Source organism: Nocardia kruczakiae NBRC 101016, from assembly GCF_001612965.1.
Classification (GTDB): Bacteria; Actinomycetota; Actinomycetes; order Mycobacteriales; family Mycobacteriaceae; genus Nocardia; species Nocardia kruczakiae.
The window spans coordinates 56,839-114,509 of sequence record NZ_BDBL01000008.1 but is presented as its reverse complement, the minus strand read 5'-3'; the positions used below and the strand labels follow the sequence as shown (position 1 = coordinate 114,509).

The 57,671-nt window shown below is 69.3% G+C and carries 54 protein-coding genes (2 of these 54 only partly in view); 24 read left to right on the top strand and 30 right to left on the bottom strand.

Features of this window, described 5'->3' with window-relative positions:
* The 5 genes from NK1_RS08630 to NK1_RS08610 all read right to left on the bottom strand — a co-directional run.
* A protein-coding gene (locus NK1_RS08630) for a DUF2255 family protein (protein WP_063008014.1) crosses the window boundary here: on the bottom strand, positions 1–187 show its 5' end (the start). Its footprint begins 188 nt before the window's first position; the window shows 187 of its 375 coding nt (coding positions 1–187); it begins with the start codon at positions 185–187; its stop codon lies beyond the left edge, outside the window.
* A gap of 74 nt (positions 188–261) precedes the next feature.
* On the bottom strand, positions 262–945 hold the full coding sequence (mftE, locus tag NK1_RS08625; protein ID WP_063008013.1) for a mycofactocin biosynthesis peptidyl-dipeptidase MftE: 684 nt from the start codon (positions 943–945) through the stop codon (positions 262–264).
* The gene (gene mftF / locus NK1_RS08620) at positions 932–2,308 is read right to left on the bottom strand and encodes a mycofactocin biosynthesis glycosyltransferase MftF (protein WP_063008012.1); all 1,377 of its coding nucleotides are present in this window, start codon (positions 2,306–2,308) and stop codon (positions 932–934) included. The genes mftE and mftF overlap by 14 nt, the downstream gene beginning before the upstream one ends.
* A 100-nt stretch (positions 2,309–2,408) precedes the next feature.
* Positions 2,409–2,618, bottom strand: coding sequence for a TOBE domain-containing protein (locus NK1_RS08615; protein WP_063008011.1), 210 nt, complete (start codon positions 2,616–2,618; stop codon positions 2,409–2,411).
* Positions 2,619–2,792: 174 nt separating this feature from the next.
* Entirely contained in the window at positions 2,793–3,608 is an 816-nt protein-coding gene (locus tag NK1_RS08610; protein ID WP_063008010.1) for an acyl-CoA thioesterase domain-containing protein, read from the bottom strand.
* A gap of 94 nt (positions 3,609–3,702) precedes the next feature.
* Here NK1_RS08610 and NK1_RS08605 point away from each other — a divergent pair, with 94 nt between their 5' ends.
* Positions 3,703–4,170: an LLM class flavin-dependent oxidoreductase gene (locus NK1_RS08605; protein ID WP_063008009.1), complete on the top strand. Its 468-nt coding sequence runs from the start codon at positions 3,703–3,705 to the stop codon at positions 4,168–4,170.
* A gap of 6 nt (positions 4,171–4,176) precedes the next feature.
* Here the strand turns inward: NK1_RS08605 and NK1_RS08600 are convergent, their stop codons facing one another.
* Positions 4,177–4,500 carry a hypothetical protein gene (locus tag NK1_RS08600; protein ID WP_063008008.1) on the bottom strand — a complete coding sequence of 108 codons (324 nt, stop codon included), beginning with the start codon at positions 4,498–4,500 and terminating at the stop codon, positions 4,177–4,179.
* Between the two features lie 497 nt (positions 4,501–4,997).
* Between NK1_RS08600 and NK1_RS08595 the strand changes: the two genes are divergently transcribed.
* The 3 genes from NK1_RS08595 (at position 4,998) to NK1_RS08585 (ending at position 8,577) form a co-directional block, all read left to right on the top strand.
* The gene (locus tag NK1_RS08595) at positions 4,998–6,227 is read left to right on the top strand and encodes a cysteine desulfurase family protein (RefSeq protein WP_063008007.1); all 1,230 of its coding nucleotides are present in this window, start codon (positions 4,998–5,000) and stop codon (positions 6,225–6,227) included.
* Positions 6,224–7,345, top strand: coding sequence for a tRNA 2-thiouridine(34) synthase MnmA (mnmA, locus tag NK1_RS08590; protein WP_063008006.1), 1,122 nt, complete (start codon positions 6,224–6,226; stop codon positions 7,343–7,345). Before NK1_RS08595 ends, mnmA begins: the two co-directional genes overlap by 4 nt.
* A gap of 182 nt (positions 7,346–7,527) precedes the next feature.
* The gene (locus NK1_RS08585; protein WP_245660399.1) at positions 7,528–8,577 is read left to right on the top strand and encodes a methionine synthase; all 1,050 of its coding nucleotides are present in this window, start codon (positions 7,528–7,530) and stop codon (positions 8,575–8,577) included.
* 21 nt (positions 8,578–8,598) lie between these two features.
* Here NK1_RS08585 and NK1_RS08580 read toward each other — a convergent pair whose 3' ends face one another.
* The 8 genes from NK1_RS08580 to NK1_RS08545 all read right to left on the bottom strand — a co-directional run bounded on the left by NK1_RS08580 (position 8,599) and on the right by NK1_RS08545 (position 14,050).
* Positions 8,599–8,952, bottom strand: a complete 354-nt coding sequence (locus NK1_RS08580; RefSeq protein WP_063008005.1) for a hypothetical protein — start codon at positions 8,950–8,952, stop codon at positions 8,599–8,601.
* 55 nt (positions 8,953–9,007) lie between these two features.
* Positions 9,008–10,255, bottom strand: coding sequence for an AAA family ATPase (locus NK1_RS08575; RefSeq protein ID WP_063008080.1), 1,248 nt, complete (start codon positions 10,253–10,255; stop codon positions 9,008–9,010).
* Positions 10,256–10,293: 38 nt separating this feature from the next.
* Positions 10,294–10,683 carry a hypothetical protein gene (locus tag NK1_RS08570; RefSeq protein WP_063008004.1) on the bottom strand — a complete coding sequence of 130 codons (390 nt, stop codon included), beginning with the start codon at positions 10,681–10,683 and terminating at the stop codon, positions 10,294–10,296.
* Positions 10,680–11,582 carry a metallophosphoesterase family protein gene (locus NK1_RS08565; RefSeq protein ID WP_063008079.1) on the bottom strand — a complete coding sequence of 301 codons (903 nt, stop codon included), beginning with the start codon at positions 11,580–11,582 and terminating at the stop codon, positions 10,680–10,682. Before NK1_RS08565 ends, NK1_RS08570 begins: the two co-directional genes overlap by 4 nt.
* Positions 11,583–11,626: 44 nt before the next feature.
* On the bottom strand, positions 11,627–11,956 hold the full coding sequence (locus NK1_RS08560) for a cupredoxin domain-containing protein (protein ID WP_374726666.1): 330 nt from the start codon (positions 11,954–11,956) through the stop codon (positions 11,627–11,629).
* A gap of 207 nt (positions 11,957–12,163) precedes the next feature.
* Positions 12,164–12,736: an RNA polymerase sigma factor gene (locus NK1_RS08555; RefSeq protein WP_063008002.1), complete on the bottom strand. Its 573-nt coding sequence runs from the start codon at positions 12,734–12,736 to the stop codon at positions 12,164–12,166.
* 88 nt (positions 12,737–12,824) lie between these two features.
* A complete protein-coding gene (locus tag NK1_RS08550; RefSeq protein WP_063008001.1) occupies positions 12,825–13,517 on the bottom strand; it encodes a Rieske (2Fe-2S) protein in 693 nt (230 codons plus the stop codon).
* Positions 13,514–14,050 carry an RNA polymerase sigma factor gene (locus NK1_RS08545; protein ID WP_063008000.1) on the bottom strand — a complete coding sequence of 179 codons (537 nt, stop codon included), beginning with the start codon at positions 14,048–14,050 and terminating at the stop codon, positions 13,514–13,516. Before NK1_RS08545 ends, NK1_RS08550 begins: the two co-directional genes overlap by 4 nt.
* 221 nt (positions 14,051–14,271) lie before the next feature.
* On the opposite strand from NK1_RS08545, the gene NK1_RS08540 reads away from it, so the two are divergent.
* The 4 genes from NK1_RS08540 (at position 14,272) to NK1_RS08525 (ending at position 18,442) form a co-directional block, all read left to right on the top strand.
* Positions 14,272–14,808: a hypothetical protein gene (locus NK1_RS08540; protein WP_063007999.1), complete on the top strand. Its 537-nt coding sequence runs from the start codon at positions 14,272–14,274 to the stop codon at positions 14,806–14,808.
* A gap of 241 nt (positions 14,809–15,049) precedes the next feature.
* Complete coding sequence (locus NK1_RS34290; protein ID WP_063007998.1) at positions 15,050–15,727, top strand: hypothetical protein; 678 nt, start codon at positions 15,050–15,052, stop codon at positions 15,725–15,727.
* A 58-nt stretch (positions 15,728–15,785) separates the two neighbouring features.
* Positions 15,786–17,924 carry an NAD-dependent DNA ligase LigA gene (gene ligA, locus NK1_RS08530; RefSeq protein ID WP_245660397.1) on the top strand — a complete coding sequence of 713 codons (2,139 nt, stop codon included), beginning with the start codon at positions 15,786–15,788 and terminating at the stop codon, positions 17,922–17,924.
* Between the two features lie 2 nt (positions 17,925–17,926).
* Entirely contained in the window at positions 17,927–18,442 is a 516-nt protein-coding gene (locus NK1_RS08525; protein ID WP_063007997.1) for a GNAT family N-acetyltransferase, read from the top strand.
* A gap of 74 nt (positions 18,443–18,516) precedes the next feature.
* Here NK1_RS08525 and NK1_RS08520 read toward each other — a convergent pair whose 3' ends face one another.
* On the bottom strand, positions 18,517–19,170 hold the full coding sequence (locus tag NK1_RS08520) for an ACT domain-containing protein (RefSeq protein ID WP_063007996.1): 654 nt from the start codon (positions 19,168–19,170) through the stop codon (positions 18,517–18,519).
* 396 nt (positions 19,171–19,566) lie between these two features.
* Between NK1_RS08520 and gatC the strand changes: the two genes are divergently transcribed.
* The gene (gene gatC / locus NK1_RS08515) at positions 19,567–19,863 is read left to right on the top strand and encodes an Asp-tRNA(Asn)/Glu-tRNA(Gln) amidotransferase subunit GatC (protein ID WP_036503944.1); all 297 of its coding nucleotides are present in this window, start codon (positions 19,567–19,569) and stop codon (positions 19,861–19,863) included.
* On the top strand, positions 19,863–21,335 hold the full coding sequence (gene gatA, locus NK1_RS08510; RefSeq protein ID WP_063007995.1) for an Asp-tRNA(Asn)/Glu-tRNA(Gln) amidotransferase subunit GatA: 1,473 nt from the start codon (positions 19,863–19,865) through the stop codon (positions 21,333–21,335). The genes gatC and gatA overlap by 1 nt, the downstream gene beginning before the upstream one ends.
* An 88-nt stretch (positions 21,336–21,423) precedes the next feature.
* On the opposite strand, the gene NK1_RS08505 is transcribed toward gatA, so the two are convergent.
* Entirely contained in the window at positions 21,424–21,873 is a 450-nt protein-coding gene (locus NK1_RS08505) for a MarR family winged helix-turn-helix transcriptional regulator (protein ID WP_063007994.1), read from the bottom strand.
* A gap of 128 nt (positions 21,874–22,001) precedes the next feature.
* Positions 22,002–24,701, bottom strand: a complete 2,700-nt coding sequence (locus NK1_RS36170; protein ID WP_369689804.1) for an alpha/beta-hydrolase family protein — start codon at positions 24,699–24,701, stop codon at positions 22,002–22,004.
* 167 nt (positions 24,702–24,868) lie between these two features.
* Between NK1_RS36170 and NK1_RS08495 the strand changes: the two genes are divergently transcribed.
* Genes NK1_RS08495 through NK1_RS08480 form a run of 4 tightly spaced genes read left to right on the top strand, consistent with a single transcriptional unit; the run spans position 24,869 to position 29,724 of the window.
* Positions 24,869–26,116, top strand: coding sequence for a sensor histidine kinase (locus NK1_RS08495; protein WP_084460699.1), 1,248 nt, complete (start codon positions 24,869–24,871; stop codon positions 26,114–26,116).
* A 28-nt stretch (positions 26,117–26,144) separates the two neighbouring features.
* A complete protein-coding gene (locus tag NK1_RS08490; RefSeq protein WP_063007993.1) occupies positions 26,145–27,095 on the top strand; it encodes an undecaprenyl-diphosphate phosphatase in 951 nt (316 codons plus the stop codon).
* A 7-nt stretch (positions 27,096–27,102) separates the two neighbouring features.
* Complete coding sequence (locus NK1_RS08485; RefSeq protein ID WP_036503935.1) at positions 27,103–27,762, top strand: response regulator; 660 nt, start codon at positions 27,103–27,105, stop codon at positions 27,760–27,762.
* 51 nt (positions 27,763–27,813) lie between these two features.
* The gene (locus tag NK1_RS08480; protein WP_063007992.1) at positions 27,814–29,724 is read left to right on the top strand and encodes a serine/threonine-protein kinase; all 1,911 of its coding nucleotides are present in this window, start codon (positions 27,814–27,816) and stop codon (positions 29,722–29,724) included.
* Positions 29,725–29,761: 37 nt separating this feature from the next.
* Here the strand turns inward: NK1_RS08480 and NK1_RS08475 are convergent, their stop codons facing one another.
* The 6 genes from NK1_RS08475 to NK1_RS08450 form a co-directional block, all read right to left on the bottom strand.
* Positions 29,762–30,793 carry an ATP-dependent 6-phosphofructokinase gene (locus tag NK1_RS08475; RefSeq protein WP_063007991.1) on the bottom strand — a complete coding sequence of 344 codons (1,032 nt, stop codon included), beginning with the start codon at positions 30,791–30,793 and terminating at the stop codon, positions 29,762–29,764.
* Positions 30,794–30,893: 100 nt separating this feature from the next.
* Positions 30,894–31,769, bottom strand: a complete 876-nt coding sequence (locus NK1_RS08470; RefSeq protein WP_245660396.1) for a serine hydrolase — start codon at positions 31,767–31,769, stop codon at positions 30,894–30,896.
* A gap of 163 nt (positions 31,770–31,932) precedes the next feature.
* Positions 31,933–32,802: a serine hydrolase gene (locus NK1_RS08465; protein WP_245660395.1), complete on the bottom strand. Its 870-nt coding sequence runs from the start codon at positions 32,800–32,802 to the stop codon at positions 31,933–31,935.
* A gap of 40 nt (positions 32,803–32,842) precedes the next feature.
* Complete coding sequence (locus tag NK1_RS36165) at positions 32,843–35,449, bottom strand: serine/threonine-protein kinase (RefSeq protein WP_439955934.1); 2,607 nt, start codon at positions 35,447–35,449, stop codon at positions 32,843–32,845.
* 66 nt (positions 35,450–35,515) lie between these two features.
* On the bottom strand, positions 35,516–36,169 hold the full coding sequence (locus NK1_RS08455; protein WP_039779931.1) for a response regulator: 654 nt from the start codon (positions 36,167–36,169) through the stop codon (positions 35,516–35,518).
* Positions 36,170–36,249: 80 nt separating this feature from the next.
* Entirely contained in the window at positions 36,250–37,602 is a 1,353-nt protein-coding gene (locus NK1_RS08450; protein ID WP_063007988.1) for a sensor histidine kinase, read from the bottom strand.
* Between the two features lie 184 nt (positions 37,603–37,786).
* Between NK1_RS08450 and NK1_RS08445 the strand changes: the two genes are divergently transcribed.
* From NK1_RS08445 to gatB, 5 genes are all read left to right on the top strand, one after another.
* Positions 37,787–38,107 (top strand): hypothetical protein, encoded by a 321-nt coding sequence (locus NK1_RS08445; protein ID WP_063008074.1) that lies wholly within the window; start codon positions 37,787–37,789, stop codon positions 38,105–38,107.
* Positions 38,108–38,188: 81 nt separating this feature from the next.
* Positions 38,189–38,911 carry an ABC transporter ATP-binding protein gene (locus tag NK1_RS08440; protein WP_051024809.1) on the top strand — a complete coding sequence of 241 codons (723 nt, stop codon included), beginning with the start codon at positions 38,189–38,191 and terminating at the stop codon, positions 38,909–38,911.
* A complete protein-coding gene (locus NK1_RS08435; protein WP_063007987.1) occupies positions 38,908–41,400 on the top strand; it encodes an ABC transporter permease in 2,493 nt (830 codons plus the stop codon). Before NK1_RS08440 ends, NK1_RS08435 begins: the two co-directional genes overlap by 4 nt.
* A gap of 103 nt (positions 41,401–41,503) precedes the next feature.
* Complete coding sequence (locus tag NK1_RS08430; protein WP_063007986.1) at positions 41,504–42,121, top strand: hypothetical protein; 618 nt, start codon at positions 41,504–41,506, stop codon at positions 42,119–42,121.
* A gap of 47 nt (positions 42,122–42,168) precedes the next feature.
* Complete coding sequence (gatB, locus tag NK1_RS08425) at positions 42,169–43,680, top strand: Asp-tRNA(Asn)/Glu-tRNA(Gln) amidotransferase subunit GatB (protein ID WP_039779921.1); 1,512 nt, start codon at positions 42,169–42,171, stop codon at positions 43,678–43,680.
* Between the two features lie 118 nt (positions 43,681–43,798).
* On the opposite strand, the gene NK1_RS08420 is transcribed toward gatB, so the two are convergent.
* A complete protein-coding gene (locus NK1_RS08420) occupies positions 43,799–44,929 on the bottom strand; it encodes a PQQ-dependent sugar dehydrogenase (protein WP_063007985.1) in 1,131 nt (376 codons plus the stop codon).
* A gap of 178 nt (positions 44,930–45,107) precedes the next feature.
* On the opposite strand from NK1_RS08420, the gene NK1_RS08415 reads away from it, so the two are divergent.
* On the top strand, positions 45,108–46,100 hold the full coding sequence (locus NK1_RS08415) for a DoxX family protein (protein ID WP_063007984.1): 993 nt from the start codon (positions 45,108–45,110) through the stop codon (positions 46,098–46,100).
* 3 nt (positions 46,101–46,103) lie between these two features.
* Complete coding sequence (locus NK1_RS08410; RefSeq protein ID WP_084460697.1) at positions 46,104–46,544, top strand: nuclear transport factor 2 family protein; 441 nt, start codon at positions 46,104–46,106, stop codon at positions 46,542–46,544.
* 109 nt (positions 46,545–46,653) lie between these two features.
* Here NK1_RS08410 and ilvD read toward each other — a convergent pair whose 3' ends face one another.
* Both ilvD and NK1_RS08400 read right to left on the bottom strand, forming a co-directional pair.
* Positions 46,654–48,495, bottom strand: coding sequence for a dihydroxy-acid dehydratase (gene ilvD / locus NK1_RS08405; RefSeq protein WP_063007983.1), 1,842 nt, complete (start codon positions 48,493–48,495; stop codon positions 46,654–46,656).
* 511 nt (positions 48,496–49,006) lie between these two features.
* Positions 49,007–49,579, bottom strand: a complete 573-nt coding sequence (locus tag NK1_RS08400) for a PH domain-containing protein (protein WP_167354240.1) — start codon at positions 49,577–49,579, stop codon at positions 49,007–49,009.
* Positions 49,580–49,929: 350 nt separating this feature from the next.
* Between NK1_RS08400 and NK1_RS08395 the strand changes: the two genes are divergently transcribed.
* The 3 genes from NK1_RS08395 to ilvC are packed head-to-tail and all read left to right on the top strand — an operon-like array spanning position 49,930 to position 53,446.
* On the top strand, positions 49,930–51,894 hold the full coding sequence (locus tag NK1_RS08395; protein ID WP_063007981.1) for an acetolactate synthase large subunit: 1,965 nt from the start codon (positions 49,930–49,932) through the stop codon (positions 51,892–51,894).
* Positions 51,891–52,394: an acetolactate synthase small subunit gene (ilvN, locus tag NK1_RS08390; protein WP_036503889.1), complete on the top strand. Its 504-nt coding sequence runs from the start codon at positions 51,891–51,893 to the stop codon at positions 52,392–52,394. Before NK1_RS08395 ends, ilvN begins: the two co-directional genes overlap by 4 nt.
* A gap of 50 nt (positions 52,395–52,444) precedes the next feature.
* A complete protein-coding gene (ilvC, locus tag NK1_RS08385) occupies positions 52,445–53,446 on the top strand; it encodes a ketol-acid reductoisomerase (RefSeq protein ID WP_174552707.1) in 1,002 nt (333 codons plus the stop codon).
* 141 nt (positions 53,447–53,587) lie between these two features.
* Here the strand turns inward: ilvC and NK1_RS08380 are convergent, their stop codons facing one another.
* The 4 genes in view from NK1_RS08380 to NK1_RS08365 are tightly spaced (each overlapping or abutting the next) and all read right to left on the bottom strand, a layout consistent with a single transcriptional unit that may run on beyond the window.
* Positions 53,588–54,865, bottom strand: coding sequence for a CHAT domain-containing protein (locus tag NK1_RS08380; RefSeq protein WP_063007979.1), 1,278 nt, complete (start codon positions 54,863–54,865; stop codon positions 53,588–53,590).
* Positions 54,862–56,382, bottom strand: coding sequence for a tetratricopeptide repeat protein (locus NK1_RS08375; RefSeq protein ID WP_063007978.1), 1,521 nt, complete (start codon positions 56,380–56,382; stop codon positions 54,862–54,864). The genes NK1_RS08380 and NK1_RS08375 overlap by 4 nt, the downstream gene beginning before the upstream one ends.
* Positions 56,382–57,434 (bottom strand): hypothetical protein, encoded by a 1,053-nt coding sequence (locus NK1_RS08370; protein ID WP_063905937.1) that lies wholly within the window; start codon positions 57,432–57,434, stop codon positions 56,382–56,384. The genes NK1_RS08375 and NK1_RS08370 overlap by 1 nt, the downstream gene beginning before the upstream one ends.
* Positions 57,431–57,671 carry the final stretch of a hypothetical protein gene (locus NK1_RS08365; RefSeq protein ID WP_063007977.1) on the bottom strand. It continues 1,163 nt past the right edge of the window, so only the last 241 of its 1,404 coding nucleotides appear in the window; the start codon falls outside the window, past its right edge; the stop codon is at positions 57,431–57,433. Before NK1_RS08365 ends, NK1_RS08370 begins: the two co-directional genes overlap by 4 nt.

Genomic DNA, 57,671 nt, shown 5'->3' with positions numbered 1-57,671 from the left:
GGGTGTGCATGGCGTGGCGGTACCACCCGCCGGATTGTCCGTACGCGGAGCGGATGTAGAGATCGTTGTCGACGCGCACGACCCAGATGGTGGTCCAGTCCCGCAGTGCGCCGTTCTCGTAGTAGCTGGTGATCTCCAGTTCCTCGGACGATCCGATCCGATCGAGCTGAGCGGTGGTCCAGGCCATGTCGTTACCTCCATCGATCGCGATGCAGTGGGTTCGCCAAGGCTAGGCCGATTTTCCGCCGTGATGCGGCCGCCTCAGCGCGGTTCGGGGAACTTTTCGGCGACCGCGGCGATCAAGGCGCTTGTCCAGCGTTCGAGTATCCGCGCGCCCTCGGCGGCGTCGGCGGTGGTCGGATCGCCGAGTATTCCGTTGGCGCTCACCGCTTTCACACCGCCCGAGCGCAGGCGCGGCATCAGCTCGCGCAGCGGCCGGGTCGTGCCGGGTTCGGCGCGGTGCATCGCGACCAGCTCCGGGGCCAGACGGAGCATGACCGAGGTTTCCGCGTGTCCGGCGTGGGTGTCGTCGGCGGGGCCGGTAGGCGACCACACCAGGGTCGGTCGGGCTTCCGTGGTGAGGAGGCGTTGGGCGGCCCGCAGCGGTTCGAGATTCCCGCCGTGTCCGTTCACCAGGATCACGCCCGCGAATTCGTCTGCCGAGCGCACCAATTCGACGATCAGCAGTTCGAGGGCGCGGTGCCCGATCGACAGTGTTCCCGGGAATCCGGCGTGTTCACCACTGGACCCGTACGGGATCGCCGGCGCCGCAACGACATCCGGACGTGTGGCGACCAAACGGCGGCACAGTTCCACGGCCACGGCGGTGTCGGTGCCCAGCGGTAGATGCGGTCCGTGCTGTTCGGTCGCGCCGAGCGGAATCGCCAGCAGCGGTGCCCGATCGGCCGCGGCGAGGTCGGCCGAGGTCAGATCAGCGAGGCGCATCGCCGTCTCCGTCGGTGCGATACAGCAGCGGCACCACCGGCTCCGCGGTTCGTATGCGCAGACATCCCGCCCACACTCCCAGCCCGTAGGCGAGATCGTCGGCGATGCGCAGCAGTCCGGCCCGCGGATCCCGCCCGGCCGTCACCGCGCGGACCACCACCGGTAGGTAGGCCGCGAGCAGCAACCGGCGTCCCCGGCGACCGAACAACGCTGCGGGCCACCAGATTCGGCGCAGCGCATCGGCGAGCTGACGTCCGGCGGCCAGTTCGGCCTCGCCGACCACCGTCGCGGCCAGCGACGCCGGTAGCCCGGCGGCGCGCAGCCGCCGCAGTTGCCGCACCGGTCCGACGGCCGTCGCGATGCCGAGCCACGGGCGGCCCAGCGCGACCGTGGCCCAGCGGAAGGCGGTGCTGCGGGGCAGGCGCGCGCAGTGCAGATGCCCCGGATGCCGCCGCGCCAGCACGGCAGCGGAGGTGCCGTAGTCGTAGCGCTGCCGCAACCACGCCCGCAGCGTGGTGCGCGGCTCGTGCCGGACCACCGAATCGGGTTGGTAGCGAACAAGTTTCCCGTCGCCCACGAGCCGCCAGATCAGATCGACGTCCTCGCCGTAGCGCAGGCTTTCGTCGAATCCGCCGGCCCGGTCCACGGCCGAGCGGCGCACGACCAGCGCCGCGGTCGGGACGTAGGAGATGCGCCCGCCCGGCCGCACCACCGCCGGTTCGCCACCCATATCCAGGCTCGACCGGTGGGCCTCGTATCTGCCGAGCACGCCGTGCTCGAAAGCCCGCACCCGCGGGGCCACGGCCGCCACCGCCGGATCGTCGAACAGCGGCAGGAGCGGTTCCAGCCAGCCCGGATCGGGCACGATATCGGAATCGAGAAAGGCGATCAGCTCGGTGCGCACCGCCCGGTATCCGCTGTTGCGTGCCGCCGCCGGGCCACGCGCGGACCCGTGCCGGATGATCGTCACGCTCGGCGGTAGCTCCCCGTCCGCGGCGATATGACCGGTGATCGGTTCGGCGGAACCGTCGTCGACCACGATGCGGGAACCCACATCGCAGGTCGCGGCGAGCAGCCGGGTGAGCCCGGCGACGTTGTCCTTGACCGGGACGACGACAGTGACATCGGCGATGGTGTGACCGCCCCGGTCGATCGTCGGATGCGCGACGCCCGCCGCCAGCATCCGCTGCGCCAGCGCCTGCGCGCCCGGGTCACTGCCCACCGGTTCGCCCGCGAACCACGCCCGCACCCGGCGGGCACCGGCGGGGGAGAGGCGCAGCATCCGCAGCGGACTGCCGCCGAGCAGCACTCGTCCGTCGGGCGAGGACCGCAATCGGGCGTCCGGACGCAGCGTGACGGTCACAACGGCACATCCTCCATCGGCACGACCCGGCCGGCATCGGCCGCGTCCGGAACGAACCAGACCAGGCTACGTGTGCGGCCGGAGGGCGTCGCCGGTGGATCTATTCGATCCCGAGGGTGACCTCGGTCGATTTGATCAGCACCTTGACCGCCGATCCCTCGGCGAGCCCGAGATCGTCCACGGCATCGCGGGTGATGGAGGATGTGATCTCGTCTCCGCCGGTGAGGCGGACCCGCACGACCGCCATGGCCGCACCGCGAGTGACCGAGACGACGGTGCCGTCGAGCTGATTCCGGGTGCTCAGGCGCATGCGGCGACCATACGCCCGGGACCGGCTGCGGCGGGGGAGGGCGGAGGCGGCGCGTTCAGCCGATCTCGTTCAGCGCGGGCGCGATCGACACCAGCTGTTCGATGCCGGAGGCGAATTCGGTGCCGATCGGTGCCGGCAGCGCCACCTGGTCCGCACCGGCGTCTCGCCGCGCCCTCAGTCGCGTCCGCGGTCGATGCGGACGGCGCGGCGGGCGTTGGCGATGGCGGAGACGGTGGTGGTGCCGAGGACGCCGTCGCGGTCGAACATCACCGCGGTGCCGACGGCGAGGCCGTGGTGTTCGACGCGTTCGGTCAGTGCGAGGCCGACTTCCCTCTCGGCCGGCAGGCGCGTAATCGCCATCGTCACATCGGGATTGATGTATTCCAGGCCCGCGCTGCCGAGATTGGACACCATATTGGTGACGTCGGCGACCGAGGCCGCGAACTGGAACGGGGTCGGCTCCTCGCCGTCGACCACCGGAATGGCGAAGTGCCAGATACGTTTTCGGGGGCTGTCGCGGAAGGCGTCGGTCCACTCGCCCCAGCCCTCGGATTCGGTGTGGTACAGCCGTTCCGTGTCTAGGGTGGGCCGCCGGCCCGCGGCGGGGGCGGCGGGTATGGTGCCGCCGGACCAGACCTGCCCGGGCGGGGCCTCGCTCGGTCGCAGAAACAGTGCGCTCGCGCGGGCCGCCGGTTGGCCGTCCTGGGTCAGCACCGCATCGACCAGGCAGAGACGGGGGCCTTCGCGGACGATCGTCGCGGAGGTCACCGAGGGGCGCATCCGCACCGCGCGGAACAGATCGAGCGTCCACCGGACCGGCTGCAGATCAGGACGGCCCAGGGTCTCGACCGTCCGCTCGGCCTCGCGCGCCAGCGCGGCGCTGACGGCCGGCCCGCGCATCTGATCCGCACCCCAGCCGCTGCCCGCGCGAGGTTCGGGATGCAGTTCCTCGGTGTCCTCGTGCTTGACGCGGAAGAACGCACTGTTCATGTGGCCGAACTCCTTCCTCACCGGCCGACCACGGCCGGGCAACCACGATCATCGACCGCCGGGGGCCGGCGACCACGTCCGGGGTCGGCGAAGCGTGACCGGGACCGAGGAGATCCGGGCGACCGGATGCGCCGTCGCGGCGATCGAACTGGCCGACGGTTCGGTGACCACGTGGACCACACCCGACATCATCGCCGAGCACATCGGCCCGCGACTGGGGGCGGCGGCTGCCGCGGCGGGCCGGCCGGCACCGCGAACAGTCGTCGTGGTGTCGGCGGCCGTGACCCACGATCCGGACGACCTCAGGCAGGAGTTGGCGCAGACGTTGGCCCCGGCTTCCCGGCTGCCGAGCTACCGGGCTCTGCTGGATCGCCAGCATCTGACCGGTGTGCACGAGACCGCACTGCTGGGGTCCGAAGATGTTGTGGCAGAAGGTATCAGCGCATACGTCCGCGCCGGTGTCACCGATCTGATCGTCAGTGTGCGCGGGGATGCGGCGGCGCAGCAGCGGACTCGAGAGTTGGTTTCGACCGTGCGCCGCGCCGCTCCCACCGCTCGGTGAGGTGAATCACAACCAGCGCAGCAAGCGGTGCCACAGGCGGCGGCGCACGTGCGCTTCGCCGGGCAGGGGCTGGGCTCGGGAGGGTGTGATCGGCCCGGGTTCGCCCACCGGCACGGGTTCCGGGCACGCAACCCGTGACCAGGCGAGATGGGCTTGGGAATGACCGCCGTCCGGTGGCATCAGATGGGTGAGGCGCGGCAATTGCACGGTCGGATCGTCCAGATCCCGGCGGAGTTGATTGCAGAACTGCTCGACCGAGCCGTAGCGATCGACGATCTCCTCGACCAGCAGGGCCGCCGACGGAGTTGCCGTGATCAGTTTGCCGCTCACCGTTCTCCTCACCTCACAGCCCGGACACGATCTGCCGCATACCGGGCCGAACCGTCAATGTCTGCGAATAACCCCCAACACATCCACGGCGAGCCGGGGATATCGGAATCGCTCTCGCTCGAGCTGACCGGACCCCACCGTGGTGATCGTTCCGCACCGGAGCCTAGTCAGAAACGCCGATATCCGCAAACTTCCCGCGCGCTGGTCGGTGGCCCGAAAATACCTGGAGTCCAGTCGTTTTCGAATGGTAGTGTTGGTGTGTTCGGGCATCGGGGGCGGGTCGTGAGCAAGCCTCAGCAAATATTGAGCACATGCTTGGTCGTCGACCGCCCGGGTGTCGCTGCGGGGAATCGGGCGCCGGAATTCTTCGGCGATCCTCGGGAATATCGGGGGAGGGCCGCCGGGTTGCCGATGGGGGTGAAGCGTAGGTGGTGCGCGGAAAGCGGAAGGATACCCCCAAGGTGTGCAGGTCAACGGTGGGATAGGCTGGATCGGTCATGATGTCGGCTTTCCCGGGTCCGGTCGCAGCGGCGCCCAAGACGGTCTACCTCGATCACGCGGCCACGACACCCATGTTCCCGGCCGCCGTCGAGGCGATGACGGCTGTGCTCGGCACGGTCGGTAACGCCTCGTCCCTGCACGGGTCCGGCCGCACCGCACGCCGACTGCTGGAGGAGGCGCGTGAGTCGGTCGCCGCCGATCTCGGGGCGCGTCCCTCCGAGGTGATCTTCACCTCCGGCGGTACGGAAAGCGACAACCTCGCGGTCAAGGGCATCTTCTGGGCCCGTCGCGACGCCGATCCGCGCCGCACCCGCATCCTGGTGAGTTCGGTCGAACACCATGCCGTGCTCGACGCGGTGGACTGGTTGCAGCAGCACGAGGGCGCGCAGGTCACCTTGCTCGACGTCGACGCGGAGGGCGTCGTCTCGCCGGGGGCGCTACGCGCAGCGCTGTCCGCGCACGCCGACGACACCGCCCTGGTCAGCGTGATGTGGGCCAACAACGAGGTCGGCACGATCGAGCCGATTCTCGAATTGGCTTCCGTCGCACAGGAATTCGACATCCCGATGCACAGCGACGCGGTGCAGGCGGCGGCCCAGCTGCCCATCGATTTCGCGACGAGCGGCTTGGCCGCGGCCAGTTTCGCCGGACACAAGGTCGGCGGTCCGCACGGATGCGGTGTCCTGCTGCTGGGCCGGCAGGTGGGCTGCGTCCCGCTGCTGCACGGCGGCGGCCACGAGCGGGATCTGCGATCGGGCACCTCGGATGTGCCGGCCGCGGCCGGAATCGCTGCGGCGCTGCGGGAGACCGTACGGGAAATGCCCGCGCGCACAGTGGAATTGGTCGACCTGCGCGACCGTCTGATCGCCGGTGTGCGCGACGCGATTCCCGGTGCCGTCCTCAACGGCGCCACCGGCGATCGGCGCCTGCCCGGGAACGTCCACTTCACCTTCCCCGGCTGCGAGGGCGATTCCCTGCTGATGCTGCTCGACGCCGCCGGAATCGAGTGCTCGACCGGGTCGGCGTGCAACGCCGGGGTGGCCGCGCCGAGCCATGTACTGCTCGCGATGGGTGTGGAGCCGCGGCAGGCGCGCGGTTCCCTGCGGTTCTCACTCGGCCACACGACGACCGTGGCCGAGATCGACAGAGTGTTGGAAGTTCTGCCGTCCGTGGTGGAACGGGCCGAAGCGGCCGGACTGGCCGGTGCGAAGGGAGGTTCGCGATGAGAGTGCTGGCAGCGATGAGTGGCGGCGTCGATTCCGCCGTGGCCGCCGCGCGTGCGGTCGACGCCGGCCACGAGGTGGTCGGGGTGCACCTGGCCCTGTCGGCCACCCCCGGAACGCTGCGCACCGGATCGCGCGGCTGCTGTTCCAAAGAAGACGCCGGCGATGCGCGCCGCGCCGCCGACGTACTCGGAATCCCGTTCTACGTCTGGGATTTCGCCGACCGCTTCAAAGAGGACGTGATCGACGACTTCGTCGCCGCGTACGCGGCCGGTGAGACGCCGAATCCGTGCCTGCGCTGCAACGAGAAGATCAAGTTCTCGGCGCTGGCCGACCGTGCCGCCGCGCTGGGTTTCGATGCCGTGGTGACCGGCCACTACGCGCAGCTGTCCGACGGTGTGCTGCGCCGCGCCGTCGACGCCGACAAGGATCAGTCCTATGTGCTGGCCGTGCTCACCGCCGACCAGCTGTCGCGGGCGATGTTCCCGGTCGGTGACACCCCGAAGCCGCGTATCCGCGAGGAGGCCGCCGAGCGTGGTCTCGCTGTCGCGAACAAGCCCGACTCGCACGACATCTGCTTCATCCCCTCCGGCGACACCCGCGCATTCCTCGGCGCCTCGATCGGCGTGCGCCCCGGCGCCATCGTCGACAGCGACGGCCGCAAACTGGCCGATCACGAAGGCGTGCACGGATTCACGATCGGCCAGCGCAAGGGGCTCGGGCTGCCCGGCCCCGCCGCGGACGGCCGGCCCCGCTACGTCACCGAGATCGATCCCGATTCCGGCACGGTGCAGGTGGGACCCGCCGAGGATCTGAATGTGTGGACCGTGCATGCGGATCGAGCCGTCTGGACCTCCGGCGAAGTACCGGCCGCACCGTTCGACTGCATCGTGCAGGTGCGGGCGCACGGCGGGATCGCGCCCGCGATCGTGGAGGCGGTCGACGGCGGGTTGATCGCCCGGTTGCGCCGGCCGCTGACCGGTGTGGCGCGCGGACAGGCCGTGGTGGCGTACCTACCGGATCCACTGGGGGACAGGGTGATCGGCAGCGGCACCATCAGCGGCACCGGCCGTGAGCGCGCCGACGAAGCCGGGAAGCTGGTCGCGGACTCGGTGCTGTGACGCCGGTCGTGCCCCGATCGCGGTAGCCGGACGGTCGACCGATCCGGGCCGGTGTGGTCCGCGGACGCGCAGCACGCCGATCGGCCTGCGACCACGGGCGTCGAGCCGGTTTGGGAAGATGCGTCAGCCGGGTCGGTCGATCCGTCGTCACCGGCGCAAACCATCGAGAACGGGTGACACACGTGAGTGACAACGAATCCGGCGACCGGCGGGGAATACCCACAGGCGTGGCTACCGGTGTCGGCTCCTGGCCGGGGACTGATCCGCGCGAAGCCGCCGCCACCATTGTCGGTGAGTTGCCCGCGCTTGCCCACCTGCCCGAATTGCCCGCTCGCGGTGTGGGTTCGGATATGGTCGGGCGCGCCTCGGCGCTGCTGGTCGACATGCAATTCGACACCACCACTCGGGGATATCGCCTGTCCGCCCGCCCGGGGTCGACCGCGCGCCGCGCACACGATCTGCTCCGTACCGATCTGGACGCTCTCGAAGAGATCTGGGAGACAGCGGGTCTGACGGGAACCGGCCGTACCGTCAAGGTGCAGTCGGTCGGCCCGCTGACGCTGGCGGCGCACCTCGAACTGGCGAACGGTCATCGCGTTCTCACCGATTCCGGTGCGGTACGCGATCTGACGGAGTCCCTGGCCGAGGGACTGCGCAATCATGGCGCCGAGGTCGGCAAGCGGCTCGGCGCGGATATCGTCGTGCAACTGGACGAACCGTCGCTGGGTGCCGTTTTGGAGGGCAGTCTGCGCGGGGCCAGCGTCCTGAATACCGTGCGCGCGGTTCCCGAACCGGAGGCGCTGTCCATCCTCGACACGGTCGTGACCGCCCAAACCGGTCCGGTGCTGATCCACTGCTGCGCCGCGCCACCGCCGCTACCGTTCCTGCGCGGAAGTGCCGCTGCCGCAATCGGTTTCGATATGACCACCGTCGCCACCGGCAATCTCGACGCCATCGGTGAACTCCTCGACGCCGGCAAATACCTCGCCGTGGGCCTGGTACCGACGAGTGCTCCGCCGACCCCGCCGAGCTGGCGAGGGCTCGCCGAGCCCGGCGTGCGTCTGGTCGACCGCCTCGGCTTCCCGCGCCGCACGCTCACCGACCGCATCCTGGTCACACCCACTTGCGGCCTGGGCGCCGCGCCACTGACCTGGGCCCGCCGCGCCCTCGACCTGTCCCGCGAGGTGGCCCGCGCCTACGCCGACGACCCGGAGTCCCTCACCTTCGAATAGGGCGCGGTGGGGCCTCTTCGATCACAATCCTGCCGATGGCCCCGGGTTCGGATGGCCGATCTGCCAGTGCTGCGGCTTACCCGGTGGATAGGCGACCGGCAGATCTTCGCCGGGGAACGGCCACTGGTTGACATCCCACGCGAAGCGCCCGTACACGGTCTCGGCGGGCACGCTCGGGCCGGACAGCGTGCCGGTGATCGTCACGAACTGCTCGCCCTGGCCGGCCGGACGCGGGCTCACGCCGGTGATGCGCAGCGTCCCGGCCTCCAGCTGGGCGCGCTGGAATCCACCGAAACGGCCTCGGCCGCGGAAGTTCATCAACAGCGCGACCAGCGCGCCGGCGATCAACACGATGAACACGATCTGCAGCAGCATGCCTCCATGCTAGGCGGACAAACGGGACAGCCTCGAGTGCCGCCGGTCGCATGGCTCAGTTCGAGGTGATCTCGCTGGTGCCGGTCGAGGTGCGGCGCACCTGCCACACCTTGGTGCGCCGGGACTGCGATCGCCCGTTGCCGCGGTCGATCAGGGTGCGGTTACGAGTGGTGAAGATCAACTGCGCGCCCCGGGAGTTGGTCTCCGGATTCTGGAACAGCTGAATCACACGGTCGGCGGTGTCGCCGGTGAGATGGCTGTCGATATCGTCGACCGCCAGGACCCGGCCGGTGTCGAGCGCGTCGAGGACGGTCGGCAGCAGCCGCAGCAGGGCCAGGGTGGCGGTGGATTCGTCGGCGATGTCGAAGGCGGCGTCGATGCCCTCGTGGACCACCCCGAGCCCGACCCCGCGGCGGGCGACCATCCGCGCGTAGAGGGTGTCGCGGGCCGCGCGTAGATTGCTCAGTTCGCGCTCGAGGGCGACGGGTTCCACACCGAGGGTTTCGCGCACCTGCAGCGCATGTGCCGGCGATGCGGCGCAGGCATCCAATTCCTTTGCCATACCGGCGATTTCACCGTCGATGTCGCGCAGGTAGTCCGCGTACATCGGATCGTTCTCGGCCAGCAGCAGATCTTCGATGCCCAGTTCGGCCGAGCGCAGCAGCATCAGCAGCCGTGCGGCGTTGTCCGCGGAGCGGGAGATGTGGCCGCCGAGGCGCTCGGCGATGCGGTGCGGGTCGGCGGGCCCGCGCTGGACGTCGAGCTGGGCGGAGAACCAGCGATAGGCGGGTACCAGCGCCTCGGCATACATCTGCCCGGTCAGGCTGAGCAGCAGCGCATTCGGCCGCACCAGCGGCACGAGAGCGCTGATGCCGAAGCGAACCGGTTCGAACATCGGCCCGATCCGGATCTGTTCGCCCTCGCGCTCGAAGATGATGCGTTTGCGGTTGTGCGGATGCGTATGCAGCCATTCGGCGGTGACATCGGCATTGTCGAGGCGGAACCCGTAGGTGTAGGGCGTGCCCTCCGCGACGAAGGTGGCGGCGAATTCCGAAGGCCGATCGGCGAATCCGAGATGCGGTGTGCGCACCGGTCCGGCGTAGGGATCCCAGCCGGTCACCGAATGCAGGACCGCGTCGCGCATATGGGCCAGTGCGTCGACGAGACCGGATTTGCCACTGGCGGCCGCGCCGTGCACGGCGGTGACGGGCGCGGGCAGCGCTCCGGCCCGGCTCGAGACCAGGCGGAGCTCCTGTGGTTCGGCCAGGGATCGGTGATTGGTCACCTGAAAACTACGCAGCACCCGAGCCATCCTGCCGTCCGCCGTGCGGCGCCGCGACATCAGGTGCGATGTTGCCTCCGGTACAGCGAGGCCAGACAGACCGCGAGGGTGCAGATCTCGGCGACGACGGCGATCATCGCCTGCGGTGCCGGCTGCCAGCCGATTTCGGTGAATCCGAACAGCCCGATCGTCCGCGACAGCACGAAGCCGCCCAGGGCGGCGGCGCTGAGCACCGCAGCCGCCGCGCGCAGGGTCCAGGGGCCGATGAGAACCAGTGCGGCCAGCGCGAAGGCGGCGGCGGCCTGGATGGCGAACGACGGGCCCACGTATTCGATGTAGCGGTAGCCGCGTCCATAGAGTTGGGTGTGCACGACACCGGTGGTGACGAGTCCGGCGCTGATCGCCACGCGCGAGAGAAACCGCGACCGGGCGGGAGAGATCGTGGTCATCGCAGTGTCTGCTCCTTGATCGCGAGCAGCTGCCGGCCCTGCTGGTAGCTCACTTCCCGGATTCCCAGTGCGTCGTGCAGTTTTCCGGCCGGCAACGTCACCGGTTTGGGCGCGGGCCCGTCGCCGGGATGTGGCAGGGGATAGGCGGTGGTCGTCCCGCTGAAGAAGGTGATGTTTCCCTCGGTCTTGGTGAAGAGTTGATGCACATGGCCGTTGAGGCAGGTGACCGAGGAGAAGCGCCGCAGCAGGTTCAGGACCTGCGCGGCATCGTCTGTGCCCCAACCCCATTGGGGATACATGGCGAACAGCGGAATGTGGCTGAAGACGATGATCGGTGTGTCTGCGGACAATCCCGCCACATCGTTGCGGACGAAGTCGATCTGGTCCTGCCCGAGATGACCCAGGTTCTGCGCGTGGAGCGTATTGACCAGGCCGATGACGTGCACGCCCGCGATATCGAAGCTGTACCAGCCGTCACCGCGGGTGCCCTGTCCGAACACGTCGCGGTATCGCTGTCCGCCGTCGTCGGTCGAATCGTGTTCACCGGGCACGGTGAAGATGTGCGGCGTGGACAACCCGGACATCATCTGGCGGACCTGATCGAATTGCGCGGGCGTGGCCAGATGTGTCAGGTCCCCGGTGTGGATGACGAAATCCGGTGTGTACCCGAGCGCATCGACCTGAGCGATCGCCTCGGTGAAGGTGTCGGTGACATTCGCGTTGGCGGTGCCCTGGAATCCGATGTGGCTGTCGCTGATCTGCGCGAAGCGCAGGGTGGGACGTTCGGATGTGGCCGGGGCCGCGCCCGCCACATGGGAGATGACCTCGCCCCCGACCACGGTCAGTCCGACCGCCGCGCCGAACCAGGCGCTGTGGCGGAGCAGTTGCCGCCGGGTCATGGTGTGCGGGTCACGCGGATCGGTGTGCTGCGGATGTTGTTCGGTCACGGGGTCACCACCACGGTCGCGTGCATGAAGGGATGGATCGAGCAGAAGTAGGCGAAGGTGCCCGGCTGGGCGAAGGTGAAGCTGAACGTGGCCCCCGTGCCCATTCCGGGGGAGTGGAACGAGCCGTCGCGCGCCACCACCGTATGCGGTTCCTCGTCGCGATTGGTCCAGGTCACGGTGGTGCCCGCCTTCACGCTCACGGTCTGCGGGCCGAAGGCGAAATTATCGATGGTGACGGCGTTCGGGCCGGCGGCGACGGCCGGCGTCCGGGGTGTGCTCGACATTCCCGGCATGTCCGGCATCGGTGCGGGTGCGCCCGGGGTCATGCCCAGGCCGGGGTCGTCGGAGCGGACGGTGGGAGCGGGTGGGCTCGTGCCCTTGTCGGCAGTTGTCGCGCAGGCCGTCAGCGTCATGACGCCCAGGGCGGCCATCGCGGCGGCGGTGCGATTCAGAACGAGGTGTCGGTGCATCGGATCCGGCCTCCATCCGGTTCCCGCGGAGTGCGGGGCTTCACCGATAGATAGGTGACCGGGTTACAGACCGAGGTCGATATTCAGTTCCGAGGCCGCCCGCAGCGCCCGATGCTGCAGCACCTTCGCATTGGCCACGCTGATCGCGAGTGCGGCGGCCGATTCGCGCACCGACAACCCCTGCAGGAAACGAAGTTCGAGAATCCGGCGGTAGCGTTCGGGCAGTTCGCTCAATACCGCGCGCACGTGCTCCGGCGCGCGGGACTCGGCGGAATCGATTGGCGCCGAACCGGTCTCGTCCGGAATATCATCGTCGATGATCGTGATCTCCCGGCCCATCCGCACTCGCCAGTGCCCGGCGAGCACGGTACGGGCGGTGCTCCGCAGATAGGCGCGCACCTCGGCGACGCTCGCGGTGATCCGCAGCGGCTTCAACGCGGCCACGAACACCTCCGCGGTGAGATCCTCCGCATCCGGTGTGTTGCCGACCTTCGAGAAGATCAGCCCGTAGACCCAGCCGACATTGTCCCGGTACACCTCTTCCCAGCTGGGATAGCGATCCTGCGGTACCAGCCGCAGCTCGCGGCGTCCGGGCTCCTCCGGCGACCGCGACCCGGCCGTGGATCGCCCTGCCATCCCAACCACCCTCCTGCAGCCCGGTGACGCACGCGCCTGTCAGGGATAGATACGGGGTGTGGTTACACGCGGTTCGGCGCGCACGCCGTCACGCCGGTTTCTCCGGTGCGAACACCTCGATCGAGCCGTTCGATTCACGAACCTGCAGCCGCGGCAGGGGAGCCGGCGTGCGGGGCAGTTCGTGGGTCACGACCTCGCCCTCGAAACCGAAGGAGGTCGAGTGGCACGGGCAGCGCAGGCGCGCCGCGGCGGCGTCCAGCCACAACTTGCACCCCTGGTGGGTGCAGATTCCCGACAGCGCGTAGACGACCCCGCCGCGGCGGCGGAGGAAGCCGTTGACCGCGCCGAGCTCGAACGGCGCGGTTGCCCCGTCCGGAAGTTCGGTGCTGGCGAGGACCGGTTGCCAGGTGCCGTGCGACGGTACGAGCGTCTGCTGTGCGGCGGGAACTTTCGGCTCGCCGGATCCGCTCAGCAGCGTGTGGTCGATCACCCCGCCCGCCGCGGCCGCGGCGGCCACCGAGGTGCCGATCAGCACGGTGCGCCGGGTGGGACGCCGGGTGCGCGCACCCGTATCGGCGGCGGGCTCGTCGAGGTCCTCGGCCAGGCGATGGTGCAGCCGGGCGATGAACTCCTCGTCCGGGCTGCCCGCACCGGTCCGGGCCGACCGCAGCGCGATCGCGGCGCGGATCTGGGCGGCGTCGTCATCGTCGGGCCGGAAACCGCGCGGGCTGCGGCCGGCCAGGATGTCGTCGACGTAGCGCTCCACGTCTTTGCTGCTCACAGCGAGCCTCCTGATCCGGGACGGGCGGCCGATCGCAACGCCAGACGCTGGCGTGCCTCGGCCTCGGGAACGCTGACACCGAGCCGCGCCGCGGTGTCCTGTATCGAAAGTCCTTGCAGGAAGCGCAATTCGAGGATGCGCCGATAGGGCTCCGGCAGTTCGGCGAGCAGATCACCGACCGCCGCGGCCGGTGTGGCCGAGGTGGTGGCGGGCGACTCGGCGTCGATCGCGGTGATTTCCCGGCCCACCCGTGAGAGCCAGTAGCGGGCCAGCACCGAGCGCGCGGTATCGCGCAGCAGCGCGGGAATCCGCGACGGTTCCGCATCGAGGGGGGAGGCCCCGATGGGCGATGCTTCCAGCGCTGTCATGAACACCTCCGTCGTCAGCTCCTCGGCGTCGGGCGCGGCGCCCACCTTCGCGAGCATCAGCGCGTACACCCAGTCGACATTGCCGTGGAAGATCTCCTCCCAGTCGGCGTGGTCGTCGCGGGACGGCGGCGCCGGTGTGGGCGCCGGCTCGGGCTGCCCGCTCATCTGCCGCCGCCCTCCTCTCCGATGTCGCCGCGCTCGATGCGGCCCGATCCGGGGCCGATCGGGTCTGCGGAGACCGTGCCTGCCGAGAACTGTGCCGCCATCAATTAGATAGCAGGGCGGTTACACACACCACCGGTTACGCGCCACGCGTCGGATCGAGTGCGGCGGCGCGTAACCACCACCCCTATCTGCAGGTACCACGACTGCGAGGAGTGAAGAACATGAACGTGGCATTCGGTGTGCAGTGCGCACGAGTCGCGGCGGCCGGCGTCGCTCTCGCCGGTGCGATCGCGGCGGCGGCCCCTGGTGACGCTGCCGGGCCGTTCGCCCGCGAGGTCGTCGAACCGGTTGCCGCGCAATGCCTCTGGGCCGACACCGCGCATCCGCGCGGAGACGTCGTCACCGCGGGTGGGTGGAGTTACCGCTGCGGTACCGACGCCGCCGGCGCGGCGCGGTGGATCCGCGGGGCGGCGGCCCCCGGTCCGAGTACGGTGCCCAATCCGGGTGCGGCGACTGCGCCCGCCGGGAATTTCAGTGCGGGAGCCCGGCAACCCGGAACCGAATACACCGACTACTGCGTGGGCGACCAGCTGATCGAAGGACGCGACAACGTCTACGAGGTCGCCGCGAGCGGAGACGGTCTGCTGTTCTGGCGGCCGGTCACGGCCGCGGATTCGTGGGCCTTCGACCCCGGCACCCACCGGGCGCCGCCGTCGGCGCGCGGTTCGAGCCTCTGCCGGGACAGTCAACTCCTCTGAATTCGGGGCCGCCGGGGTACATGGGCCTCGGCACATCGGCGAGTGAACGACCGGCGCGCGGGTAATCGCTCTGCCGAGCGGAGTTGTCGCGATGCCGCGCCCCTAGGGCCCGGCGGTCGCGAGGGCTTCGGTGCGAAAAGTGCGGCGGCCGACGGCGAAGTTCGCCCGGTTCGTGTCGGTGGGACGCGAATCGGCGCGATCTCCGTAAGGTCGCCGGTGTCGACGAAAGGGGCCCTCCGGGATGTTCGAGCGGGTAGTGCAGAAGTCGGTGGAGACCTTCGTGCGGGCGGGGACGGGGGTGCAGGAGCCGCTGGCGGCCAAGTACGTCCACCGGCTACGACGCAAGCATCCGGAGCGCACGCCGGAGGACATCGAGACCGGTCTGCGGTGGCGCTATCTGGGCGCGGTGACCGTCAGCGGCACACTCGCGGGTCTGTCGGCCGCGGTGCCCGGCGTGGGCACGATCATCGGGCTGGCGGCCAGCGGCGTGGAATCGGTCTTCTTCATGGAGGCCTCGGCGTTCTACGCGGTCTCGGTGGGGGAATTGCACGGGATGCGCGCGATGCCGCAGCAGCAGCGCCGGGCGCTCGTGGCGGCGGTGGTCCTGGGTGAGGGCGGGGCGCAACTACTCGGGAAGGGTGCCGGGCAGTCGGCCAAGGATTGGGCCTCGGCGGTGGCGGACAAACTTCCGGTGGTTCGCTCGATCGACAACCCGATGGCGCGCAAATTCATCGTCGGCTTCATCGCCAAGCGCGGAGCGTTGCTGTTCGGCCGGGTGCTGCCCGCCGGTCTCGGTGCGATCATCGGCGGCACCGGTAACTACGCGATGGGCCGGGCGGTGCTCGCGAACGCGGATCGCACCTTCGAATCGGCGCCCCCGTCCTGGCCGGACGACGTCCGGGCCGCCGTGAACGCCTGATTCCGACGTGCCCGATCGGTCCACGAGCATGTCGGTGGGCTGGGCTAATGTGCCAGAGGTGAGCGAAACCGGGATCGAGGACGCACGTGCCGCCGAGGCGGCCGACGCCGCCCAGGCGGCGACGGCCGATGAGCGCACCGAATGGCAGCAGCTGGCCGAGCAGGTCCGCGAACACCAGTTCCGGTACTACGTGCGCGATGCGCCGATCATCTCCGACGGCGAGTTCGACGCGCTGTTCCAGCGGCTGCTGGCGTTGGAGGAGGCGCATCCGGACCTGCGTACGCCCGATTCGCCGACGCAGCTGGTCGGCGGCGGCTTCGCCACCGAATTCACCGCGGTCGACCATCTCGAGCGCATGCTCTCGCTGGACAACGTGTTCGACGAGGACGAGATGCGCACCTGGATCAGCCGGGTGGTCGCCGAAACCGGCGCCGATACGCACTTCGTGTGCGAGGTGAAGATCGACGGTGTGGCGCTGAACCTCGTCTACGAGAACGGCCGCCTGGTGCGCGGCGCCACCCGTGGTGACGGCCGCACCGGTGAGGACGTCACCCTCAACGCGCGCACGATCGAAGACATCCCCGAACAGCTCACGCCCACAACGGAATTCCCGATTCCGGAACTGCTCGAGGTTCGTGGTGAGGTGTACTTCCGGCTCGAGGACTTCGAGAATCTGAACGCGGCAATCGTCGCCGAGGGCAAGCCGCCGTACGCGAATCCGCGCAACACCGCCGCCGGATCGCTGCGGCAGAAGGATCCGGCGGTCACCTCCCGGCGCCGGCTGCGCATGATCTGTCACGGCTTCGGCCGGATGGTCGGATTCAGCCCGTCCTCGCAGTACGAGGCGTATCAGGCGCTGGCGGCCTGGGGGCTGCCCGTCTCGGCGCACACCGTGCGCGTGCAGGGGGCCGAGGCGGTGGTCGAGCGCATTCGCTACTGGGGCGAGCACCGCCACGACATCGAGCACGAAATCGACGGCCAGGTGATCAAGGTCGACGAGTTCACCCTGCAACGCCGCCTCGGCAGCACCTCGCGCGCCCCGCGCTGGGCCATCGCCTACAAGTACCCGCCCGAGGAGGCCACCACCCGCCTGCTCGACATCCAGGTCAACGTCGGCCGCACCGGCCGGGTCACGCCGTTCGCGGTGATGGAACCGGTGACCGTCGCCGGTTCCACGGTCGCGATGGCGACGCTGCACAACGCCTCGGAGGTCGAGCGCAAGGGTGTGCTGATCGGCGATACCGTCACCATCCGCAAGGCCGGCGATGTCATTCCCGAGGTGCTCGGCCCGGTGGTCGACGTGCGCGACGGCAGCGAACGGCGCTTCGTCATGCCCACCCACTGCCCGGAATGCGGCACCGAACTCGCTCCCGCGAAGGAGGGCGATGCCGATATCCGGTGCCCGAACCAGCGGCACTGCCCCGCGCAGCTGCGGGAGCGGGTGTTCCACATGGCCGGGCGCGGCGCCTTCGATATCGAGGCGTTGGGTTACGAGGCGGCGATCGACCTGCTGAAGTCGGGCGCGATCTCGGACGAGGGCGACCTGTTCGACCTGAACGAGGAGAAACTGCTCGGCACAACGCTTTTCGTCAACAAGAGCGGCACGCTCTCGGCCAACGGCAAACGCCTGCTGCAGAATCTGGACACCGCGAAGGACCGTCCGCTGTGGCGGGTGCTGGTGGCCTTGTCCATCCGCCACGTCGGCCCGACCGCGGCGCGCGCCCTGGCGGCCGAGCTGGGCAGTATGGCTGCGATCGAGGAGGCGTCGGCCGAGGCGCTGGCGGCCGTCGACGGCGTCGGCCCGACCATCGCGGCCGCGGTGAAGGAATGGTTCACCGTCGACTGGCACCGCGCCATCGTCGAGAAGTGGCGTGCGGCCGGGGTGCGGATGGAGGACGAGCGCGACACATCCATCGAACGCAACCTCGAGGGGCTGTCGATCGTGGTCACCGGCTCCCTGCAAGGGTTCTCCCGCGACGAGGCCAAGGAAGCGATCCTGATGCGCGGCGGCAAGGCGGCCGGATCCGTCTCGAAGAAAACGGCTTTCGTGGTGATCGGTGACGCCCCGGGGACCAAGGCGGCCAAGGCGGAGGAACTCGGTGTGCCCATTCTCGACGAGGACGGGTTCCGCACGCTCTTGGCGGAGGGGCCCGATGCGGTGCGGCCGGAGTCCGATACCGAGGACGAATCGGACTGAGCATGGATCAGTGGGATACGCGGGTGCGGATTCGCCGCGCCCGCACGGACGATTTCGCGGCGATCGCACAGCTGACGGTCGACACCTACGTCGGCGAGGGGCACGTGCATCCCGAAAGTCCCTATGTGGCCGAACTTTCCGACACCGAGACCAGAGCGCGCGAAGCCGAGGTCCTCGTCGCCGAGCGCGACGGAGACCTGCTGGGTTCATTGACCATCGCGCGGCCCGGCACCCTGTACGCGGATATCGCGCGGGCGGGTGAACTGGAGTTCCGCATGCTCGCGGTCGCCAAGCGCGCCCGCGGCGCCGGCGTCGGCACCGCCCTGGTCCGCACCGTCGTCGAGACGGCCCGGGCGGAGAACTTCGCCGCCGTCGTGTTGACAACGATGCCCGGGATGGCCGACGCCCGGCGCATCTACCAGCGGATGGGTTTCGGTCATGTGCCGGAACGGGATTGGCACACCGACGCCGGGCTGCCGCTCACCGTCATGCGGCTGGCACTCACGCCCGGCGCGTAGGACCGGACGGCGCGACGCGAGCAGGAGCCGCTACCCCAGCTCCTGTTCGCCGAAGGCGCTGCGCCGCAACCGGTTCAGCTCAGTACGGTGGCGACGATGCCCGCCAGATAACCCAGCCGCGCGACCTCGGACGGACGGAAATCCGGTCCGCCGGGGCGGCCGAGCAGCAGCGCCTTACCGGTGTTGCCGAGTGGGGCGGCCGCCAGTTTGGTGTCCATGTCCCGCCAGATCTGCGGGACCCAGTCGGCCTCGGGATCGAGGGCCGTCGGCTTCTCGAGCGGCATCCACGGCACACTGCCGGCCTGCGTCTCGGGTGCGCTGGCGCTGCCGACCAGACGCTGGCCGCCGCCGTGCGGCCCCAGGTCCATCACGGTGCTCCATCCGACCTGCAGGACGCGCGGGACGCCGTCGACCAGCACCTGCAGCCGGTCGTCGCGCGCGGTGGCGACCTGGTCGATCAGCTCCAGTTCGCGATGGGTGTCGAGAATGCCGGAATAGGGACGCAGCGAATCGACCCGCACATCGGCGAGCGATTCGGCCGCGGTGATCAGGGTGTCGGGCAATGCGCCCGACGGAACTTCCACCACCAGATCGTCGATCGCATATCCTGCGCCGCGTTCGACGACATCCAGCGAGAGGATGTCGGCGCCGACGGAGCCCAGCGCTACTGCGAGTGAACCGAGACTTCCTGGGCGATCCGGAAGCTGCACGCGAAGCAGATATGACACGTGCTTGCCTTCCTTTCCTGTGCGACCGAGACTTTCGGACGTATACCCGAGTCTCGCAATACTTACACCCACTGCTTCCAGCAAACGATTCGAAGCCGGGGCAGTGAGGTACGCCACATCCATTGTCGGCCGAACCCCCGGTGCCGTGCCAGTGCTGTTCCGATGACGTTGTGATGTCAACCTTGTTTCCGGCGCGCACCGCAACGATCAGCGCAGCCCGACCGTGACCGGATGGCTACAAAGCGCACCCATTAGGCTGTGTTGTCCGAGCCTAATGGGGAGGCCCTGCGTGGTTACGCATCCGCTGCCGCCTCCGGGCCTTGACCCCATTAGGCTGTCCCATGCGCAGCGCCCTGCGCCATCGACACGCACCAACCTGCCGAAAGGGGATTCGCGGTGTCCGCCATCTCCCGCGACGAGGTCGCACACCTCGCCCGGTTGTCCCGGCTCGCCCTCACCGACGAAGAGCTCGATCTGTATGCCGGTCAGCTGGATTCGATCCTGAGTCACGTGCAGGTCATCACCGAGGTCGCCGCCGACGTACCGGCCACCGCGTCGCCGAACCCGACCGCCAACGTCACCCGCCCGGATGTGGTCGTCCCCGGGCTCAGCCCGGACGAGGCGCTGTCCGGCGCTCCCGCGGTCGACGAGCAGCGGTTCATGGTTCCGCAGATCCTGGGAGAAGGCGAGTGATGAGCGGCGATCTGACGAAACTGTCCGCGGCCGAGCTGGCGGAGAAGATCCACGGCCGCGAGGTGTCCTCGGTGCAGGTCACCGAGGCGCATCTGCAGCGCATCGCCGAGGTCGACGGTGAGCTGAACGCCTTCCTGCACGTGGCCGGCGAGCAGGCGCTGGCGACCGCCGCCGAGGTCGACGCCGCGATCGCCGCGGGCACCGTGGCCTCGCCGCTGGCGGGAGTTCCGTTGGCGCTCAAGGACGTTTTCACCACCACGGACATGCCGACCACCTGCGCGTCGAAAATTCTCGAGGGCTGGGTGTCGCCCTACGACGCGACCGTGACGGCCAAGCTGCGCGCCGCCGGCATCCCGATCCTGGGCAAGACGAACATGGACGAGTTCGCGATGGGTTCGTCCACCGAGAACTCCGCCTACGGCCCGACCCGCAACCCGTGGGACACCAGCCGCATCCCCGGCGGATCCGGCGGCGGTTCGGCGGCGGCCCTGGCCTCGTATCAGGCGCCGCTGGCGATCGGCACCGACACCGGCGGTTCCATCCGTCAGCCCGCCGCGGTCACCGCGACCGTCGGTACCAAGCCGACCTATGGCACCGTGTCCCGCTACGGCCTGGTCGCCTGCGCGTCGTCGCTGGACCAGGGCGGCCCGTGCGGTCGCACCGTGCTCGACACCGCGTTGTTGCACGAGGTGATCGCCGGTTACGACCCGAAGGACTCGACCTCGCGTGACGTGCCGGTTCCGGCGCTCGTGGAGGCCGCTCGCGCCGGTGCGCGCGGCGATCTGGCCGGGGTACGGGTCGGCGTGGTCAAGGAGCTGCATTCCGACAGCTACCAGCCGGGTGTGCTCGCCTCCTTCGACGCGGCGGTGGCGCAGCTGAAGGATCTGGGCGCCGAGGTGGTCGAGGTGTCGTGCCCGCACTTCGAATACGCGCTGGCGTCCTACTACCTGATCCTGCCGAGTGAGGTGTCGTCCAACCTGGCTCGGTTCGACGCCATGCGGTACGGCCTGCGCGTCGGCGACGACGGCAGCCACTCCGCGGAGCAGGTCATGTCGCTGACCCGCGAGGCGGGCTTCGGCCCGGAAGTCAAGCGCCGCATCATGATCGGCACCTACGCGCTCTCGGCCGGCTACTACGACGCCTACTACGGTCAGGCGCTGAAGGTGCGGACCCTGATCGCGCAGGACTTCGACAAGGCCTACGAGAGCGTCGATGTGCTGGTCTCGCCGACCAGCCCGTTCACGCCGTGGAAGCTGGGGGAGAAGGTGAACGATCCGCTGGCGATGTACCTGTCGGACCTGTGCACGCTCCCGACCAACCTGGCCGGGCACTGCGCGATGTCGGTGCCTTCGGGACTGTCCGCCGACGACGGCCTGCCGGTGGGCCTGCAGATCATGGCGCCGGCGCTGGCCGACGACCGGCTCTACCGCGTGGGCGCCGCCTACGAGGCCGCGCGCGGTCCGATCGCCTGAGCGCAGCCGATCGGCGGGCTCGTTCCCGCCCGGAAGCGGCGGTGCGGCGGCGGACCGAGGAGGTCACGCCGCCGCGCCGATCGGCCGGTTACGGCCGCGGCCACGGGCGGCCGTCGAGCCGCTCGATATCGGTGTTGAAGCGCTGCAGATAGTCGGCGAAACGCGCGACGTCGTCGGGTGACCAGCCCTCCAGAACGCGGCCCAGCCCTTCGATATTGGCGTCGCGTTCGGCGTCGAGGCTCTCCTCGCCGGCCGGTGTGATGCGGAACTTGCGGGCCATCCCGCCCTCAGGATCGGGGATCCGCTCGACATGTCCGGCGCGCAGCAGCGCCGCGGTCTGGCGGTTCAGCGTGGAGGCGTCGAGGCCGAACGCGTCGCTGAGCTGACCGATCGACATCGGGCCCTCGATGGCGAGCCGGCTGAGCAGCAGGTAGGCGCTGCGATCGAGGCGGGTGCCGTCGCGGCGATAGCGCGGGTGAATGGTGTAGCGGCCGAGCAGCATGGTCTCGAATTCCACCAGATTCGTGGGCTTGTCCATGCCGTCCTTCCGCCGATTTACAGTTCTGACCTGCGAGAACCGGTATAGCACACGGTGGGGGCCGGGTGGGCACGGTGGTCGGCTGGGGGGAGCCGATGCCGTGACCGCCCCGGCCGCCGTCATCGACATCAGCAACTCCCGAGCGCGGTGCCCTGATCCGATCCGTAGCGGTGGCCGTGGCCGGGGCCCGGGGCGAGGGCGGAGAGCATATCGGCGGTGGTCTGCACCCAGCTCAGCCCCGGGAGCCACATCGGGTGTGGTGCGTCGTGGCGGGTCCCGGTGAGATCGGGTGCGCGCCACAGCAATCGCGGCGACCACTGCACCACCGGATCGGAGGAGTTGGCGAGGACGGTCGCGCCGCCGCGGTGCACCGCCGACGCCGGTGGGCCCGCCCACAGCGCGGCGCAGACCCGGGCGCTTTCGTCGCGATCGTCGGCGAAGATCGCGCTGCCGGCGGTCGCGCCCAGGCTCTGCCCGTACACATAGAGCTTCGGTGGATGGGCCAGGCCGGCCAGGTGTCGCTCGATGCCGGTGAACAGGGCCCGTGCCGAGCGCTCGGCGTCGGCCCGGGCGAACAGGAAGGTCGCCCAGCTGGGCGCCTGCGAATACTGCATGCCGACCAGCGTCGCGTCGCCGTCGAACCGCTCGTCCAGGCCGCGGGCGGCGCCGGCGTCGAGCCACCCCGATCCGGTCGGCACCATCACCACGAGGTGCCCGCGATCGAATCCGCCGGACCGCTCGATCTCCCGAACGGCCAGGGCGACACGGGAATCGAGATCCGGTGCGGAATCCATGCCGATGTACACGCGGACCGATCGGCCGCGTTCGGCGACGAATTTGCGCCCCTCCGCTCCGAGCGAGGCCCAGCTCACCGCCGATTCCGGACTGCCCGAGCGGGTGTAGGAAACCGGCCGCACCACCGTCGGGTCCATGGCGGCGTCGGCCGAGGCGAATGCCGACCGCTGCCAATCCACGACGGCCGGAAGCAGGGCGAACTGGCAGGCCAGGACGGTGGCAGTGACCAGTGCCGCCGCTCGCAGGCGCCCCACATACCGTGCCGCCCAGCGCAATCCGCGCAGGATGAGCACGATCGGAACGACCACCGCGACGACGCCGATCGCCCAGTGCAGCCAGTACCGCACACCGACCGGCGGAAAATCCATCGCCGCCCGCAGCCGATTCTGCCAATACCAGGCGTGGGTGAGCGCGGCACCGGCCACGGCACAGCATGCGATCACGATCGCAGTCCGGAACCGCCTCGTTCGCGCCTCCGTGTCGATCGCCCAGTGTCCCAACACCTTCCGGCCGAGACCGGCCACACCCAGCGCGATGAGCACCAGCAGGGCGGTCAGCAACGCCTGCGCGACCGAGGTGCGAGGAAGCAGTCCCGGCGCCAGCGACGCGGAAATACCCGCCGCCGAGGCCACCAGGGTGCCGGTCCGGGGCTTGCCGATGGTGGCGAGGCGGCGGACAACCGCGCGGAGTGCATTACGCGCCCGCTCGAAAGAGTGGGAAGACGGTGTTGTGCCGGTCGTCCCGCCGGGCGACGGTGGTGCGAAACATGTGCCCGGCGTCGTTGTCTTTCGTCGGCCGCTCGCCGGTTGTGTTCGCGAAATCTCTCGTCGTGCACCCGGACGCCGCAACGGTGAAAGTTCCAGCGCCGTAACGGCCGGCCGCGCCTGTTCCGGCGCCCATGCGCCGCCTCCCGCTGCCACTGTCGCCGGAGCGCCGAGCCACAGGCCTATCCCGTCGACACCTCGCACGGTAACGCTGCGTAGCTGAACAGCGTTGCGCGACAACCATTCGCGCGCCCCTCGTGCGGTCCGTGATGCCGCTGCACCGATGCGTGCGGGGAGAACGCGACCGTCGCGATTGCCGGTACTCCCACCCGAGCGCCGGTTCCACATGCGCCCGGCCGATGCGCCACGAGAATCCGACCACGGCGACCACCGAGTCGCCGGTGGCGCTGTGCATTGTCCTTCCCGACGCGGCCGGATGGTGCGGCGGACGATGGCGAACAACGCCGCCACCATCAGCAGCACCATGGCGAGCCGGGCGAGGACGTGAACCACCTGCGGGCCGAGATCCGTTCCGGACAGCTGTCGGCCGAACAGGTATTCGGGCATCGGCGCGGCGTAGTTCTGCCGGCGGGAGTTCAGATCCACCGCCGCGGTGGCGATGGACGCCATCGTGGCGCAGCGGGTGTGGGCGAGCAGATCGCCGCGGGTATCGCAGGCGGCGAACATGCGGGTTTCGAGGGCGTTGTCGATGGCCCGGCGCGCCCACGGGCCGAGGGGATGGCCGCGGACTTCGGCGTAGCGCAGCAGGTCGTAGCCGAGGTCGTGGGCCTTGCAGGCGGTGTCGAATTCGGCGGGTAGCGGAATCGGTGAGGAGCACTCACCGGAGGGGTCGACCGGCATACCGGCCAGCTGCACCGGCCGATACCCCTGTGTCGCAGCGAAATCCGCGGGAATCACCGCCAACTCCGGCCGGTCACCGGTCAGCGCCCGCACCGCGTCCCGCGCGCCCGTATTCTCCGGCGCGGGCCCGACCTCGGCCGCCCCCGCCCCCGGAGACAACGAGACGAGTCCCGCGATCAGCGCCGCGACAACGGCAACGAATGCGAGGAGCGCGCGCAACTTCCCACGCCGCCAATGCTTTTCGCTGTTCCCGCGCCTTCCGGTCCGACCCGGCATGGCGGGTGACGACTTGCCGTCGTGCCCGTGCCCGTGCCCCGCCCGATGGCCGTCGCGGCCCGGCCCGGCGTCGACCACCGTGGTCCCGCTGTCCCCGCGCGGCGTCCCACCCGCATCCGCAATATCGCTCATAGCGGTCGAAGGTAGGAATCGGGGACCGGCGCACACCTCCCGCTGCGGATCGATTTCGGTACCGCTACCGGGGTGCGCGCGTGCAGCGGTGTCATACCGGGGTAGGGGGTGGGATGTCGAACCCGGGGGTGAGGACGGATCGCCGGCGACTTCCTAGGCTCGTCACCATGACACGGGCGATACGAGTGGCGCGGCAGGCGCGGGCGGCGGCGCGAACTCCGGGCCGCGCGCGGCTGTGGTTCGACATGGCGACGGTGGTGGTCGTGGGAACGCTGTTCGCGGTCGGCTGGCCCACCCTGCACCTCACCCACCAGGTGCCGGCCGGCGCACAGCCGTTCATCGCCGCGCTGGCCGTATTCCCGCTGGCACTGATCCGCGTCAATCCGGCTCTGGGCTGGGCCATCTCCGCCGGCGCGGCCTTGCTGATGGCGCTGGCCATCCCCCATCAGCCGGGTAACGACCTGCCGTTCCAGGTCGTCCACATCCTGGTGCTGTTCACGCTGCTGTTCGCGGTGGCGGTGCGAGCGCCGATGCAGATCGTGCTGATCGCCTGGATCGCGTCGTCACTGCTGTTCGCGACCACCATGGCCGGAACCAGCTCGTTCGCCGAGGCGGGGTTCGGCTGGCCGCTGGCGATGACCGGACTGGTCGGATTCGGTCTGCTGGTGCGCTGGTTGGTGCTGTCGCGGCAGGCGCTGGTGCGGCAGGAGGAGCAGAACGAACTGGAACGGGCTCGCCGCGCGATCCTCGAGGAGAAGGCCCGCATCGCGCGCGATCTGCACGATGTGGTCGCCCACCACATGTCGATGGTCGTGGTGCAGGCGCAGACCGCGCCCTACCGGGTGCCGGACGTCTCCGAGGCGGCCCGCGCGGAATTCGATTCCATCGGGGCCTCCGCCCGGGAAGCGCTCAACGAGATCCGCAGCATGCTCGGCGTCCTGCGCAGCGACGGTCAGCTGCCCGAACACGCCCCGCAACCGGTCGCCGCCGACGTGATGGCGATGTTGGACGGGGTGCGTCGCGCGGGTGTGCACATCGACTGGACCATCGACGGTTCGCTGGCCGCGGTGCCCGATACCGTCGGCCTCGCGCTGTACCGGATCGTGCAGGAGTCGCTGTCGAACGTGTCCCGGCACGCGCCGGGTGCGGCGGTCACCGTGACCGTGACGGTGACCGCACAGGCGGTGGAGGTGCTGGTGGCCAACAACGCCGGGACGGGCGGGGCGCCGGTGGGGAGTTCGGACGGCAGCGGCATCTCCGGTATGCGGGCCCGGGCGGAATCCATCGGCGGCATGCTGGCCGCCGGCCCGCGCTCCGAAGGTGGCTTCCAGGTGTATGCGCGGTTACCGATCCACGTCGAGGAAGGAACCCTCGAGGCAGCCGCCGCGACCGCCCTGCCGGGCGCGCGGAACTGAGCCGGCCGTCGTGTAAGACTTAGCGGCGATGCTCACCTATTTCCAAGCCATCGTGATCGGCGCGCTGCAGGGCGTCACCGAATTGTTCCCCATCTCCAGCCTGGGCCATTCCGTGCTGGTGCCGGCCTGGCTGGGCGGCAGCTGGGAGAAATTGGTCACCGAGGGCGACTCCGACAACGGCACCCCGTACCTGGCCTTCGTGGTCGCCTTGCACGTGGCGACCGCGATCGCGCTGCTGGGCTATTACTGGCGGGATTGGCGCGACATCATCGTCGGCTTCGTGACCACGCTGCGCACCCGGCGCATCGAGACCTCCTCGCAGCGGCTGGCCTGGCTGATCGTGCTGGCGACCATTCCCGTGGGCGTGCTCGGCCTGCTGCTGGAACATCCGCTGCGCACGATGTTCGCGACGCCGATCTACGCGAGTATCTTCCTCACCCTCAACGGTGTGGTGCTGATCGTCGGCGAGGGACTGCGACGGCGCAACGCACCGTCGCTGGCCGAATACGGTCGCCGCTTCGCCGCCGACGAGGCCCGCGCCGACGCGCAGGCGCGAGGGGTGGCGCTCCAAGAGGATCTCGAGGTCCCCTCCGACGAGCGGCTGGCGGCGCTGTCGGTCAAGGATGCCCTCGGCATCGGCTTGGCCCAATCCGGTGCGCTGCTGGCCGGATTCAGCCGCTCCGGTCTCACGATGGTCGGTGGTCTGCTGCGCGGACTCGACCACGAGGACACCGCGAAATTCGCCTTCCTGCTCGCCACCCCGGTGATCCTGGCCGCGGGTGTGCTGAAGCTGCCGGAACTGGCCGGTCCGGAGGCCGCCGGAATCCACGGACAGGCGCTGGTCGGCGCGATCGTCGCCGGCCTCGCGGCATGGTTCGCGGTGCGATTCCTGGAGCGGTTCTTCAAGTCCCGCACGCTGCTGCCGTTCGCGGTCTACTGCTTGGTGGCGGGCCTGCTGTCGATCGTCAGATTCCTCTGAGGCGGGTATGCCCATCACCGTATTGATCGCAGACGATCAGGCGATGGTCCGGCAGGGATTCGGCGCGCTGCTGGCCGCACAGCCCGATATCAGCGTCATCGGCGACGCGGCCAACGGCGCGATCGCGGTGGCCGAGGCCAAGCGGCTGCGACCCGATGTGGTGCTGATGGATGTGCGCATGCCGGAGATGAACGGGCTCGAGGCGGCGCGCGCCATCCTGGCCGCCGGATTCGATCCGCCGGTGCGGGTGTTGATGCTGACCACCTTCGATATCGACGACTACGTGTACGAGGCATTGGGCCTGGGCGCCAGCGGATTCCTGCTCAAGGACGCACCCGCCGACGAACTGGTGCGCGCGGTGCGCGTCGTGGCCGAGGGGCAGGCGCTGCTCGCGCCGACGGTCACCCGCCGGTTGATCGCCGATGTCACTCGCCGTCGCGCCCGCCCCAAACCTGCCCCCGCCCTGAACGCGCTGACCCCGCGCGAACGCGAGGTCCTCGAGCTGATCGCCAAGGGCATGTCCAACACCGAGATCGCCGAGGCGCTGTTCGTCGCCGAGCAGACCGTGAAAACCCATGTGTCCAAGGTGTTTTCCAAACTCGATCTGCGTGACCGCGCGCAAGCCGTGGTGATCGCCTACGAATCCGGCCTGGTCACGCCGGGTTGAGCGATCCGGGTAGGATCCCCACCTGGTACGTCGCCGGAAGGGGGAACGTAGGTGTTGAACAACGGTGACGTGTTCGCCGGCTTCACCGTGGAGCGACTGCTCGGTCAGGGAGGGATGGGATCGGTCTATCTGGCGCGGCATCCGCGTCTGCCCCGGTTGACCGCGCTGAAACTGCTGAATCGTGAGCTGTACACCGATGCCGAGATCCGCGCCCGCTTCGAACGCGAGGCCGATCTGTGCGCACAACTCGACCATCCCGGCATCGTCGCCGTGTACGACCGCGGCGTCGAGGACGATCAGCTGTGGATCTGCATGCAATACGTCGACGGTGTCGACGCCGCCACGGTCGATCCGCTGACGTTGCCGCCCGAGCGCGCGGTGCAGATCGTCGAAGGTGTCGCCGACGCACTGGATTACGCGCACGGCAACGGTGTGCTGCACCGAGATGTGAAGCCCGCCAACATCCTGCTGGCCCGGGCGGTGAGCGGCAAGGGGGAGCGGGTCTTCCTCACCGATTTCGGAATCGCCCGGCTGCGTGAGGATTCCACGCACCTCACCCAGGCCGGCATGTTCACCGCCACCCTGGCCTACGCCTCACCGGAACAGATGACCGGTGTCGAACTCGACCACCGCTCCGATCAGTATTCGCTGGCGTGCGCCCTGTACTGGCTGCTCACCGGAACCGGGCCGTTCGACTCCGAACATCCCACCGAGGTGATTCGCGGCCATCTGCAACTGCCGGTCCCGCCCGCCAGTGCGCGGCGCGCCGGACTGTCTCCGGCGATGGACATGGTGATCGCCCGCGCCATGGCCAAGCGGGCATCCGAAAGATTCGGCAGCTGTATGGAATTCGCGGCCGCGGCGCGGGCGGCGCTGAACGCGCCGGCCGGGATGCCGACGATGAGCGGTGCGGCCCCGACACTCATCCGGCCGGGCGGACCGTCGCCCGTTCAGAACTCGGCGCGACTACCCGCCGGACCGCATCCCGGTACCCACACACAGGGCTACCCGCCCGCGAACGGTGCAAGCGTGCCCGCCGGACCACATCCCGGCACCCACACGCAGGGCTACCCGCCGGCGAACGGTGCTCGCGTGCCCGCCGGACCGCATCCCGGCACCCATACGCAGGGGTACCCGCCGGCGAACGATGCTCGCGTCCCTACCGTGGTTCCCGTTGGGGGACAGCGGTATTCGTCGGCCGCGAGCGTCGGCGGCCCGGTGAATGCCGCGTCCGCCCGGGGGCCGATGCCGGACGCGACACACTCTCCCGCCGCGCCCCCTCCAGGGATTCCCTCTCCCGCAGGGTATTCCGCCCCGCCACCCGGTTACCCGCCCGCCGCGGGCTACCGGCCGCAGCCGCCGAAGCGCTCGGGCGCGATGGTGGCGGCGATCATCGTCGCCGTGCTCGTGGTGGTGGCCGTCGTCGTCGCGGTCGTCGTGGTGGTGTTGCAGAAGAATTCGAAGGGCGACGATTTCGCAGCCATGAAGTCGACCTTCCCGCAGTTGGTGAAGCCCTCGGGGACGGGCAGCAGCGGCGACGGATACGACGGCCAGTCCTGTTTCCGTGAGACGGACGGTAAGACTCTGCGCACGCCGGGCGACGCCGCCGATCTCCGTCTGGGTTCGTGGACCGCGGCCTGGGACTGCTGGGGAGCGGTGGACAAGCCCGAATACGCCGTCCTGTCCTACGACTCGTCATCGGATGCGCAACGCGTGATCGCGGGGTTGCCCGCCAACCGGAAGGGAGCGGGCGTCACAGGTAGCGACGTCGAATACGACAGCTACATGTGGAAGACGGCCGACTCCGCGATACCGAACGAATTCTGGAAGGTCATCGCCTTCCGGGATTCGACGCGGTCGCGGTATCTGATCGTCGCCCACAACCAGTACTGGCCCAGCTTGCAGGAGGGCAAGACGTACCAGGAGTTCGACACCTGGTGCAACGAGATGCCCATGGCCTAGGCAAGCTGGGCCGCCGGGTCCGCCCGGCGGACCTCGCTCACCCGAAGAACGCGGCCGCCTCCCCGTGCCGATCGTTCGGCACCAGCTTGAGTTGCTTCGTCGCCTCCGCCAGCGACACCAGGCCGATCTCGGTGCCGTGCAGCGCCACCATCTGGCCGAACCGGCCGTCGTGGACCGCTTCGGCGGCGTGCAGGCCGAAGCGGGTCGCGAGCACCCGGTCGTAGGCGGTGGGCGTGCCGCCGCGCTGGACGTGGCCCAGCACCGTGGTACGGACCTCCTTGCCGATACGGCGTTCGATCTCCACACCCAGTTGGTGGGCCACACCGGTGAACCGTTCGTGGCCGTATTCGTCGACCCCGCCCTCGCGCAGGTGGAACGACCCCTCGGCGGGTTTGGCGCCCTCGGCGACCACGCAGATGAAATGCGAATCACCACGCTGGAAGCGGCGTTTGATCATCGTGCACACCTCGTCGACGTCGAAGGGCACCTCGGGAACGAGGGTGAGGTGGGCGCCGGAGGCGATGCCGCAATTCATCGCGATCCAGCCGGCGTGGCGGCCCATCACCTCCACCAGCATGACGCGCTGATGCGATTCCGCGGTGGTGTGCAGGCGGTCGATGGCGTCGGTGGCGATGCTGACGGCGGTGTCGTGGCCGAAAGTGGTGTCGGTGCAGTCGATGTCGTTGTCGATGGTCTTCGGCACGCCGACCACCGGCACACCTTCGTCGGAGAGCCAGTGCGCGGCGGTGAGGGTGCCCTCCCCGCCGATCGGGATAAGGGCGTCGATGCCGTTGTCGTCGAGAGTGCGTTTGATGCGGCCCAAACCCTCGAGCAGCACGTCGGGATTGGTGCGGGCGGTGCCGAGTATGGTGCCGCCCTTGGTGAGCAGCCGGTCGGTGCGGTCGTCGTTGTGGATGTGGATCTTGCGATCCTCCAGTAACCCGCGCCAACCGTCCTGGAAGCCGACGATCGCGTCACCGTAGCGGCCGTTCGCAGTGCGAACGACAGCTCGGATGACCGCGTTCAAGCCTGGGCAGTCCCCGCCTCCGGTCAAGACTCCGATGCGCATGCCGCTATCTTGCCGCGCCCGGCCGCGCGGCGCAGCCCCGCCCCCGTTAACCGGCGGTTACAGCAACCGGCTACCACAGACAGGAGTCACTGCGCTGATGCTATTGCGCGGGCGCGCAGTGACCGGCCGGAAGGTCGTCGAGATGTTTGGTGATCAGGCCCGCCATCTTGTTGAGAATCTGGGTGCCGTCGTCGAAGGTGCCCGAGGTCGCCTGGGCGGCAAGGGAAATGGCGACGTCGCCGTTGGGTGTGGTCAGCAGGCCGAACTGACGGACCAGGTAGTTGCCGCTCGGATCCGGCCCCCAGCCACCTTTGAAACGGGTGTTGTCCAGATGTCCGAGGCCCCACTGCTGGCCCCACACCACCTTGCCCATCAGCGTGGTCACGGTGTCGGCATCGGGCAGGCAGGGCAGTCGCGACGCCCAGCGCACCTGGTCGGCCAGTGACCAGTCGGCCTGCCCGAACGCGGAGTATTCGGCACGCGAGCGGGTCGCGGGGACGGTCGTGGTGGTGTCGCCGCCTTCGCGCAGCACCGACTGCACCGCCTTGGCCGCGGCGTCGGGCGTGCCCAGCGCCTGCCACAGCCCGTCGGCCGCGGAGTTGTCGGATTCGGTGATGGCCGCCGACATCTGATACGTGCTGGTGTTGCCGTTGGTGCGCAGAACGGCAAGGGTCAGTGGAACTTTCATCGTCGACCAGGACGGCCCGGTGGTCCAATCGCCCATCTGCGCGGTGCGCTGGCCGCCGACCGGCATGATCGCCATACCGGCGCGTCCGTCCAGACTCGGTCGCAGCGCGGTGAAATCGGCTGCCAGCGAACCCGGCAGCGCGAACATCGTGACGGGGGCGGACGAGGTGCTCGCCCGGGTCGTCGTGGTCGCCGCGGGGGTGTCGGTGGCGTTCGAGCAGGCCGCCGGGCTCAGTAACAGGCTCGCCCCGAGCAGCGTTGCCGCGCCGCGGCACACTCGAAAAGCCATGGCCCGCTTCGTGCTCGGCCGGAGTGGTGCGTGCACCCGTTCACCTCCACATCGTGCGGACGGCCCCGCACGGCACCATCCGTCAGACGAGGAATTGTGTGCGGTCGCGGCCCGCGGGTCAAATGCGCAGACCGTCGGCGGCGCATATGAGACGACTGCGCAATCACCGCTCGCATTCGCCGCCGTGCAGTTCGTGCACGTGCTCGGACAGCAGCGCCGACATCCGGTCCATCATTTCGACCGCGTCATCATAGGATCCCGAATCCGGTTGTGCCGCAAGGGCTACCGCGAGCTGGCCGGACCAGGTGGGGACCAGGCCGAACTGGCGGACCAGATAGGCTCCGGTGTCGTCGTCGGGTCCCCAGCCGCCCTTGTACTCGGCGCCGACGAACGAACCCAGGCCCCAGCTCTGGCTGTCGGTGATCTGCTGCATCAGATCGACCACCCGTGAGGCGTTGTGCAGGCACGGCAGCCGGGCGGCGAAGCGCAACTGATCGACCAGGCTCCACTGGGTGGCGCCGAAAACCATCGGGTCGTCGATGGATTGGCGCGCATCCGGATTGTGCCGGTCGGCGACATCGGTGGTGGTGTCACCGGCCTCGCGCAGCACCGCCTCGACCGCTTCGGCCGCGGGTTCGCCGCCGCCCAGCGCGATCCAGAGCGCTTGCGCCGCATCGTTGTCCGAGGCGGTGATGGCGGCCTGGGCGACATCGGCCAGCCCGACCGGATCCCGGCGCAGCGCCGCGAGGGCGAGGGGCACCTTGATCGTCGACCAGGCCACTCCCGTGGTCCAGTCGCCGAGCGTGATCACGTGGTCGCCGCCCACGGCCATCACCGCCAGGCCCATGCGGCCCGGTAGTTGCGCGCGCAGGTTGGCGAAACCGGCCACCAGACCGCTGGGCAGGGTGAGCGTCGAGCGGGGAACGGGCGCCGGACGCACCATGTCGGTGGCCGGCCGGGCCAGGCCCGGGTCGGTGCTGACCGCGGCACCGTGTGCCGCGCACGCCGAAACGAGAAGTGTGACAACTGCCAAGAACAACCGCCGCCGACCCTGGCGCCCGGTGGGCGTCGGGTCAGTAGACATAGACCACCGCGTTGTCACCGCCCGTGCAGGTGACGACCTTTCCCGAGCTGGTGCAGGTCATCGGATAGGACCGGCCCGTCACCGGACTCACCGCGATGATCGAGGTGCTGGCCTCGGCGGTGGCCGCGCTGGTCGCGCCGTGTGATTCGGCCGCCTGCGCGTACGCCTTGCGCACCGCTTCCGCGAAACCGCAGGAGGTCACCTCGGATCCGGTCGCGGTCTTGCCGAACGAGCCCTGCGACGTCGATGTCTGCGAGCACGGGGTCGCGCCGACCGGAAGGTTGGCCGACGTGCCGGTCGTGGTCGGCGCCGCGCTCGTGCGCGGTGCCGAGCTGGTCACCGGTTGCTGGGCGGTCACCGCCGGGGCGGCCGGGGCCGCCGCCGTGGCCGGGTGATCGCTGCTGCCCGACGAGCCGAAGACCTGCCAGCCGACGACGCCGAGGCCGGCCAGGACCGCCGCGGCGAGGACGCCGAGAACGACCGGAACCGCGACCGATCGCGAGCGCTTCGCGGGGCGTGCGTCTTCCGAACCCGTTGCCGCGAAGGCGTATTCGTCATCCGAGTAGTCGTCGTCGGCGTAGCGGTCGTCGTCCTCGTATCGGGCTTCGTCGTACCGGGCTTCGTCGTATCGGTCGTCCTCGTCGTACTGAGCGTCGTCGCGGTAGCGCAGATCGTCGTCGTAGCGGGTGTCGTCGCCGTAGTCCTCGTCGCCCGGCCGGCCGACGTCGAGGAACTGGGTATCGCCCGCTGCCTGCGCGACGGTGCCGAACTGCGAGACGTCGAGGAAACGGGTGTTGTCCTCGGCGCCGGGCGTGCGATCGGCGCCGCCGGATCGGAACTGGGAGACGTCGATCAGCTCGGTCTTCTCACCGGGCTGCAGATCCGCGTCCGATCCGAGGGCGGTGTCGGCACCGGATCGCGCCGTCACCTCGGGATCGTTGCTGAACTGCGCCGGGTCGAGCAGTTGGGTGCGATATTCGGAACCGGGTGTCGAATCCTGCTCGGCCACAGGCTGTTCGGTGTGGTCGCGGGTTTCCTCACTCCCGATCACGCCGTACGCGCGGGTCGATTCGGCCGCGGGCCGGCGGGGCGGTTCGGCCGCGCGGGGCACCACCGGTTCCGCCGCCTGCCGTGCCGCCCCGGCCGCGGGCGGCTTGCGCATCGGCAGGCTCGGCAGCGTTGCCGGTTTGGACTGCGCCGCAGCGGATTCGGCGGGCAGCGTGAAATGGAATTCGCCCGGTTTGACCAGCGTCGGGTCGGCGGGCCGGATGATCGGCAGATCGCCGGACGTATCGCGCTCGTCCTTGCTCGGTGGCGGGATGATGCGCAGCGTGCCCGTGGTCTCGTACGCGCGGGACGTGGCCGCGGGGGCGTCGGTGCCGGCCGGGCGGTTCGCGTCGGCCGGGCCGTCCTGGACCGGGGCAGCTCCCGATGCGGCTGAAACGGGCTGTGCCGCATCGGTATTCGCGCTGTCCGTGGGCGCGGCGGCCCCGTCCGTGGCGGTGGCACCCGCGGTAGCGGAGCTTCGTGGCTGGAAGTTTGCCGCGATCGTCGGTCCGTCCGGTCCGAACGGCTGGAACGTCGTCGGCTCCGGCGTGCGGCGGTAGTCGTTGTCCCGTGCCGCCGCCACGGACACCGGGTCGGGACCGCCGGACGGGTTCGCGCCGCGCGGAGTGTTCGCGAGCAGTTCCGCGCCGAACACCTTCGGTGTCCCGGAATCGAACGGCGTCCCCGCGGTACTCGACTCGGCGGGCATCCGGCCGCCCAGACCCAGTGCCGCGCGTGCGGCGGCCGCGAACTGTCCGGCGGTCTGGTACCGGTCGGCGGGCGCCTTCGCCATCGCGCGCGCGATCACGTCGTCGATCGCCTCGGGCACGCCGGCGCGGGCGGCGCTGGCCCGCGGCGGTGGTTCCGACAGATGCGACCGGATCAGCACGCTCACGCTCTCGGCGGGGAACGGCGTCGCACCGGTCAGGCATTCGTGCAGGACACAGGCCAGCGAATAGATGTCGGCGCGGGCGGTCACGGGCCCGGAGTCGAATCGTTCCGGCGCCATGTAGGTGTAGGAACCGGCGGCGTGGCTGCCGGTGGTGTGCGGATTGTCGCCCTCGTCGCGGGCGATGCCGAAGTCGGTGAGATACGCGAAGTCGGCCGGGGTGACGAGGATATTGGCCGGCTTCACATCCCGATGGACCAGCCCGGCGGCGTGGGCCGCGTCCAGCGCGGCGGCCACCTGCTCGACGATCGCCACCGCGCGGTCGGTATCGAGCTTGCCCTGCCGGCGCAGCAGGGTGCGCAGGTTCTCACCGCGCACCAGCCGCATATCCAGGAACAGCGAGCCGCCGGTCTCACCCCAGTCGTGGATCGGGATGATGTGTGGTTCGGCCAGCCGCGCCGCCGCCTGCGATTCGCGGCGGAAGCGGTCCTGATACGTCGCGTCCTGCGCGAGCTGTTCGGGCAGGATCTTCAGCGCGACGACGCGATCCCTACCGGTATCGAACGCCTCGTACACCTCGCCCATACCACCGCGACCGAGCAGCGAGCGCACCTCGTACGGGCCGAATCTGGTGCCGACCCGTGACCTCGGCACATCCACCGGTGAACCTCCAACTCCTGGGCAAGGTGGCCAACCTGCCCGGCGCCGCACCGGGTTGCCTGCCCCTCAGAACGCCGATTCTCCGGGTGCGACCACGCCGTGGTCAAACGCGAACACGATCGCGGCCGCCCTGTCCCGTAACCCGAGCTTGCCGAAAATGTGTCCGACGTGGCTCTTTACCGTTACTTCGGAGATGCCGAGTTCGCCGGCGATCTCGGAGTTGACCCGTCCGCGGCCGATCAGTTTCAGCACCTCGAGCTCGCGCGCCGTCAGTTCCGCCATGCGCGAGCGAGTGTCCGCGGGGACCGGACGCGCCGTCCGATACGCCGAGAGCACCCGGCCGGTGACGGACGGATCGAGCCAGGAGCCGCCCTCGGCCACGGTGCGCACCGCGCGGATCAGATCCTCGGCGGGGGAGTCCTTGAGAATGAAACCCGCCGCACCGGCCCGCAGCGCACCCGAGAGCAGATGGTCGTCGTCGAAGGTGGTGAGGACCAGCACCGGCGGCGCGTCCGGGCGGGTCCGCAGCCGCCGCGTCGCATCGATGCCGCCGACCCGCTTCATCCGCAGATCCATCAGCACCACGTCCGGACGGTGTTCGGTCAAGGCGGCCGGCACCTCGTCGCCGTCGCCGCATTCGGTGACCACGAAGCCGTCGCGGCGGCGCAGGATCCGGCGCAGCCCGCCCCGCACGAGTTCCTGATCGTCGACGACGAGCACGGTGGTGACGGCGGTATCGGTCTCGGTGAGCGGGGTCTGACCGGGGTTCACATGCCCTCCTGTGTTCTGCGGGACACTCCTCACCGGTCCTCCTGGCGTTTGCGGGTGAGCGAGGTGATCGCGTCGCGCACCATCGTCAACGGATCGTCGAGTCCGGTCACCGGGCAGACCTCGTCGGGAGCGAGGGGGATGCGGGCGCGCACCTGCCAGTACTCGCCCGATCGGCCGGCCGAGAGGTTGCCGTTCAGGGTGGCGGTGCGCTGGCGCATGCCGTTGATCCCCATCCCGCGGCCGGTGCGCGGGGCCGGGCCCTGCGGCAGTGTATTGCGCACGCGCACGGTCACTTCGCCGGGCATCACGGCGATGTCGAGGGACGCCTGTGCGCCGGGAGCGTGTTTGGCGATATTCGACAGCGATTCCTGGCTGATCCGATACAGCGCCAGCCCCGTCGACGCGGACACCGCCGCGGTGTCGCCGGTGAGGTGGTAGGTCACCGGCAGCCCGGCGCCGACGAAATCGGAGACCAGGTCGGCGATGTCCTCGAGCCCCGGTTCGGGCGTCAGCGCGGACGGGCGCTGATCGAGCAGGCCGACGGTGTGCCGGATATCGGCCATGGCCTGGCGGCCGAGGCGTTCGGCATCGCCGAGTGCGTCGATGGCCTCGTCGACATCGCGATCGGTTTCGAGCGCGTGCCGGGCCGCGGTCAGGTGCAGCAGAGTGACGCTGAGGGAATGGGCGATCACGTCGTGGACCTCGCGGGCGATCCGGCGGCGTTCGTCGTCGGCCGCCTGCGCGGAGCGGATGGCCTGATTCTCGCGTTCCTGATCCAGCGACTGCCGCTGGAACTGCAGCATCAGACCGACCATCCAGCCCAGCACGATCGCGACGACGTACACCTGCACCAGTTCGCCGTAACCCAGGGCGTAGAAGATCAGCATCTCCGCGACCGCGGCGATCATCCAGAACAGGCTGACCCGTTTCGGTGCGATCGCCCCGATCATGCCGACCATCACGGTCAGCACCAGTGGCGAGCAGTCGGGCGAGACCGGCTGCAGCAGGAACAGCGCCTGGGCGGTGAGGGCGGACAGTCCGAACACCGCCGGCTTCGGGGGCAGATCGAAGAAGAACAGCAGCGGGTAGCAGGCGAACAGCAGTGCCACCGCGAGGAAGGGCACCCCCGTCGAGAAGTACTGGCTGCGCAGCGCCGCGGCCGCGACCGCCGACACCACGACCGCGATATCCGCGGTGACGACCACCGAGACGGGATAGCCGTAGGACATCTCCTCCACCCGTCGCCGCAGCGTGCCGGCCGGATCGTGCACGAGATCCAGGAGTCGCCGCGCGACCCGCCCCAGCGCCAGGCGTGCCCGGCCCGGTCGCCGCGGTGCGTGCGGCGATACCTCCGCACGGTCGTCGGCGCTGGTCAGGTCCATAACAGTCAGGCTAGTCGCCGACGGGTGGGCGCTGCATCGTTCCCGGAAAGGGCCCACGCTCCTACCGTGGTAGGACGCGAAGTCTCGTCTGCGGCACGACGTATCCGCGTGGGCGCCTCCGTAGCGTGAGTCGCACAGTGTCCGGCGGAGAGGTTCGGACACCCGGCCCGAGGAGATGGGTGCGATGACTTGGCAAGACCAGCACGCTCGTACCGAAATCCTGCACGAGGTGCTCGCCCGCGCGGCCGTCGATCCGGCCACGCCGGGCCTGTTCTACGACCTGCCCGAATGCGATCGGCTCTTCGGCGGGCCCACCGGAGTGCTTGCCGCCCTGCGGTATCGGTGGGACAACCACCTGCACGCCAAACTCGATCAGGCCCAGCTGCAGGGACAGTCCCCGGCCGAGGCCTATCTGGAATTGGCCGCCGAACAACCCGTGTTGCGTGCCGTCCTCGACGCACATGAGGTCCGGCATTGGCATCGTGAGCCGGTCCTGGCACGCTGAGCGACGATCCGACCGGTTGCGGCGCAGTCGAACCCGCGCCGTGACCGCGACCGACAGCAGAAAGAAGGTGGGGCGACCGCCATGTTGGAATTGACCGACGTAGTCAAGGAATACCGGGTGGGGGAACAGCGGGTTCGCGCCCTCGACACCATCAGCCTGCGCATCGAGGCGGGTGAATTCACCTCCATCATCGGCCCGTCGGGATCCGGTAAGAGCACGCTGTTGCATCTGCTCGGCGCGTTGGATTCGCCGGATTCGGGATCCATCACCTTCCGGGGTGAGGAGATCGGCTCCCTCGACGACAACCGGCAATCCGAATTCCGCCGCCACCGTGTGGGTTTCGTCTTCCAGTTCTTCAACCTGCTGCCCACCCTCTCGGCGTGGGAGAACGTCGCGGTCCCGAAACTGCTGGACGGCACCGGATTACGCAAGGCCAAGCCGCGGGCGCTGGAACTGCTCGACCGTGTGGGTCTGGCCGATCGCGCCGAACATCGTCCCGCCGAACTGTCCGGCGGCCAGATGCAGCGGGTGGCCGTCGCCCGCGCGTTGATCATGGACCCACCGCTGATCCTGGCCGACGAACCCACCGGCAATCTGGATTCCAAGACCGGCGCTTCGATTCTGGAGCTGCTCGGCGACATCTCCGGCGCCGGCAATTCGGTGGTGATGGTCACCCACGACATGGGGGCAGTCGAATACTGCGATCGCGTGATCACCCTCCGGGACGGGCGCATCGGCTCCGACGAACTGGTTTCGGCGCGCGGCCGCGAGGTTCACGACGGTGACGAGGTGGTGCGCGCGTGATCACAGCCGGCTGGGATCGGTTGCGGCTGTTCAATATCGGAGAGCTGTTCACTCACAAGGGCCGCACCGCCATGTCGATGGCGGTCATGGGGGTTTCGGCGGGACTGCTGGTGGCGGTGCTCAGCATTTCCGGTTCGGTGACCGGTTCGGTGGACCGGCTGACCTCGGCGCTGGGCGGTAAGGCGCAACTCGAGATCTCCGGCGTCACCGAGAGCGGATTCGGACAGGACCTGGTACCGCAGGTGCGCGCTGTGCCCGGCGTCGAGGCCGCGGTGCCGATGATTCGCACCGGGGTCGGCAATCCGGCCGACCGCACGCTGCTCATCGGGGCCGATGCGTCGGTCTCCGCACTCGGCAGCGATCTCAACGGGGCGATGAGCGCGCAGGCGGCGAAACTGCTGTCGGTGCCCGGTGGGGTTCTCGTCGGCGCGGGGCTGGGCCGGCACGAGGGTGACACCTTCACACTGGGCAACCGGCAGGTGACCGTGGCCGGGGTGCTCGACGACGCCACCTCGCACAAACTCAACAGCGGGCATATCGTCATCGCCACGCTGCCCGTCGCCCAGCAACTCGCCGGACGGGCCGGCATGCTCGACTCCATCCAGATCGTGCCGAAGCCGGGAACCGATGTCGGACAGCTGCGTTCGGCGCTGACCACACTGGTGAACGGCCGTGCCGTGGTCGCCGATCCCAGTCTGCGCACCGCCCAGGCGAGCGGGGCGATCCAGCTCGTCCGCTTCTCCACGACGATGGCTTCGGCTGCGGCGCTGATCGTTTCGGGCTTCCTGATCTACAACGCGATGAGTATGGCGGTGGCACAACGCCGCCCGACGCTGTCGCTGCTGCGGGCGATCGGCGGCCGGCGGCGGCCGATGGTGCGTGATCTCATCGTGGAGGCGGCCGTCATCGGGTTGATCGGCGGCGCGATCGGTTCGGTGGTCGGCATTTTCGCCGGCCGCATGTCGATCGACACGATTCCCTCGGCCATGGTGGCGGCGGTGGACACCCGCACCGAATACATGGTGCCCGGATACGCGATTCCGTTCGCGATCGCGGCCTGCGTGCTCGCCAGCGTCGCCGCCGCGGCGATCGCGGCTCGCCAGGTCTACAAGGTGCAACCCATCGAAGCTCTGGCGCCGGTCGGAGTGTCGAAGGCCGATGCGGTGGGGCCGTGGTTGCGCTGGGGTGCGCTGGTGGGCGGCCTGGCCATGGTCGGCGGCGCGATTTTCATCGCCCGCGCCGATCTGGGGCGGGCTTCGCTGGCCGCGATCTCGCTGTCCATCGCGGGCGCGGTCGGGCTGTGCTTCGCCGCGATGGGCCCGATCGTGCGCCTTGCGGCGGCGGTCGCCCGCATCTTCGGAGCGCCCGGCGCGCTGGGGGCCACCACCATCGAGCGGGCTCCGCGTCGCGTCTGGGCGACGGCGATGACGGTGATGATCGGCGTCACCGCGACCGTCGCGATGGGCGGTGCGTCGAGCAATCTGGTCGATTCGGCGACGGGCTCGTTCTCCGATCTCGGCCGCCGCGACGCCTACATCAGCCCCACCTCGCTGGCCGAATTCCCCACGGGGCCTTTGCTTCCGGCCGATCTGAAGGAGATCGTGCGGCGGGTTCCCGGGGTCGCCGATGTGGGATCGGCGCAGATGGCCTTCGCCACCGTGGGCAGCGATCGGGTGATGTTGCAGGCCTATCAGTCCAATATCCGGTCGTCGGTCCTCGCGGATCTGGGACCCGATGTGTTGCAGCAGATGTCGACCGGCGAGGGCGTGGTGCTGTCGCGCGACGTGGCACGCTCGCTCGGCGTCGGCGCGGGCGCACAACTCGAACTGCCCACGCCGACCGGCATCCATTCCGTGCGGGTCCTGCGGGTGATCCCGTACTTCTCGGCGCTGTCGGGCATCGTGCTGATGGATCTGGACGTCCTGCGGCTGTGGTACGACCGCCCGGGAGAGACGATCCTCGGCGTCAACTTCGCACCCGATGCCGACAAGGCGCAGGTGATCGACGCGATCCGCGCGGTGGTGCCGCCCGGTCTGCACGTGGACACCGGAGCGCAGGCGCTCGCGGCGGTATCGCAAGGGGTGCAGCAGGGTACGTCGCTGTCCGGTTCGATCCTGTGGATCGTGGTGCTGGTCTCCACCGCGGCGCTGCTGAACACGCTGATGCTGTCGGTCCTGGAACGCCGCCGCGAACTCGGCGTGCTGCGCGCCATGGGCACCAGCCGCCGCTTCCTGTTGCGCACGGTGCTCACCGAGGCCGCCGGCATCGGATTGGCCGGTGCCGCACTGGGTTTGGTCACCGGCGCGGCCGTGCAATACCTGGCCACCCTGGCGATGGGCCATGCGATGACCATCGACGTGGTGTACCGCCCGAGCCCCATGCTGCTGGTCTACGCCGTCGCCGCGCTGGTCCTGGCCCTGCTCGGCTCGATTCCGCCGTCACTACGCGCGGCCCGCATGCCGATCGTCGAGGCCATCGCCGTCGACTGATCGAATCAGGAGGGGAAGTCCCACGCGGCCGGGCGCGTGGGACTACTCCCTTCCGGATCGAAAGTTGCTCGGTGTGGCGGCCGGTGGCCGTTAGGTTGGCGGAATGGACGAATCGGATGCCGTGGGCCCGCCCGTGCCCGCGCCGGATACGGGTGCGAAGCCGCCCGGTCCGATCGCCGCCGCCACGGCCGTGTTCGCCGTCGCCGTGCTGGTCTGCCTGTACTACGGCTGGTGGCCGTCCCGATTCGGCAGTATGCGGTGGGCCGATCCCTTGCTCGCCGCCGCGGGAGCGCTGGTCCTCTTCGCCGCCGCGGGAGTGCTGTGGATGATCCGCACCCTGTACGTGCTCGGACGAGACCGCCGATGGTCGTGGTGGGTGCTGCCCGTGCCACTCGCCGTGCTGGCCGCCGGTCTGATGGTGTTCCTCGCGCCGCGAACGACATTCGACGAGATGCGCCCCGATTTCGAACGCGTCGCCCGCGAACTGCTGGCGGGGCCCGACACCGTCCGGAGCAATTTCGAGATCGGGCGGTTCGACATCGCCTATGCGCGCGCGGATTCGGATGGCGCGGTCTACTTCGTCGAGGCGGGCGGGCTCGGGCTGGACACGAGCAGCGGGTGGGCCTACTCACCGAACGGCAGGCCGGCCGGATTCGACGATTTCTCGGCGACGCACCTCGCCGGACCGTGGTACGAGTTCACCGCGGTCTGGCGGACGTGACTCGGGTCGGCGCAGCGTCGTCGGTGCCCTTACATAAACTGTTCAGCATGACTGCACCCACGGTGGACTTGATGGACTATGCCGACGTCATCGACCGGTACGAGCCGGTGCTGGGCATGGAGGTGCACGTCGAACTGGGCACCGAAACCAAGATGTTCTGCGGGTGCCCGACGGCCTTCGGCGCCGAGCCGAACACGCAGGTCTGCCCGGTATGTCTGGGCCTGCCGGGTTCGTTGCCGGTGGTCAACCAGCAGGCCGTGGAGTCGGCGATCCGCATCGGTCTCGCGCTGAACTGCTCGATCACCCCGTGGGGCCGGTTCGCGCGCAAGAACTACTTCTACCCGGATCAGCCGAAGAACTACCAGATCAGCCAGTACGACGAGCCGATCGCCACCGACGGCTACCTCGATGTGGTGCTCGACGACGGCTCGGTCTTCCGCGTCGACATCGAACGTGCCCACATGGAGGAGGACACCGGTAAGTCCCTGCACGTGGGCGGCGCCACCGGCCGCATCCACGGCGCGAGCCATTCGCTGCTGGACTACAACCGGGCCGGCGTGCCGCTGATCGAGATCGTCACCAAGCCGATCACCGGCGCCGGTGAACGCGCCCCCGAGGTGGCCCGCGCCTACGTCACCGCGCTGCGCGATCTGCTGAAGGCGCTCGACGTCTCCGACGTGAAGATGGAGCAGGGTTCGCTGCGCTGCGACGCCAACGTATCGCTGATGGCCAAGGGCGCCAAGGAATTCGGCACCCGCACCGAGACCAAGAACGTGAACTCGCTGCGCAGCGTCGAGGTCGCGGTGCGCTACGAGATGCGCCGCCAGGGCGCGGTGCTCAGCTCCGGCGGCACCGTGATCCAGGAGACCCGGCACTTCCACGAGGGCGACGGTTCCACCTCCCCGGGCCGGGTCAAGGAAACCGCCGAGGACTACCGCTACTTCCCGGAGCCGGACCTCGAGCCGATCGCCCCCGATGCCGACTGGGTCGAGAAACTGCGCGGCACCATCCCCGAATACCCGTGGCTGCGCCGTGCCCGCATCCAGGCCGAATGGGGTCTGTCCGACGAGGTGTTCCGCGATCTGATCAACGCCGGCGCGCTCGACCTGATCATCGCCACCGTCGACGCCGGCACCACGGTCGACGCCGCCCGCGCCTGGTGGGTCAACTACCTCACCGAGCAGGCCAAGGAGCGCGAGGTCGCCCTCGAGGATCTGCCGATCACGCCGAAGCAGGTCGCCGAGGTGGTCGCGCTGGTCGACGCCAAGACCGTCAACTCCAAGGTCGCCCGTCAGGTCGTCGATTTCGTGCTGGCCGGTGAGGGCGATCCGGGGCAGATCGTCGAGGCCAAGGGGCTGGGCATGGTGTCCGACGACTCGGCCCTGCAGTCCGAGGTCGACAAGGCCCTCGCCGCCAACCCGGACATCGCCGACAAGATCCGCTCCGGCAAGGTCCAGGCCGCCGGCAAGATCGTCGGCGACGTCATGAAGGCAACCCGAGGCCAGGCCGACGCCGCCCGCGTTCGCGAACTGGTGCTCGCCGCCTGCGGCGCCGCCTGAGTTCTCGAACCCCGAGACCGGTCCACTGCGGCCGGTCTCGGGGTTCGTGTAGCTCGCACACGCCGAGCCCCCACGTACTCGTCGGATGTGCACGGCCGGGCCGGGAAGGCCCTGCTGACTAGTCCGGTCCCCCGCCCGCGCCGCCCTTGGGCGGTGGGATGCGCACGATCCGGTCGTCCAGCGGGCCCGCGGCGGCGGGCTTGTTGACCGTCCCCACCCAGACGTTGCCGTCGGCGCCCAGCGCGGCGCCGCCGAGGGAGCCGTACTTGTCCTGAGCCACCATCGTCGGGGCGGTGGTCACCGCGTGGGTGGTGGGGTCGGCGTCGGCGAAGGCAAGCGCCTTGGCGCCCGACATCGAGACCGCGACGCCGTCCACCGCGGCCGCGCAGCCCCCGGCGCCCGGTTTGTCCGGCCACGTCCAGGCAGTGGCGACGGCGCCGTCGGGTCCGAGGCGCTGCAGCCGGTCCTCGGTGGCGGTGCGGTCGGTGAACCAGATGGTGTCCTTGTGGTCGGGGCACACCCCGCCCGCGGTGCCGATGCCCGACGCCACCACCTTCGGATTGGCGTTGCCCGGCGCCGGATCGTCGATCTCGAGCAGCTTGCCCGCCAGGGAGCCGGGGTTGTTCGCCGAGCCCGGATCGCCGGCGTCACCGGTCAGCACCGCCAGCTTGGTCGGTGAGACGAAGGCGAGTGAACCGTGATTTCCGTTGGCACCCTTGGGAATTCCGGTGAGAATCGGTTTCGGATCACCGCCCGCGCCGATGCGCACGACGCGATTGTCCGAGGCGGTGGTGATGTAGGCGTAGACCAGTCCGTCCTCGCCGTAACTCGGTGAGAGCGCGACATCGCTGAGCCCGCCGTCGCCGGCCGCGTCGACGTCGACCCGGGCGACCTCGAGCGGCTGTGGCGGCGCCTGGCTCGGATCGACGGCGGTGACCTTCAGAATGCGCCCCGTGGTGCGCTCGGTGACCAACGCCTGCTGCCCGTCCGGCAGGACCGTCAGCCCGCCGGTGGTGTCCAGGCAGGACACCACGACCGCCGGATCGGGATCGATACACGGCCCGGTGGGGCGCTGCCCGGTCGGCGGTGGAGTTTTCGGTTCGCTGGTCGGGCCCTGCCCCTCGGGTTCGATGGTGGGCGCGGGAGTGAACGGTTTGGACGCGGAATCGTCGAAGCGGGCACAACCGACCGCCAGGCCGGCGGTGACGGCGAGGATCGACGCGACACGGCCGACGACAACCACACTCATTGCCCAAACGTTACGGAAATACCGCCGCGCGCGCTCGCAGGGGTCCGGGCCACACCGCGCGAGCCGTCCCGGCACGTACGGTTCGCGCCGGCGGGACGCGCCGCAGGACCTGCCGGGCGCGGCTGACACGCCGGGACCAGACCACGCGCCCGCTCGTTCGACGTCATACTCTGTGCCCGTGACGGACAAGCCGAATCAAACACCGGAATCGAATCAGCCGTCGGGGCGGCAGTCGGGCTCCGGACCGACGGCGGGCAGCCCCTACGACAATCCGACCGGCGAATTCCCCTCGGTGAAACCCGCGGTGGGCAAGGACGTTCCGCGGACCGAGGACGATTTGGGCCTGGACCCGGATGTACCGGCCGCGGGCGCCGAGCACACCGGCGCCACGAAGGCGACGAAGGGATCCACCGGCACCGCGGCCGGCGGCGCTACCGCCGCGAGCGCAGCGCACCCCGGCGCTGCCGGACACCCTGGCGCCGAGCCCACCGGCACCGAGCACCCCGGTTCCGAGCACATCGACGCCGAACATCCTGGAGCTGGACCGGCCGGCGCCGCGCCCGCCGAGGCGGAAGCGCCCACCTACGCCTTCGCCACGATCCCGCCCGCCCGGGCCAACGGCGACACCGAGCGTCTCCGTCGCCCACGCGAATATCGCCGCGGCACACTGGATCTGGGCCTGCTGGGTTTGCGCCTGACCGTCGGCCTCACCTTCCTGTACCACGGCCTGCAGAAGCTGGCGGGCTGGTTCCACGGGCCGGGTCTGGACGGCACCCGTCACATGCTCGAGCAGGGCGGCTGGAAGCACATCGAACTGTCCACCGCGATGCTCACCGTCTCCGAGGTCGGCGGCGGCGCGCTGATCATCCTCGGCCTGGCCACCCCGCTGGCGGCCGGCGCGGTCCTGGCCTCGATCTCGACCGCATGGCTGTGGAAGCAGGGCATGGCTCCCGACTTCCAGTACCGCCCGGTCGAATTGGAGTCGATCCTCGCCGGCGCGGCGGCGTCGCTGATCCTCACGGGCCCCGGCCGCCTGTCGTTCGACCGCAACCGCGGCTGGGCCGTCCGCCCGTCCTGGGGTTCGTTCGTCTGCCTGGTCCTGGCGCTGGGGGCAGCGGCCGCTGGCTGGATCTTCCTCCACGGCGGCAACCCGTTCGTGGGGATCTTCTGAACCGTGCCTGATTCCGCAATACCGAGTTACCGAGCGATCGAGCGCCTGATCGCCGACTACGCCCTCCTGGTCGACCAGGGCGATTTCGCGGGTGTCGGCGCCCTGTTCGCCACGGGCGCGTTCGGCGGCAGCGCCGGAATGATCGAGGGCAGTGCCGCCGTGGAAAAGATGCTGTCCGCCACCGTGATCCGCTACGACGACGGCACTCCCCGCACGAAACACCTGGTCACCAACCTGGTGATCGACATCGACGAGGACCAGGGCACCGCCACCGCGCGATCGTATTTCACCGTCCTGCAAGCCACCCCCGACCTCCCGCTGCAACCCATCGTCAGCGGCCGCTACGCCGACCGCTTCCACCGCCCCGCCGGCCAGTGGGCCTTCGCGCAACGCGCGGTCACCATGGACCTCATCGGCGACGTCGGTCACCACCTGCGCAGGTAGACCTCGGATCACAACTGGTGAAAGCGGCCGCTCCCGCTTGGGAGCGGCCCCGATCTATCACCACCGGCACAGCTGATTTCGCACAACACGCAGAGGCCCGGAGAGGCGGTTACGGCACGCGGCGGACGGCACCCTTGTCGGCGCTGGTCGCCAGTGCGGCGTAGGCCCGCAGCGCGGTGGTGACCTGCCGGTCGCGCTGAACCGGCTGCCACGGACGCTCCCGCGCTTCCATCTTGGCGCGGCGCTCGGCGAGCACCTCGTCGTCGACCAGCAGCTCCAGCGCACGGGTGTGCACGTCGATGCGGATGCGGTCGCCGTTCTCGATCAGGCCGATGGCGCCGCCGCTGGCCGCCTCGGGGGAGATGTGGCCGATGGACAGCCCGGAGGTGCCGCCGGAGAAGCGGCCGTCGGTGATCAGCGCGCACACCTTGCCCAGGCCGAGGCCCTTGAGGAACGAGGTGGGGTGCAGCATCTCCTGCATACCGGGGCCGCCGGCGGGGCCTTCGTACCGGATCACGACGACGTCGCCGGGGGTGATCTTCTTGCCGAGGATCGCCGAGACCGCGTCTTCCTGGGATTCCAGCACCACGGCCGGTCCCTCGAAGGTGAACAGATCCTCGTCGATACCGGCGGTTTTCAGGATGGCGCCGTCGAGGGCGATATTGCCGCGCAGCACGCACAGCCCGCCCTCGACGGTGTAGGCGTGCGCGATATCGCGAATGCAGCCGCCCTCGGCATCGGTGTCGAGCGAGGACCAGCGGTTCTCGGTGGAGAACGGCACGGTGGTCCGCACGCCACCGGGCGCGGCGTGGAACAGTTCGATCGCTTCGTCGGAAGCCTTGCCGGAGCGGATGTCCCAGGTGTCGAGCCACTCGTCGAAGGAGGCGGTGTGCACGGTGGTCACATCGGTTTCCAGCAGTCCGCCGCGGCGCAGTTCGCCCAGGATGGCGGGGATGCCACCGGCGCGGTGCACATCTTCCATGTGGTAGTCGGAGTTGGGGGAGACCTTCGACAGGCAGGGCACCCGGCGCGAGATCTCGTCGATGGTGGCGAGGTCGAAGTCGATCTCGCCTTCCTGCGCGGCGGCCAGGGTGTGCAGCACCGTGTTGGTGGAACCGCCCATCGCGACGTCGAGGGCCATCGCGTTGCGGAAGGCCTTGGCGTTGGCGACGTTTCGTGGCAGGACGGAATCGTCGTCGTCGCGGTACCAGCGGTTGGCGATGTCGACGACGGTGCTGCCGGCCCGCTCGAACAGGGCTCGCCGCGCCGCGTGGGTGGCGAGGGTGGAGCCGTTGCCGGGCAGCGCCAGGCCCAGCGCCTCGGTGAGGCAGTTCATCGAGTTCGCGGTGAACATGCCGGAACAGGAACCGCAGGTCGGGCAGGCGCTGCGCTCGACTTCGCTCAGCCCTTCGTCGCTGACCTCGGTGGAGGCGCTGGCGGCGATCGCGGTGATCAGATCGGTGGGCGCCTGGGCCACACCGCCGACGACCACGGCCTTACCGGCCTCCATCGGACCGCCGGAGACGAACACGGTCGGGATGTTCAGCCGCATGGCGGCGTTCAGCATGCCGGGAGTGATCTTGTCGCAGTTGGAGATACACACCAGCGCGTCGGCGGTGTGCGCGTTGACCATGTATTCGACCGAGTCCGCGATGATTTCGCGGCTGGGCAGCGAGTAGAGCATGCCGCCGTGACCCATCGCGATGCCGTCGTCGACGGCGATGGTGTGGAATTCGCGCGGCACGCCACCGGCGGCGCGCACCGCGTCGGCGACGATCTCGCCGACATCCTTGAGATGCACGTGGCCGGGCACGAATTGGGTGTAGGAGTTCGCGATCGCGACGATCGGCTTACCGAAATCGGAGTCGGTCAGGCCGGTGGCCCGCCAGAGTGCGCGTGCGCCTGCGGCATTGCGTCCGGCGGTGGTGGTGCGTGAGCGAAGCGGTGGCATGAATTCGGTCCTCGGTGGTCGGCGCGGTGGCCGGAGCGGCTCTACTCGGGCAGGGCTCTGCTCGTCGGTGCTCATCGTCCGGTGGGTCGCCGGGGCAGGGGCCGAGGGCTGGTCGGCCGCCGTGCGGAGCGTCTCTTCGGCGAGTGGTGTCGTCGGCAGAGGTGTCTGTTCGCAAGAGCAGAGTGTCTGTTCGGCGCTTCAACGTTACTCCCGCCACCGGAGCGTGCTCACCGGAGGCGGGTGGTCGTGCGGCCGCGGGGTGGCGCGGCAGCACGACGCACGTCGAGCCGGTCCGAGCGGCCGTCACCGGGTGGGGTCTCGACCACGGACCCGCGCCGCGATCATCGCGGCGACTGCGCCCCGAGTGGGGACGTAGTCGGGGCAGCGCAGTGACGGCGCGGATTTGTTCCCGGCGTTCGGGGTCGGCGCGAGAGTGTGAAACATCCCACTGCTTCGTCGTGGGACGAGTTGCGACAATCTGCCGCAGCGGCGGAGCTGAAGCAGCTCCCGCTCAGTCGTCCGTGGAGGTTTCCGGCTTGTCGGCTGGGTCGGCCACCGGGCTGTCCGCCGCGCCGGATTCCGCGCTCTCGGCCTCGACGCCGTTCTGACCGCCGCTCTTCTCGTCCGCGCTCGCCGCGCTCTTCTCCGGCCGCGCGAACGGATCCGGAATCCGCCCGTCCGAGGCCGCGACCAGATCCTTCAACCGGTCGTAGCTCACCGCCGGCAGCGCCACCTCGGAGTCGTCGCTCAGATGCGCGCGGACCCAGCCGCGCTTGGGAATCCGCAGCCCCTGAATCCGCGACCAGTCGACGTGCCGGGAACCGAAGATCGTGCGCAGGTCGAGCCCGCCGGCCGACACCGTGGTGCGGGAGCGTTCCACCCACCACGCGGCCGCGATCGGGATGAGGAACAGGATCCACAGCACCGCCGGCCAGCCGAAGAACGGGAACGCCGCGCAGAACAGCAGGATGAACACCCCGAGATGCGCCAGCCTGGGGATACGGATCACACGCCCCGTATCGGTCCCGCCCTCGGCGGTGTGGGACGATTGAGCTGGTGGCACGGACTGCTGCGGCGATGACACACCCCCATCCTCGCATCATGGTGAAGCGACACTCGAACCGCCCCGTCTCACATAATGAGACACCGCACGTCAAGTAATTTGACTCATCGACTCTCGCGCGCATACCGTCGAGCGCGTGAATCGAAACGAGCTTCTCGTAATCGGCCGGCGCGTCCAGCGCTGAGCCTGACGACTCGAGGTCGACTACGTCAGCTCGCAACTGCGACGCGCCACCCTCGCTCAGCCATCGGCTGACGGGGGCTTTTTTGTGTTCGGACAAGTTGTGTTCACGGCTTCGATGTTCGCTCGAGCGCCGCGCAGGCGCCGCGTGAGAGCGAAGTGGTGAACGACAAGCAGTAAGGAAAAAGACGGTGAGCGCACCAACTGCACGGCCCGGGCCCTCGGCCCGCAGGCCAGCGCCCTCGGCCTCGCAGCCGACCCCCGCGGCTGCCGCCGCGACCGGAAACCGCCGCCAGGTCCCGCCCGAGAAGGTGACCGGCGCCCAGTCCGTCGTCCGCTCCCTCGAGGAGCTCGGCGTCGACACGGTATTCGGCATTCCGGGTGGTGCGATTCTCCCCGTCTACGACCCGCTCTTCGACTCCACCCGCGTGCGCCACGTCCTGGTCCGCCACGAGCAGGGCGCCGGACATGCGGCGACCGGTTACGCCCAGGCCACCGGCAAGGTCGGTGTGTGTATGGCCACATCCGGTCCCGGCGCGACCAACCTGGTGACCCCGATCGCGGACGCGCAGATGGACTCGGTGCCGCTGGTGGCGATCACCGGACAGGTCGGCCGCGGCCTGATCGGTACCGACGCCTTCCAGGAAGCCGACATCTCCGGCATCACCATGGCGTGCACCAAGCACAACTTCCTGGTCAACGACGCCATCGACATCCCGCGCATCATCGCCGAGGCGTTCCATCTGGCCTCGTCCGGCCGTCCGGGCGCGGTGCTGGTCGACATCCCGAAGGATGTGCTGCAGGCGCAGACCACCTTCAGCTGGCCGCCGGAGATGCGGCTGCCCGGCTACCGCCCGGTGACCAAGCCGCACGGCAAGCAGGTGCGCGAGGCCGCGCGGATGATCGCCGAGGCCAAGGCGCCGGTGCTGTATGTCGGCGGCGGTGTGATCAAGGCCGACGCCTCACCGGAGCTGCTGGAACTGGCCGAGCTGACCGGCATCCCGGTGGTCACCACACTGATGGCGCGCGGCGCGTTCCCCGACAGCCACACCCTCAACATGGGTATGCCCGGTATGCACGGCACCGTGGGAGCCGTTGCGGCCCTGCAGAAGTCGGACCTGCTGATCACCCTCGGCGCCCGCTTCGACGACCGCGTCACCGGCCAGCTCGATTCCTTCGCCCCGCACGCGAAGGTGATCCACGCCGATATCGACCCCGCCGAGATCGGCAAGAACCGCCACGCCGATGTGCCGATCGTGGGTGACTGCCGTGAGGTCATCACCGAACTGATCGAGACCCTCAAGTCCGATCCGGCCTTCACCAACGCCGAGGCTCCGCTGCTGGATCTGGCGTCCTGGTGGACCTACCTCGACGGTGTGCGCAAGCAGTACCCGCTCGGCTACGGCCCCACCTCCGACGGCTCGCTGTCGCCGGAGTACGTCATCGAGACTCTCGGCCGCCTCGCCGGACCCGATGCCATCTACGTGGCCGGTGTCGGTCAGCACCAGATGTGGGCCGCGCAGTTCGTCAAGTACGAGAAGCCGCGCACCTGGCTCAACTCCGGTGGCCTGGGCACCATGGGCTACGCCGTGCCCGCGGCGATGGGCGCCAAGATGGGCGCGCCGGACAAAGAGGTGTGGGCGGTCGACGGTGACGGCTGCTTCCAGATGACCAACCAGGAGCTGGCCACCTGTGCCGTCGAGGGCGTGCCGATCAAGGTCGCGCTGATCAACAACGGCAACCTCGGCATGGTCCGGCAGTGGCAGACCCTGTTCTACGAGAAGCGCTACTCCAACACCGACCTGGGCACCCACACCCTGCGCATCCCCGATTTCGTGAAGCTCGCCGAAGCGCTGGGCTGCCATGGCATCCGGGTGGAGAAGGAAGAGGACGTCGAGGCCGCCATCCGCGAGGCGCAGTCGATCAACGACCGTCCCGTGGTGATCGACTTCATCGTCGGCAAGGACGCGCAGGTGTGGCCGATGGTCGCCGCCGGCACCTCCAACGACGAGATCATGGCCGCCCGCGGCATCCGCCCCCTGTTCGACGAGGACGAGCAGGCCTCCGAGCCCGCCGTCATCCATGAGGCCATGTCCCACGACAAGGCGACCCTGTCGGCGCACGAACGGGCCTCGCAGAAGGAGACCAACCTGTGAGCACGACCCATACCCTCAGCGTGCTGGTGGAGGACAAACCCGGCGTGCTGGCGCGGGTGGCGAGTCTGTTCTCCCGGCGTGGATTCAATATCGAATCCCTGGCCGTGGGTGGCACCGAAGTTCCGGAGATCTCGCGGATGACCATCGTGGTCACCGTGGAGGATCTGCCGCTGGAGCAGGTGACCAAGCAGCTCAACAAACTGGTGAACGTCATCAAGATCGTGGAGCAGGACGCCGACGCCTCGGTGGCCCGCGAACTGATCCTGGTGAAGGTGCGCGCCGACGCCAGTGTGCGCACCCAGGTGATCGAATCGGCCAACCTGTTCCGGGCTAAGGTCATCGACGTGTCGCCCGACGCGCTGACCATCGAGGCGACCGGCACCCGGTCCAAGCTCGAGGCGCTGCTGCGGATGCTGGAACCGTACGGCATCCGTGAGATCGTGCAGTCCGGCGTGGTGGCCGTCGGTCGCGGGCCGAAGTCCATCACCGCGACCCGCTAACACTTATTCAGAAGAATCAACGAAGGGACACAACCACAGTGGCAGTCGAGATGTTCTACGACGACGACGCCGATCTGTCGATCATCCAGGGCCGCAAGGTCGCCGTGATCGGCTACGGCTCCCAGGGCCACGCACACTCGCTGAGCCTGCGTGACTCCGGCGTCGAGGTGCGCATCGGCCTCAAGGAAGGCTCCAAGTCGCGGGCCAAGGCCGAAGAGGCCGGCCTGACCGTCGGCACTCCCGCCGAGGTCTCGGAGTGGGCGGACGTCATCATGCTGCTCGCCCCCGACACCGCGCAGGCCAAGATCTTCACCGAGGACATCGAGCCGAACCTGAAGGACGGCGACGCCCTGTTCTTCGGCCACGGCCTGAACATCCACTTCGGTCTCATCACGGCTCCGGCGAACGTCACCATCGGCATGGTCGCCCCCAAGGGCCCCGGCCACCTGGTGCGCCGCCAGTTCGTCGACGGCAAGGGCGTCCCGGCCCTGATCGCCATCGACCAGGACCCGAAGGGTGAGGGCCAGGCCCTGGCGCTGTCCTACGCCAAGGGCATCGGCGGCACCCGCGCCGGCGTCATCAAGACCACCTTCAAGGAAGAGACCGAGACCGACCTGTTCGGTGAGCAGGCCGTCCTCTGCGGTGGTACCGAAGAGCTGGTCAAGACCGGTTTCGAGGTCATGGTCGAGGCCGGCTACGCGCCGGAGATGGCCTACTTCGAGGTGCTGCACGAGCTGAAGCTGATCGTCGACCTGATGTACGAGGGCGGCATCGCTCGCATGAACTACTCGGTCTCCGACACCGCCGAGTTCGGTGGCTACCTGTCGGGCCCGCGGGTCATCGACGCCGACACCAAGGAGCGCATGAAGGCGATCCTGAAGGACATCCAGGACGGCACCTTCGTCAAGCGCCTGGTCGCCAACGTCGAGGGCGGCAACAAGGAGCTCGAGAGCCTGCGCAAGCAGAACGCCGAGCACCCGATCGAGGTCACCGGCAAGAAGCTGCGCGACCTGATGAGCTGGGTCGACCGGCCGATCACCGAAACCGCGTAAGGTTTCGCACCGCAGAACGACCCGCCGGACGGCCTCGTCCGGCGGGTCGTTGCGTATGCGGTGGGCGTTCGGCCAGCCGACCCATCTGCCTGTGGCGATGCTGCATCGGCAGTTTCAACGCGGTTTATTCGTACTGCCTGCTCAGCTCCCCGCGTCGACGGTTGCGAAGGCCGCCCACAGGAGCGGTGAATCCTCCACCGCACCCCTCTCACGCCAAGCGATAAGCCGCTCACGCTGCCAATTGATCAGGGCGGCAATAGGTTCCACCTGCTCATGCGCCCTGTCGACCGCGCAGATGACCTCTTGCAGCGGCGCCGCGTCGGTAGCGCCGGCGAAGCGCTGGAATGCCAAATCGGTGGGTAGTGGCCAGCGGGTGGCGGTGACGAGTTCGGCGCCGCCGTGGATCATCGCGGCTACCAAGCCCAGCGCTTCGGTGAAGCGCAGATCGCCGCCGCTTTCGCAGGCGATGAGCGCGACGCGGCTCGGGATCGGCCAGAGTTGCGGTCCGGCAACGGGTTCGGGCTCCAATGTATGGGTGCCGAGCAGCAGATCCTTGGCCGACAGCGGGCGATGCGTGCGCTGCGGCCGGGCGAAACCGGTGGTATCGGTGGTGCAGGCGAGGTGCAGTTCGGCGTTCTCGCTCAGACCGGATTCCGGACGTTCGGCGGTGACATGGCCGACGTAGACGAGCCGGGCGGCCCCGTCCCGCAGTAGCGCGCCCAGTCGGGAGCGGTCGAGGTCGGTGCGCCGGAATGCGTGCAGCGGGTCGTCGACTATCGGCCGAAGTCGCCGCTGTGCAACGTATTCGGACACTCTCCGGGTGAGTGGTGAGCTGGAGCCCATCCGTCCGAGCACCGAACCGAGTTCGGAATCGGCCCGGAAGCCGGGCACACGCGGATCGAGTACCGCGACCACCGGTAGCTCACGGTCGACGACCCAGCTGCGCGCGGTGCGGCCGGGAGCGTGGACGATACTCGCCGGTGCGAGCAGGCTTACATCCGCGATATCGATCAGCCGCAGGTTCGGGTCGGGGGCGATGATCTCCCACGGCACCTGCGCGACTCGCGGTGACGGCTGCAACCGGATATGCGGGCGGACGCCGCGCACGAGCAGGTCGTGCAGCTGGACCGCCAGCGCTTGGGGGAGAAGTGCGCGGCTGAGTGCCTGCGCCAGTGCGTATTCGGAATCGCGCGCGGCGAAAGCGTCTGTGGTGAGGGACTTTTCGAGACCGCCCGGACGAGAAGGATCGGGTAACGCCGCCGCGAGCCGGCGCACCACGGCGTCGATATCGGCGCCGGGCAGCGCAGCCACGCCCGGGCTCGCGGTATCCCCGAGCCAGCGCCACGACATGTACAGATCGCCCGCGTCGGCCATGCGCACGATCACCGTCGGTTGTCCGCCTGGTGTCTCCCCGCTCATATCGCCAGTACCCGATCCTCCCGGACCACCCGGCCGTAGCGTTGTTCGGCGGCGGTGATGTAGGTGTCCAAGGCGATGTGGCCGTCCGGGGACACCGAGAGCCGTGGTGGTGGGGAGACGGGCAGTCCGGCTGCCGCGGCGACCTGGGCCAGCGCCGAGCCGAGTTGCAGGGAACCGGCGTCGGGAGCATCGAGGGCGTCGTCGGGCGTCGGCATCTGGTCGAACGGAAGCCTCGGCGGTCCGCTTACGGTTGCCGCACCGGTGTCGAAAGATGTTCCAGCACAGACGGTCTCGATGAGATCGGCGATCAGACCGCCGTTACCGCACAGCTGGGCGAAGCGGAACGCCAGCCGCACGGCCGGTGCGGCGATCTCACGGTTCCACTGTTCACGCTGGGTCCCGTTGGCGAAGCTGTAGCGCACCGCGTCGATGGCGAGGGCGGAGGTGACGGCCAGATCCCGAGCCAGGGCGAGTACCTCCGGGGGCGGCGGCGTGACCATGTCGCCGATGAGCGATTCCCACAGCGCGGCATGCCAGTAGTCGACCCGGGCACACTGCAGGCCGAGGCCGCGCACGGCGTAGATCTCGTACGCGGCCGCGAGCTGTGCTTGCCCGTCATCGATTCGACCGTGCGCGAAATCCAATGTAGCCAACCGGATTCGAACGCCCGCCGATTCGAGCGTGGCCCCTGATTGCTCGAACGATGTCAGCGCCCGGCGGTACAGCTGTTCGACGTAATCGAGGTCGCCGTGCCGCTCGGCGAGATAGCCCATCAGCTGCAGCCCCAGTCCGGCGCGGTAGCCGAGGCCGGCCCGTTCGACGTACTGCTGGGCGACACGAAGATGCGGCTCGGCGTCGTCGGGGCGGCCCAGCCGGGCGTACATCATCGCGAGCGTCTGCCGGGATTCGGCCGCCGGGTTCCCGTCGCCCGCTGCCTCGAATGCGGCGAGGGCCTGGTGGGCGAAGTCGAGCCCGAGCTCGCCGCGACCGGATTCGAAGTGGGCGGCCGCGAGATTGCCGAGCGGGTAGCCGCGCAGCTGCGGCGCGAAGCGCGTGGCGAACTCGAGTGATTCGGTGGCCAGCTCGATCGCCCGCGCCCACTGACTGCGATGCATCGCGACGGCGGTGAGCGAGACCATGCACGACACCTGCAACGTCGACAGTTCACTGTGGCCGGTGAGGAGATCGCGCGCCTGCTCCAGCGCCGTCTGCGCGGCGACGAGATCGCCCACGTGCTGCAGCGCCTGCGAGTAGTTGACGAGTGTGGATGCGCGCTTTTCCGTTGCGTCGTCGGGGATTTCGGTGAGCGCAGCGCGGAATCCGGTGATCGCGCCGGCGTGGTCGCCGAGTTCGTCGCGCATACTGGCCGCATTGACCAGAGCGCTGATCCGGACGCCGCCGGTGGTGGTGTGGGCGGCGTGGTCGAATATCCGCAGGGCCTCGGTGACCTCGCCGCGGGCGTAGGCCGCGGCGCCCTCATGGAGCAGTTCGAGGCCGGGAGAAGCAGCGTCGGCCATCAGTAGTCCGTATCCGATGCCGCGGCGGCGCGCTCGGCCTCGAGCAGTGGCAGGTCCGACTGGGGCGACCGCAATCGGTCGATCACGAATTCCCTGATCCGCTGCCGTTGCCTCGGCCCGTACAAGTTCTCCGATGCCGATGCCGATGCCGATGCCGATGCCGATGCCGCTGTCGATGTCCCGGCGGGGGCAGGCCCGGCCCCGGGAACGTAGATATCCACGCGCACAACATTTTCGGCGTCGACCAGCGCCCCGCCCACCCAGGTATCGCCGTTGAGCCGCAACGCGAGAACCGTTGGCGCAGAGTCGGTCACGACGCGAGCGTGAGGCCACAGATGCCCAGGAAGACCGGCATCGAGGTGCGGAGCCGCCGCCGCGCGCACCTCGACCGATGTGCTGCCGGACTCTCTGGCGAGCCGCCACGAGACGGCGAATTCCGAGGCATCCACCACGCCCGCGGGACATCGGCGCCAATCCCAGCCCGACGTGCCCGTGGCCAGCACCAACCCGGTGCGCCCGGCGTCGGCGGGACCGGCCGCCAAGGCGTAGTCCTGCCGACGCGGGGCAACCGCATCGGCAGGCGGCACCGGCGCGGGCTGTGCGTCGGACCCGTCGACGATCAGATCGCAGGATTCGGTGAGAGCCGCGATGTCGCGGCCGAGCACATCGGGATCGAGGGCCGGAATGCCGTCGATGGTGGATGCGGGCCACCACTGCGCAGCCCACTGCGCATAGCCGAGTTGCCGTGCGGCGTCGGCCAATTCGGGACGCGCCGGTGTCGCGGCCAGCTCACCGGTGTGGCCGTCGGCGACGGCGAGCGCCACCGGTTCGCCGTATACGGCCCAGAGCCAGTCCTGTGCGGCGTCCGGATCGTGCAGCACTGCCGCCGGAACGGTGTGCCCGGACAACAGACTCCACGAGAGATGACCGCCGATCACCTCGAGAACCAGCGTGTCGAGTCCGGGCGTCGCGTCGTGGACGGTGGGCGCACCGGCGGGGGAGACGATGACGACCTCGTCGTCGTGGTGCAGGATTACGGCCTCGGGCATCATCCGGCCCTCGATTCCAGCGAATCAGCCATGGTCGCAGAGGAATTGGCGGTCAGCGCCTTCCGCACCCGCGTTCGGTGATCGAGTATGACCGAACGTGCGACCCCGTCGAGCAGATCCCACAGCTCGGTGGTTTCCGGCCCGGTCGGCGATAGGGACGCGCCGCGGACATCGCGGCCGTGCAGGCGAACCCACAGCCGCCGCAGATACGAACGCCAGGGACGGCGAAGCTCGGCCGCG

Coding starts and splice junctions, on each gene's coding strand:
- mftE (WP_063008013.1), bottom strand. CDS start 945: ATGCGCCTCGCTGATCTGACCTCGGCCGACCTCGCCGCGGCCGATCGG.
- NK1_RS08615 (WP_063008011.1), bottom strand. CDS start 2,618: ATGCGCCTGAGCACCCGGAATCAGCTCGACGGCACCGTCGTCTCGGTC.
- NK1_RS08610 (WP_063008010.1), bottom strand. CDS start 3,608: ATGAACAGTGCGTTCTTCCGCGTCAAGCACGAGGACACCGAGGAACTG.
- NK1_RS08595 (WP_063008007.1), top strand. CDS start 4,998: ATGATGTCGGCTTTCCCGGGTCCGGTCGCAGCGGCGCCCAAGACGGTC.
- mnmA (WP_063008006.1), top strand. CDS start 6,224: ATGAGAGTGCTGGCAGCGATGAGTGGCGGCGTCGATTCCGCCGTGGCC.
- NK1_RS08580 (WP_063008005.1), bottom strand. CDS start 8,952: ATGCTGCTGCAGATCGTGTTCATCGTGTTGATCGCCGGCGCGCTGGTC.
- NK1_RS08570 (WP_063008004.1), bottom strand. CDS start 10,683: ATGACCACGATCTCTCCCGCCCGGTCGCGGTTTCTCTCGCGCGTGGCG.
- NK1_RS08565 (WP_063008079.1), bottom strand. CDS start 11,582: ATGACCCGGCGGCAACTGCTCCGCCACAGCGCCTGGTTCGGCGCGGCG.
- NK1_RS08560 (WP_374726666.1), bottom strand. CDS start 11,956: ATGACCCCGGGCGCACCCGCACCGATGCCGGACATGCCGGGAATGTCG.
- NK1_RS08555 (WP_063008002.1), bottom strand. CDS start 12,736: ATGGCAGGGCGATCCACGGCCGGGTCGCGGTCGCCGGAGGAGCCCGGA.
- NK1_RS08545 (WP_063008000.1), bottom strand. CDS start 14,050: ATGAGCGGGCAGCCCGAGCCGGCGCCCACACCGGCGCCGCCGTCCCGC.
- NK1_RS08540 (WP_063007999.1), top strand. CDS start 14,272: ATGAACGTGGCATTCGGTGTGCAGTGCGCACGAGTCGCGGCGGCCGGC.
- NK1_RS34290 (WP_063007998.1), top strand. CDS start 15,050: ATGTTCGAGCGGGTAGTGCAGAAGTCGGTGGAGACCTTCGTGCGGGCG.
- NK1_RS08525 (WP_063007997.1), top strand. CDS start 17,927: ATGGATCAGTGGGATACGCGGGTGCGGATTCGCCGCGCCCGCACGGAC.
- gatA (WP_063007995.1), top strand. CDS start 19,863: ATGAGCGGCGATCTGACGAAACTGTCCGCGGCCGAGCTGGCGGAGAAG.
- NK1_RS08505 (WP_063007994.1), bottom strand. CDS start 21,873: ATGGACAAGCCCACGAATCTGGTGGAATTCGAGACCATGCTGCTCGGC.
- NK1_RS36170 (WP_369689804.1), bottom strand. CDS start 24,701: ATGAGCGATATTGCGGATGCGGGTGGGACGCCGCGCGGGGACAGCGGG.
- NK1_RS08495 (WP_084460699.1), top strand. CDS start 24,869: ATGACACGGGCGATACGAGTGGCGCGGCAGGCGCGGGCGGCGGCGCGA.
- NK1_RS08490 (WP_063007993.1), top strand. CDS start 26,145: ATGCTCACCTATTTCCAAGCCATCGTGATCGGCGCGCTGCAGGGCGTC.
- NK1_RS08485 (WP_036503935.1), top strand. CDS start 27,103: ATGCCCATCACCGTATTGATCGCAGACGATCAGGCGATGGTCCGGCAG.
- NK1_RS08475 (WP_063007991.1), bottom strand. CDS start 30,793: ATGCGCATCGGAGTCTTGACCGGAGGCGGGGACTGCCCAGGCTTGAAC.
- NK1_RS08470 (WP_245660396.1), bottom strand. CDS start 31,769: ATGGCTTTTCGAGTGTGCCGCGGCGCGGCAACGCTGCTCGGGGCGAGC.
- NK1_RS08450 (WP_063007988.1), bottom strand. CDS start 37,602: ATGGACCTGACCAGCGCCGACGACCGTGCGGAGGTATCGCCGCACGCA.
- NK1_RS08445 (WP_063008074.1), top strand. CDS start 37,787: ATGACTTGGCAAGACCAGCACGCTCGTACCGAAATCCTGCACGAGGTG.
- NK1_RS08440 (WP_051024809.1), top strand. CDS start 38,189: ATGTTGGAATTGACCGACGTAGTCAAGGAATACCGGGTGGGGGAACAG.
- NK1_RS08430 (WP_063007986.1), top strand. CDS start 41,504: ATGGACGAATCGGATGCCGTGGGCCCGCCCGTGCCCGCGCCGGATACG.
- gatB (WP_039779921.1), top strand. CDS start 42,169: ATGACTGCACCCACGGTGGACTTGATGGACTATGCCGACGTCATCGAC.
- NK1_RS08420 (WP_063007985.1), bottom strand. CDS start 44,929: ATGAGTGTGGTTGTCGTCGGCCGTGTCGCGTCGATCCTCGCCGTCACC.
- ilvD (WP_063007983.1), bottom strand. CDS start 48,495: ATGCCACCGCTTCGCTCACGCACCACCACCGCCGGACGCAATGCCGCA.
- ilvC (WP_174552707.1), top strand. CDS start 52,445: ATGTTCTACGACGACGACGCCGATCTGTCGATCATCCAGGGCCGCAAG.
- NK1_RS08380 (WP_063007979.1), bottom strand. CDS start 54,865: ATGAGCGGGGAGACACCAGGCGGACAACCGACGGTGATCGTGCGCATG.
- NK1_RS08375 (WP_063007978.1), bottom strand. CDS start 56,382: ATGGCCGACGCTGCTTCTCCCGGCCTCGAACTGCTCCATGAGGGCGCC.
- NK1_RS08370 (WP_063905937.1), bottom strand. CDS start 57,434: ATGATGCCCGAGGCCGTAATCCTGCACCACGACGACGAGGTCGTCATC.